46 protein-coding genes, 1 tRNA gene and 2 other RNA genes (2 of these 49 only partly in view) are annotated in these 57,671 nt (G+C 38.4%); 16 read left to right on the forward strand and 33 right to left on the reverse strand.

Annotated features, from left to right (window positions below; genetic code table 11):
• Positions 1-40, forward strand: partial view of an MFS family transporter gene (locus tag D1092_RS05520; RefSeq protein WP_120122516.1) — the end only. Its footprint begins 1,268 nt before the window's first position; only the last 40 of its 1,308 coding nucleotides appear in the window; its start codon lies off the left edge, out of view; it ends in the stop codon at positions 38-40.
• Between the two features lie 224 nt (positions 41-264).
• Complete coding sequence (locus D1092_RS05525) at positions 265-1,572, forward strand: MFS transporter (RefSeq protein ID WP_120122517.1); 1,308 nt, start codon at positions 265-267, stop codon at positions 1,570-1,572.
• A 67-nt stretch (positions 1,573-1,639) separates the two neighbouring features.
• On the opposite strand, the gene D1092_RS05530 is transcribed toward D1092_RS05525, so the two are convergent.
• Positions 1,640-1,945, reverse strand: a complete 306-nt coding sequence (locus D1092_RS05530) for a DUF2853 family protein (RefSeq protein WP_120122518.1) — start codon at positions 1,943-1,945, stop codon at positions 1,640-1,642.
• A 97-nt stretch (positions 1,946-2,042) separates the two neighbouring features.
• On the opposite strand from D1092_RS05530, the gene ssrA reads away from it, so the two are divergent.
• The 5 genes from ssrA to D1092_RS05555 all read left to right on the forward strand — a co-directional run bounded on the left by ssrA (position 2,043) and on the right by D1092_RS05555 (position 6,019).
• Positions 2,043-2,399: a transfer-messenger RNA gene (gene ssrA, locus D1092_RS05535) on the forward strand.
• A gap of 178 nt (positions 2,400-2,577) precedes the next feature.
• Positions 2,578-3,123 carry an SspB family protein gene (locus D1092_RS05540; protein WP_120122519.1) on the forward strand — a complete coding sequence of 182 codons (546 nt, stop codon included), beginning with the start codon at positions 2,578-2,580 and terminating at the stop codon, positions 3,121-3,123.
• 8 nt (positions 3,124-3,131) lie between these two features.
• Complete coding sequence (locus tag D1092_RS05545; RefSeq protein ID WP_039758988.1) at positions 3,132-3,314, forward strand: DUF4169 family protein; 183 nt, start codon at positions 3,132-3,134, stop codon at positions 3,312-3,314.
• Between the two features lie 9 nt (positions 3,315-3,323).
• A complete protein-coding gene (locus D1092_RS05550; RefSeq protein ID WP_120122520.1) occupies positions 3,324-3,575 on the forward strand; it encodes a ribbon-helix-helix domain-containing protein in 252 nt (83 codons plus the stop codon).
• A 107-nt stretch (positions 3,576-3,682) separates the two neighbouring features.
• Entirely contained in the window at positions 3,683-6,019 is a 2,337-nt protein-coding gene (locus D1092_RS05555; protein WP_120122521.1) for an ATP-dependent helicase, read from the forward strand.
• A 38-nt stretch (positions 6,020-6,057) separates the two neighbouring features.
• Here the strand turns inward: D1092_RS05555 and D1092_RS05560 are convergent, their stop codons facing one another.
• Entirely contained in the window at positions 6,058-6,699 is a 642-nt protein-coding gene (locus D1092_RS05560; RefSeq protein ID WP_120122799.1) for a DapH/DapD/GlmU-related protein, read from the reverse strand.
• A gap of 138 nt (positions 6,700-6,837) precedes the next feature.
• Between D1092_RS05560 and D1092_RS05565 the strand changes: the two genes are divergently transcribed.
• From D1092_RS05565 to D1092_RS05575, 3 genes are read left to right on the forward strand one after another with little or no spacing between them, the layout of a single operon-like run.
• Positions 6,838-7,419 (forward strand): SCO family protein, encoded by a 582-nt coding sequence (locus tag D1092_RS05565; protein WP_120122522.1) that lies wholly within the window; start codon positions 6,838-6,840, stop codon positions 7,417-7,419.
• A 31-nt stretch (positions 7,420-7,450) separates the two neighbouring features.
• Positions 7,451-8,320: a 50S ribosomal protein L11 methyltransferase gene (locus D1092_RS05570; RefSeq protein ID WP_120122523.1), complete on the forward strand. Its 870-nt coding sequence runs from the start codon at positions 7,451-7,453 to the stop codon at positions 8,318-8,320.
• 17 nt (positions 8,321-8,337) lie between these two features.
• Positions 8,338-10,164, forward strand: a complete 1,827-nt coding sequence (locus D1092_RS05575) for an aminopeptidase P family protein (protein ID WP_120122524.1) — start codon at positions 8,338-8,340, stop codon at positions 10,162-10,164.
• A 133-nt stretch (positions 10,165-10,297) separates the two neighbouring features.
• On the opposite strand, the gene ligA is transcribed toward D1092_RS05575, so the two are convergent.
• The 24 genes from ligA to ettA all read right to left on the reverse strand — a co-directional run bounded on the left by ligA (position 10,298) and on the right by ettA (position 43,218).
• Positions 10,298-12,457: an NAD-dependent DNA ligase LigA gene (ligA, locus tag D1092_RS05580; RefSeq protein WP_120122525.1), complete on the reverse strand. Its 2,160-nt coding sequence runs from the start codon at positions 12,455-12,457 to the stop codon at positions 10,298-10,300.
• Positions 12,458-12,572: 115 nt separating this feature from the next.
• Complete coding sequence (gene recN / locus D1092_RS05585) at positions 12,573-14,234, reverse strand: DNA repair protein RecN (RefSeq protein ID WP_120122526.1); 1,662 nt, start codon at positions 14,232-14,234, stop codon at positions 12,573-12,575.
• 7 nt (positions 14,235-14,241) lie between these two features.
• Entirely contained in the window at positions 14,242-15,135 is an 894-nt protein-coding gene (locus tag D1092_RS05590) for an outer membrane protein assembly factor BamD (RefSeq protein ID WP_120122527.1), read from the reverse strand.
• Between the two features lie 170 nt (positions 15,136-15,305).
• Complete coding sequence (gene lpxC / locus D1092_RS05595) at positions 15,306-16,181, reverse strand: UDP-3-O-acyl-N-acetylglucosamine deacetylase (RefSeq protein WP_120122528.1); 876 nt, start codon at positions 16,179-16,181, stop codon at positions 15,306-15,308.
• A 214-nt stretch (positions 16,182-16,395) separates the two neighbouring features.
• Entirely contained in the window at positions 16,396-18,168 is a 1,773-nt protein-coding gene (ftsZ, locus tag D1092_RS05600) for a cell division protein FtsZ (protein ID WP_120122529.1), read from the reverse strand.
• A 63-nt stretch (positions 18,169-18,231) separates the two neighbouring features.
• Positions 18,232-19,533: a cell division protein FtsA gene (ftsA, locus tag D1092_RS05605; protein ID WP_120122530.1), complete on the reverse strand. Its 1,302-nt coding sequence runs from the start codon at positions 19,531-19,533 to the stop codon at positions 18,232-18,234.
• Complete coding sequence (locus D1092_RS05610; protein WP_120122531.1) at positions 19,530-20,441, reverse strand: cell division protein FtsQ/DivIB; 912 nt, start codon at positions 20,439-20,441, stop codon at positions 19,530-19,532. Before D1092_RS05610 ends, ftsA begins: the two co-directional genes overlap by 4 nt.
• The gene (locus D1092_RS05615; RefSeq protein WP_120122532.1) at positions 20,429-21,349 is read right to left on the reverse strand and encodes a D-alanine--D-alanine ligase; all 921 of its coding nucleotides are present in this window, start codon (positions 21,347-21,349) and stop codon (positions 20,429-20,431) included. The genes D1092_RS05610 and D1092_RS05615 overlap by 13 nt, the downstream gene beginning before the upstream one ends.
• A 238-nt stretch (positions 21,350-21,587) precedes the next feature.
• Complete coding sequence (gene murB, locus D1092_RS05620; RefSeq protein ID WP_120122800.1) at positions 21,588-22,565, reverse strand: UDP-N-acetylmuramate dehydrogenase; 978 nt, start codon at positions 22,563-22,565, stop codon at positions 21,588-21,590.
• Positions 22,543-23,970 (reverse strand): UDP-N-acetylmuramate--L-alanine ligase, encoded by a 1,428-nt coding sequence (gene murC / locus D1092_RS05625; RefSeq protein WP_120122533.1) that lies wholly within the window; start codon positions 23,968-23,970, stop codon positions 22,543-22,545. The genes murB and murC overlap by 23 nt, the downstream gene beginning before the upstream one ends.
• Complete coding sequence (locus D1092_RS05630; protein ID WP_120122534.1) at positions 23,954-25,090, reverse strand: UDP-N-acetylglucosamine--N-acetylmuramyl-(pentapeptide) pyrophosphoryl-undecaprenol N-acetylglucosamine transferase; 1,137 nt, start codon at positions 25,088-25,090, stop codon at positions 23,954-23,956. Before D1092_RS05630 ends, murC begins: the two co-directional genes overlap by 17 nt.
• Entirely contained in the window at positions 25,087-26,235 is a 1,149-nt protein-coding gene (locus D1092_RS05635) for an FtsW/RodA/SpoVE family cell cycle protein (RefSeq protein ID WP_120122535.1), read from the reverse strand. The genes D1092_RS05630 and D1092_RS05635 overlap by 4 nt, the downstream gene beginning before the upstream one ends.
• Positions 26,236-26,381: 146 nt before the next feature.
• Complete coding sequence (murD, locus tag D1092_RS05640; protein WP_120122536.1) at positions 26,382-27,776, reverse strand: UDP-N-acetylmuramoyl-L-alanine--D-glutamate ligase; 1,395 nt, start codon at positions 27,774-27,776, stop codon at positions 26,382-26,384.
• 4 nt (positions 27,777-27,780) lie between these two features.
• Positions 27,781-28,851, reverse strand: coding sequence for a phospho-N-acetylmuramoyl-pentapeptide-transferase (mraY, locus tag D1092_RS05645; RefSeq protein ID WP_120122537.1), 1,071 nt, complete (start codon positions 28,849-28,851; stop codon positions 27,781-27,783).
• A 21-nt stretch (positions 28,852-28,872) separates the two neighbouring features.
• On the reverse strand, positions 28,873-30,294 hold the full coding sequence (locus tag D1092_RS05650; RefSeq protein ID WP_120122538.1) for a UDP-N-acetylmuramoylalanyl-D-glutamyl-2,6-diaminopimelate--D-alanyl-D-alanine ligase: 1,422 nt from the start codon (positions 30,292-30,294) through the stop codon (positions 28,873-28,875).
• Positions 30,291-31,742: a UDP-N-acetylmuramoyl-L-alanyl-D-glutamate--2,6-diaminopimelate ligase gene (locus D1092_RS05655; RefSeq protein WP_120122539.1), complete on the reverse strand. Its 1,452-nt coding sequence runs from the start codon at positions 31,740-31,742 to the stop codon at positions 30,291-30,293. Before D1092_RS05655 ends, D1092_RS05650 begins: the two co-directional genes overlap by 4 nt.
• A gap of 23 nt (positions 31,743-31,765) precedes the next feature.
• Positions 31,766-33,508 carry a peptidoglycan D,D-transpeptidase FtsI family protein gene (locus tag D1092_RS05660; RefSeq protein ID WP_120122540.1) on the reverse strand — a complete coding sequence of 581 codons (1,743 nt, stop codon included), beginning with the start codon at positions 33,506-33,508 and terminating at the stop codon, positions 31,766-31,768.
• A complete protein-coding gene (gene ftsL, locus D1092_RS05665; RefSeq protein WP_120122541.1) occupies positions 33,505-33,912 on the reverse strand; it encodes a cell division protein FtsL in 408 nt (135 codons plus the stop codon). Before ftsL ends, D1092_RS05660 begins: the two co-directional genes overlap by 4 nt.
• Positions 33,909-34,907: a 16S rRNA (cytosine(1402)-N(4))-methyltransferase RsmH gene (gene rsmH / locus D1092_RS05670; protein ID WP_120122542.1), complete on the reverse strand. Its 999-nt coding sequence runs from the start codon at positions 34,905-34,907 to the stop codon at positions 33,909-33,911. Before rsmH ends, ftsL begins: the two co-directional genes overlap by 4 nt.
• A 263-nt stretch (positions 34,908-35,170) precedes the next feature.
• Positions 35,171-35,560, reverse strand: an RNA gene (rnpB, locus tag D1092_RS05675) — RNase P RNA component class A.
• An 83-nt stretch (positions 35,561-35,643) separates the two neighbouring features.
• Positions 35,644-36,153, reverse strand: coding sequence for a lytic transglycosylase domain-containing protein (locus D1092_RS05680; RefSeq protein ID WP_120122543.1), 510 nt, complete (start codon positions 36,151-36,153; stop codon positions 35,644-35,646).
• 1,323 nt (positions 36,154-37,476) lie between these two features.
• Positions 37,477-37,872 (reverse strand): hypothetical protein, encoded by a 396-nt coding sequence (locus D1092_RS05685; protein WP_120122544.1) that lies wholly within the window; start codon positions 37,870-37,872, stop codon positions 37,477-37,479.
• A gap of 2,076 nt (positions 37,873-39,948) precedes the next feature.
• A complete protein-coding gene (locus D1092_RS05695) occupies positions 39,949-40,887 on the reverse strand; it encodes a methyltransferase domain-containing protein (protein WP_120122546.1) in 939 nt (312 codons plus the stop codon).
• A gap of 681 nt (positions 40,888-41,568) precedes the next feature.
• Complete coding sequence (gene ettA, locus D1092_RS05700; RefSeq protein ID WP_120122548.1) at positions 41,569-43,218, reverse strand: energy-dependent translational throttle protein EttA; 1,650 nt, start codon at positions 43,216-43,218, stop codon at positions 41,569-41,571.
• Between the two features lie 178 nt (positions 43,219-43,396).
• On the opposite strand from ettA, the gene D1092_RS05705 reads away from it, so the two are divergent.
• Both D1092_RS05705 and pncA read left to right on the forward strand, forming a co-directional pair.
• A complete protein-coding gene (locus D1092_RS05705; protein WP_120122549.1) occupies positions 43,397-43,933 on the forward strand; it encodes a hypothetical protein in 537 nt (178 codons plus the stop codon).
• A gap of 45 nt (positions 43,934-43,978) precedes the next feature.
• Positions 43,979-44,587 (forward strand): bifunctional nicotinamidase/pyrazinamidase, encoded by a 609-nt coding sequence (pncA, locus tag D1092_RS05710; protein ID WP_120122550.1) that lies wholly within the window; start codon positions 43,979-43,981, stop codon positions 44,585-44,587.
• Between the two features lie 476 nt (positions 44,588-45,063).
• Here the strand turns inward: pncA and D1092_RS05715 are convergent, their stop codons facing one another.
• Positions 45,064-46,113 (reverse strand): DUF475 domain-containing protein, encoded by a 1,050-nt coding sequence (locus D1092_RS05715; RefSeq protein WP_120122551.1) that lies wholly within the window; start codon positions 46,111-46,113, stop codon positions 45,064-45,066.
• 365 nt (positions 46,114-46,478) lie between these two features.
• Here D1092_RS05715 and D1092_RS05720 point away from each other — a divergent pair, with 365 nt between their 5' ends.
• Positions 46,479-47,018: a helix-turn-helix domain-containing protein gene (locus tag D1092_RS05720; RefSeq protein ID WP_120122552.1), complete on the forward strand. Its 540-nt coding sequence runs from the start codon at positions 46,479-46,481 to the stop codon at positions 47,016-47,018.
• A gap of 386 nt (positions 47,019-47,404) precedes the next feature.
• Positions 47,405-47,584: a YegP family protein gene (locus D1092_RS05725; RefSeq protein ID WP_120122553.1), complete on the forward strand. Its 180-nt coding sequence runs from the start codon at positions 47,405-47,407 to the stop codon at positions 47,582-47,584.
• Between the two features lie 784 nt (positions 47,585-48,368).
• Here D1092_RS05725 and D1092_RS05730 read toward each other — a convergent pair.
• Positions 48,369-48,680 carry a hypothetical protein gene (locus D1092_RS05730; RefSeq protein WP_120122554.1) on the reverse strand — a complete coding sequence of 104 codons (312 nt, stop codon included), beginning with the start codon at positions 48,678-48,680 and terminating at the stop codon, positions 48,369-48,371.
• Positions 48,681-50,003: 1,323 nt separating this feature from the next.
• On the opposite strand from D1092_RS05730, the gene D1092_RS05735 reads away from it, so the two are divergent.
• Positions 50,004-50,318: a helix-turn-helix domain-containing protein gene (locus D1092_RS05735; RefSeq protein WP_005773173.1), complete on the forward strand. Its 315-nt coding sequence runs from the start codon at positions 50,004-50,006 to the stop codon at positions 50,316-50,318.
• Here D1092_RS05735 and D1092_RS09835 read toward each other — a convergent pair.
• Both D1092_RS09835 and D1092_RS05745 read right to left on the reverse strand, forming a co-directional pair.
• Positions 50,242-50,424: a hypothetical protein gene (locus D1092_RS09835; RefSeq protein WP_120122556.1), complete on the reverse strand. Its 183-nt coding sequence runs from the start codon at positions 50,422-50,424 to the stop codon at positions 50,242-50,244. The two genes, D1092_RS05735 and D1092_RS09835, sit on opposite strands and share 77 nt — an antisense overlap.
• A 1,295-nt stretch (positions 50,425-51,719) precedes the next feature.
• Positions 51,720-51,796: transfer RNA gene (locus D1092_RS05745), tRNA-Ile, on the reverse strand.
• 168 nt (positions 51,797-51,964) lie between these two features.
• Between D1092_RS05745 and D1092_RS05750 the strand changes: the two genes are divergently transcribed.
• Complete coding sequence (locus D1092_RS05750; protein ID WP_120122558.1) at positions 51,965-52,696, forward strand: SIMPL domain-containing protein; 732 nt, start codon at positions 51,965-51,967, stop codon at positions 52,694-52,696.
• Positions 52,697-52,725: 29 nt separating this feature from the next.
• On the opposite strand, the gene D1092_RS05755 is transcribed toward D1092_RS05750, so the two are convergent.
• The 3 genes from D1092_RS05755 to dnaG all read right to left on the reverse strand — a co-directional run.
• Positions 52,726-53,187 carry a YcgN family cysteine cluster protein gene (locus D1092_RS05755; protein ID WP_120122559.1) on the reverse strand — a complete coding sequence of 154 codons (462 nt, stop codon included), beginning with the start codon at positions 53,185-53,187 and terminating at the stop codon, positions 52,726-52,728.
• Between the two features lie 613 nt (positions 53,188-53,800).
• Complete coding sequence (gene rpoD / locus D1092_RS05760; protein WP_120122560.1) at positions 53,801-55,819, reverse strand: RNA polymerase sigma factor RpoD; 2,019 nt, start codon at positions 55,817-55,819, stop codon at positions 53,801-53,803.
• Positions 55,820-56,203: 384 nt separating this feature from the next.
• Positions 56,204-57,671, reverse strand: partial view of a DNA primase gene (dnaG, locus tag D1092_RS05765; protein ID WP_120122561.1) — the 3' portion only. The gene runs 470 nt beyond the window's last position; only the last 1,468 of its 1,938 coding nucleotides appear in the window; its start codon lies off the right edge, out of view — the gene reads right to left on this strand; the stop codon is at positions 56,204-56,206.

The raw sequence follows: 57,671 nt of genomic DNA on the forward strand, positions 1-57,671 counted from the left end.
TGATAAAGGAGGATATCTTGATAAAGACAAACTTCATTAAACTTATTTACTAAATAAAAAGCCCAAGAAATTGGGCTTTTTTTTTGTAATTATTTAATAAATTAATCAAACTATTTATAATATAATAAATAGATAAAATTTCCCCCAATATGTTACTTAAAATATTTTTCATAAAAAATAATCATTATACGACTGAATTTTTCTAGTAATCATAAAACATTATGTTTAAGAATATGGATTATAAATCCAAAAGGGGAACAATTCATGAAAAATGGAACAACTTCAGCATCACAGGATGCAAGAAAACGTATTTTTGCTATTATAGCAAGCGCATCAGGAAATCTCGTAGAGTGGTATGATTTTTACGTTTATTCATTTGCATCAATTTATTTTGCCTCACAATTTTTTCCTTCAGATGATGATGCGATTACGCCCCTGTTGAAAACAGCGGGGGTCTTTTTTATTGGCTTTCTTATGCGCCCTATTGGAGCTTGGTTTTTAGGATTTATCGCCGATCGTTATGGACGTAAATTCTCGATGCTTGTATCCATTTTTATGATGTGTGGGGGATCTTTTCTCATAGCCATACTTCCCACCTACAAAACTCTTGGCGTAACAGCAGCGATCCTTCTACTTTTAATTCGAATGATGCAAGGGCTTTCCGCAGGGGGCGAATATGGGACAGCAGCAACTTATATGAGCGAAGTAGCCCTCAAAAAGCATCGTGGGCTTTTTGCTTCTTTTCAATCAGCTACCCTTATTACAGGTCAGCTTCTTGCCAGTTTCATTATATTTATTTTAGCATCTTATCTGTCTGAAGATCAGTTAAAAGCATGGGGATGGCGTATTCCTTTTGTGATTGGTGGATGTGGAGCGCTCGTTGCGATTTATCTACGCCGTTCACTCCACGAAACCACCACGAAAGAAAGCCGCTCTCACAAACATTCTGGGAGTCTTAAGGAACTTCTCACCAAACATACAAAAGCTGTAGTCGTGATTGCTTGCTTTGCATCAGGAGGATCACTTACATTTTATACCTTTACGACTTATATGCAAAAATATTTGATCACCACCACCGGCTTTGATAAACATACCGCAACAACGATAATGACAGCTGTACTGTTTATTTTCATCCTGTTCCAACCTATAGCGGGAATCATCGCCGATAAAATTGGAACCAAAACTTTACTTATCATTTGGAGTATACTTTCTGCCATTTTTACATTTCCTGGACTCTGGATTATAGGTAACACCCATAATATATGGGTTGCCTTATCTGTCATTATTGGCTTGCTCTTCATTATGAGCATGTATACATCCATCTCTGGTGTCGTAAAATCAGCCATGTTCCCCTCTTCCATACGTGCATTAGGCGTTAGCATTTCTCATGCCATTGGGAATGCCTTATTTGGTGGTTCTGCTGAATACGTTGCGTTTGGATTAAAAAAAGCTGGATATGAATCACTCTTTTATTTCTACATAACCATCGTGATGATCATGGCTTTCATTGCGCTTCTCTTTGTCCCGAGTATGCGTAAAGGAGGATACCTCCAAGACGATGAAAAACGTTAACGCCCTCTATAAACGAAAAAGCCCAAGAAATTGGGCTTTTTTATCATTATTACAAATTTAATATTGTTTAAATTTTATGAAGTGCCTTGAGTTGCTTAGCAACTAAATAATAAAAAGTTATACGACTTTTTCTACGCTCTCCAGCCATCATCTGAGCAACTTTTGAAACAGCCATTTTAGCACTCTGCTCATCAACTTCTAAAACATCTTGAACCCATTTTTCAACACGTTCTAACTCTTTTGGATCTGATGTTGCAACAAGCGCTGCATCCTGCTTTTTCATCACCAAAGCTAAACGCTGACTAAGTCGTTCGACTGCCGCTGCATCAGGATTTGAATCATATACTTTAATATCTGCTAGATTATTTGTCATTTTACATCATCTCCTCTCCAAAAATGAGCGGCTATACTTTTATAGCCGCATCATATAGCTCCATAAATAATTAGAGGATTAAAAATATTAACAACCCCCCCTTTTCCTAAGACTGTTCTTCATCTATATTTAAAGGGCTGGCTTTCCAGCTATGGTAATAAATGGACGGTGAAATAAACCTATTGGACCCGGGGGCGGTACCCGGCGCCTCCACCAAAATATAAATAACCAAAATTATATTTTGGTGGGGGCGAAATAGGATCGACAAGGGTGTAAAGATCGCTCTTTTACTCGGCATTGTACCACCGTTATCGGGCTAAATGAGTAGTTGCAAATGACAACTATGCGGAAGCACGTCTCGCCGCCTAAGGTGGTGTGAATGTTTCAAATTGACTCTTAAACCGTCGCAGGTTTAAGCGGGGTTGGAAGGCACCTGGCAACAGAAGCCTTCACTTTTAAAAATGTTATTGATTGATCTTTCAGACATCATCAGACATTATTTTTTGTGTTTTTTGATTCAATGAGGTATCTCGTAGACAAAATACTGCTAACTTTTAAATACATTCTATTACACAATATCAACGCATCAACACGGCCCATTCTGCTACGTGAAATAAAAGGAATAAACTTCAATGGTTAAAGATCAAATCCGTTACGATATTCTCGTTCAGGATGCGCTTCGTGGAGTTATCCGTAAAGTTTTATCGGAAGTTGCTAAAGCAGGGCTTCCGGGAAACCATCATTTTTTTATAACTTTTTTTACAAATGCTCCGGGTGTTAAAATTTCTCCTCGGCTAAAAAATCGCTATCCTGAGCAAATGACGATCGTCTTGCAACATCAGTTTAGAGATCTCAGTGTTTCAGAAACAGCCTTTGAAGTAACCCTCTCTTTCAGGGAAATTACCGAAAAACTCGTAATTCCTTTTACTTCCATTCAAGTTTTTTATGATCCTGTAGCAACATTTGAAGCAGCATTTGATCTGCCCTCACCCCCTCCCTCTGTAGAAAGTGAAGCTTCAGAAAATATCCCATCTACGCTCACAGCTCCCTCAAACAAACAAAAAAAAGAAAGTATGCTCACAAAAAAACAAAGTCTCACTACCAATAAAGAACCTTCAAATAACGATACAAAACAAAGTGCTGATATTGTCTCTTTAGATTCTTTTCGGAAAAAATAATTTTTCTCATGACTGAACCGATAAATCTTCGCCAATTTCGAAAACAAAAAAAGCGTGCAGAAAAAGCGCTTCATGCCGAAGAAAATCGTTATCGGTTTGGACGAACAAAAACTGAAAAACTTTTTGAGCAACAAAAATCTTTTAAAACGCAAAAATTTCTTGATCAAAATCGTTTGCGAAACGATGAGTAAAGGAAAAAAATGAACGAAAGTAATTTTATTGATTGGTCAAAAGTCATTCCGAAAAAGATATCTGTTCGCGTTGATGGACATGCAACCAGCGTCTCTTTAGAACCGCCATTTTTAGATATTCTCAAAGATATAGCCCGCAAAAAAGGACAATCTTTAGCCTTTATTATCACTGATATTGATAGCCAAAGGCCACAACAAGTTAATCTTTCGGCCTCGTTGCGCGTTTACGCCCTTCAAAGTATTCTTACTCAACGTCTTTAATACTTGCTTTTAACATCCTCTCGTTCAATTAAGACTGTTGTAGCTTTAAAAAGAAAAGTTTTTTAAATCTAGCACTTTTATAAAAAAAAGATTACAAAAAAGGTATAATGAATAATTTTTCCGATCACATACCTTTTTTTGAAGAAGATGCCCCCCCAGCCTATGATGAAAAAGGCTCTGGGATTTCTTCCCATGTTCTAAAGAAAAAAAAATCATATAACACAGACTATTTAGAACAGCTCAATCCAGAACAACAACAAGCTGTTATGAATACTGAGGGGCCTCTTTTAGTTCTTGCAGGTGCAGGCACTGGAAAAACACGTGTCTTAACAACCCGTATTTCTCATATTCTGCGCTCTGGACTCGCCTCTCCTCAACAAATACTTGCTGTCACTTTTACCAACAAAGCAGCCCGTGAAATGAAAACACGTATTGGTGAACTTATTGGTGAAATTGTTGAAGGAATGCCTTGGCTTGGAACTTTTCATTCTACTGGTGCTAAAATTTTACGCCGTCACGCAGAACTTGTTGATTTAAAAAGAAACTTTACAATTCTCAATAGCGATGATGTTCTTCGACTTTTAAAACAGCTTATTCAAGCTGAAGGATTAGACGACAAGCGTTGGCCCGCACGAAATCTAGCCATGATGATTGATTCTTGGAAAAATCAAGGACTTTCACCAGAACATATCTCAAAAAGTGATGCTCATTCCTTTGGCAACGGCATGGGACGCAACCTTTATTACAGTTACCAAAATCGATTAAAAGATCTTAATGCTTGTGATTTTGGCGATCTTCTGCTTCATTCTATCTCTATCTTCCAACACAATCCAGATATTCTTCGCGAATATCATTCTCAATTTCGCTATATTCTTGTTGATGAATATCAAGATACAAATACAGCACAATATCTTTGGCTTCGCCTTTTGGCACAACATCCTCAAGGTCAAAATGTTAATCTTTGTTGTGTTGGTGATGATGATCAATCTATTTATGGATGGCGTGGTGCGAAAGTCGAGAATATATTACGATTTGAAAAAGATTTTCCTTCTTCCCAAATTATTCGTCTAGAACGCAATTATCGCTCAACATCTCATATTCTTAAAGCTGCCTCTCATCTAATTGCTCATAATGAAGAAAGACTGGGTAAAGTTCTTTTTTCTGCTCAAATAAAGAGTGAGGAAGAAAAAGTAAAAATTCATTCAGCATGGGATTCAGCAGAAGAAGCGCGAGCTATCGGAGAAGAAATCGAACGCGCTCAACAAACCGGTCATGCATTGAATCATATGGCTATTTTGGTACGCGCATCATTTCAAATGCGTGAATTTGAAGATCGCTTTGTAACGCTTGGCCTTAACTATCGCGTCATTGGTGGTCCTCGTTTTTATGAACGAATGGAAATACGTGATGCCATGGCTTATTTACGCGTTGTTGTTCATCCCGCTGATGATTTAGCCTTTGAGCGTATTATCAATACACCTAAACGCGGCATAGGCGATGCAACCTTGCGCAGTCTTTATGAGAGTGCACGCGCACGTTCTGTTTCTCTCTTTTCTGCGGCTGCTGACATCATTGAAACAGACGAGCTAAAACCTAAGGCACGCAGTGCTTTACGAAACCTTATTGAAAACTTCCGCCGCTGGCAAAATATGCTGCAAGACACCCCCCACAGAGAACTTGCCGAGATCGTCCTTGAAGATTCTGGTTATACAACCATGTGGTTAGAAGATCGCTCACCAGAAGCGCCCACACGACTAGAGAATCTTAAGGAAATGATCCGTTCCATGGAACAGTTTGAAAATCTTCAAAGCTTTTTAGAACATGTTGCACTGGTAATGGAAACGGAAAATAATGAAAACATGGATGCCGTCAACATCATGACACTCCATTCCGCTAAAGGGCTTGAATTTGAAACAGTTTTTCTTCCAGGTTGGGAAGAAGGGCTCTTTCCCCATCAGCGCTCATTAGATGAAGGTGGACGTTCAGGATTAGAAGAAGAACGACGTCTTGCTTATGTGGGGCTTACAAGAGCAAAAAAACATTTACATATATGGTTTGTATCCAACCGAAGAGTTCATGGACTTTGGCAATCTGCTCTTCCCTCCCGTTTTCTAGATGAACTACCAGCAGAACATATAGAAGCCATAGCCATGGAAACATCTTATGGTGGTTATGGGAAATCCTCCTTTCAGCATAATGATTCCTTTTATAATGACTATGTAACACCAAGAAAAAAGCATTCACAAAAATACAAAAATATTGAAGGAAAAGTTATCGCTCAATCAATCTCTCACGCACCATCAAATTTTTCTATCAATGATCGAATTTTTCACATAAAATTTGGTTATGGTCGTATTACAGCGATAGATGATCATAAATTGACAATAATGTTTGAAAAAGCTGGAGAAAAGCGTGTACTGGATAATTTTGTAGACAAAGCTTAACGAAAGAAAACTATAATCCGTTTTCTCAAAGGATTATTTTATTCTGAATGTCGTTTCCATTTGTAAACAAAAGCTTCAATAGGGAGGTTTTGCATATCAGGTAATGCGTTGTAAATTTTATCAAGCGGCCAATCCCACCAAGCCATATCTAAAAGATCTCCTATCACATGATTGGGAAAGCGCATCCGCAATTGTTGAGCTGGAACCCCAGCAACAATCGTATAAGGCATAATATCTTTTGTTATAACAGCATTAGCTCCAATAATTGCACCATGTCCAACTGTTATCCCAGGCATAATAACTGCTCCATGCCCAATCCACACATCATGCCCAATGATAACACGTTTTGCACAACGCCTTTCACGAAAAGAACAATCGAGTGACTTATAACGAAAATATTCGTTTGGACGATAGGTTATTTTATGGGTTGAAAGACGCTCTATAGGATGCTCCAACGCATTTATCCGTACATGAGATGCAATAGAACAAAAACGACCAATATCGCTATAAATAGCCTCACTGTTACGTTCTAAATAAGAAAAATCTCCAACGGTCACATTCCGCAAAATCACCCGCTCATTAATTTCCACATAGGGCCCTAATTTACAACCATGCAATCGTGCCGTTGTATGGATACGCGGTTTACTTTCATGAAATCGAAGATCGTTCTCAATATTCATATTACCTTCCATCAATTATTTCATCAAGAGATATGGAAAGACATACCAAGCAAATCCATAAAATCAACCGTGAAACAAACATTGCAAAACAAACCAACCAATGCTAGATTTTTTCAACACTTTTAAGAGAGACAAGCAATGAAAAATGTAATCCGCATCTTAGGACTAACAGCTATATTTCTTACGGGGATTTTTATTTATGATAGGTTGATCAATAAACCTTTAGGTGATGACTTTACTCTCACCGATTCAAATGGACAAACTGTTACGCAAGCTGATGTTCGCAGTAAACCTTCTATTATTTTCTTCGGTTTTACGATGTGCCCTGAAATCTGTCCTACGACATTAATGAATCTTGATCGATGGCTTACAGCCCTTGGGCCTGAGAGTGATAAATTAGGAAAATGGTTTGTGACTGTTGACCCTGAGCGTGACACTCCTGAAGTACTTCATGAATATCTCAGTAATTTTAACAATAAAATTATTGGCATTAGCGGAGATCCTGAAAAAGTTCATAAAATGGTCAATTCCTTTAATATCTTTGCTGAAAAAGTACCAGGGACAGATGGAAACTATACTTACGACCATACGGCTGCAATTTTTTTGCTTAAAAAAGGTGGCAAACTCGCTGGTATTATACCTTATGAACCCAGCGAGGATGATAATGAGTTAAAAGACCAAATCGCCATTGAACGACTTAAAAAGCTTGTCATAAATTAAATAACAAAGACGATTATAGAGAAAGAACAAGATGTCACAGCAAATTCGTCTGTATTATACTGCTTCTAAAAATGAAGCAGAGCAATTTTATACGCTTATAGAGTCAGCTTTTGACGAAGAAGGATATCCTTTGGCTCTTACAGAGATTGATGAAAAAAACACCATCTATGAACTTTCACTCTATGTAGACCAAGAAAATCAAGAACATGTATCGAAGCGTTTTGCACAGATCCTTTCTATAGATCCTCATAAAATTAACCATGAAATTTTACCCAATATTGATTGGGTACAAAAAAGCCTAGAAGGACTACAACCTGTGCATGCTGGTCCTTTTTTCCTTCATGGAAGCCATAACCGTAACGACATCCCACAAGGTGTTTTTCCCATTGAAATTGATGCAAATCAAGCTTTTGGCACTGGACATCATGGAACAACAGCCGGTTGTTTGGAAATGATTGCCAAAATAATGCAACATGAAAACCCACAAAATGCCCTTGATCTTGGAACTGGCAGTGGTGTCTTAGCCATTGGCATGGCAAAGCTCAAACCCATTGCTATACTTGCATCTGATATTGATCCCATTGCTATCAAAGTTGCAAAACACAATATCACACTCAATGGCGTAGAAAAATATATTAAGGCAATTACAGCCATAGGCTTTTCCCATGATGAAATTGCATCACGTGCTCCCTTTGATCTCATCATTGCCAATATTCTTGCCAATCCGCTTATTGAACTTGCTCCAGAAATGGTTCAATTCCTTCAAAAAGATGGCTCACTTGTACTTTCTGGAATTCTTGAAGAACAACATGATTTTGTATTGGGAGCTTATGTAAAACAGGGACTCAAACATCTTGAAACATCCTACCATCAAGGATGGGTTACGATACATCTTAAATAAATGAAAAGGACGTTGTTATGTATCAATCTTTTGAAGCAACAACAAATCCCAGCCATGCTCTCGAACGTATTTCATCTCTTCGTAAAGAGCTTGATCGTCTTGGGCTTGATGGTTTTCTTGTTCCCCGTAGCGATGAACATCAAGGAGAATATGTTCCCCCCCATGCTCAACGCTTAAGCTGGCTTACTGGCTTTACTGGATCAGCGGGTATGGCGCTCATTTTAAAAAATAAAGCTATTATCTTTACAGATGGACGCTACAAACTCCAAGTTCGTCAACAAACTGATCCTCATATTTTTGAATATGAAGATCTCATAACTTGTCCTCCCTCACAATGGCTTGAAAAAAATGGAAAACAACTTTCTATTGGCTTTGATCCATGGCTCCACACCATTGCCTCTACAGATGCATTGAAAAAATCCTTAGAGATAAAAACAGGGGGAAAGCTTATAGCTGTTCAACAAAATCCTATTGATCTTATCTGGCATGATCAGCCACCCTTCCCACAATCTCCCCTATCAATTCATCCTCTCCAATATGCAGGATGGGATAGCGATGAAAAGCTCTCTTTAATTCGCAGAACCATACAACAAGTCCGTGCAGATGCTTTTATTTTTACAGATCCCTCCTCTATTGCATGGATATTCAATATCCGTGGCAATGATGTTTCTAATACACCTTTTGTCCTTTGTTTTGCTCTCATTCCCATCAAAGAAACACCAGCCTTATTCATTGACAGTAAAAAGCTTGGTGAAGAACAAAAACGATATCTGGAACGTTATACAAAATTATATGAACCAGAACAATTTATTGCAAAGATCAAAGATTATAGTCAAAAAGGTATGGTTTTTGCTCTAGATCCACAGTTAGCATGCGAAAAGTTAAGCACTGTACTTGAAGAAGATAAAAAATCTTTCATCCCACTGACCGATCCTGCTGCTCTACCCCGTGCCATTAAAAATAGCATAGAACTAGAGGGGGCACGTGGAGCACATTTGTGCGATGGTGTTGCTCTTACCCGTTTTTTTGCTTGGTTAGACAAACAAACTCCAGGCACGATAGATGAAATTTCTGCTGCTCAAAAATTAGAAGAATTTCGCATAAAGACAGCAAAAGACATGGGGAAAAAACTAGAAGATCTCTCTTTTGATACAATCTCAGCAGCAGGAGCAAATGGAGCAATTATCCATTACCGTGTAACAAATGAAACCAATAAACCACTCAAAGCTGGTGAGCTTTATCTTGTGGATTCAGGAGGACAATACCGTGATGGCACCACAGATGTCACACGCACGATAGCAGTTGGGAATATTGGAGAAGAAGAAAAACGCTGTTTTACTTTGGTTCTCAAAGGCATGATTTCTCTTTCAACAGCACTCTTTCCAAAAGGAACACGCGGACAAGATATTGATGTTCTAGCACGCATTGCCTTATGGAAAGCCGGTTTTGATTATGCCCATGGCACGGGTCATGGCGTTGGTTCTTATCTCTCTGTTCATGAAGGACCACAAAATATTTCGCGCAAAGGATACCAAGAATTGATCCCTGGAATGATTGTTTCTAATGAACCTGGATATTATCGTGAAGGCGCTTTTGGTATCCGTCTTGAAAATTTGCTTATTGTAAAGCCAGCACAAAAAATTGCTGGTGGAGAAAAAGAAATGCTCTCGTTTGAGACACTCACTCATTGCCCCATTGATCGAAGACTCATTCTTCCAGAGCTTTTAACACAAGAAGAGAGACAATGGCTCAATAATTACCATGCTCGTGTTTATCAAATGAATGCACCTTATTTAAATGAAGAAGAGAAAGAATGGGCAAGCGAAGCAACAAAACCCCTTTAAGGGAAAAAACACAGATATCTCTTAAAGCTTTCAACAAGAACATCCCCACCCCTTTTTCAAAGCAAAAATATGCACTGAACGTGAGGAAAAAAGAGAAGAATATCCATCAATGCTTGAGCATCATTCCCCCTCTCTAAACATTCTGTTCTTCAATCAGCTGTAGCCAAGCCTCTTCATCGATAACCTCAACACCTAACTCCCCAGCTTTAGTCAATTTTGATCCCGCTCCAGGCCCTGCAACAAGAAGATCTGTTTTTTTAGAGAGTGAACCGGAAGTCTTTGCCCCTAATCGCTCTGCTAATGCTTTTGCTTCATCGCGAGACATACGCGTCAAAGTTCCTGTAAAAACTATGATCTTTCCCGCTAACGATGAAGATGCTGCCAAAACAGGCTCCTCATCGAGAGGAGTCACTTCTTCAAGCAAAACAGCCAAAACCTCACGATTATGGGCTTCCTTATAAAAATCAACAATCGCACTGCCTACCTGTGGTCCAATTCCTTCGATATTGGTAAGCTCTAGCCAAGCTTCATTACCTTCTTTATCTTCCTGCTCACATGGCATAAGTGCTTCCATTGCCGCAGTTTCAAAAGCTGTATAAGTTTGATAAGCGCGTGCAAGACGCCGCGCATTCACCTCACCAACATGACGAATCCCTAGAGCAAACAAAAAACGGCTTAAGGGAATTTTGCGACGTGCATTAATGGCATCATACAATTTCCGCACAGAAACAGCACCAAAACCTTCCATATTTTCCAAACGAACTAACGAGTTTTCTTGACGCCGTTGTAAAGTAAAAATATCAGCGGGTGTCTGAATACGAAGCGCTTCATCTTGAGCGTGGAAAAAAAACTCTACTTGTTTTTTACCCAAACCCTCAATATCAAAAGCATTGCGCGCAACGAAATGACGAATACGCTCAATTGCTTGTGCAGGACAAATAAGCCCCCCTGTACATCGACGCACCGCTTCTTCTGCTTCACGAACCGCATGACTCCCACAAGCAGGGCAGAGATGAGGGAAAACAAAAGCAGAAGAATCTTTTGGACGTTTTTCCACTACAATATCAACAACTTGAGGAATTACATCACCAGCACGTTGTATAATCACCGTATCGCCGATACGAATATCACGCCCCTCACGAATGGGCTCTCCTTTATGACCAATTCCTTTAATATAATCCTCATTATGCAAACTAGCATTGGTCACCACCACCCCACCAACAGTGATCGGCGTAAGACGCGCAACAGGTGTTAATGCACCGGTGCGCCCCACTTGAATATCAATACCCTCTAAAAGAGTCACAGCCTTTTCTGCTGGAAATTTATGCGCAATAGCCCAACGCGGCGAACGAGAAACAAATCCCAACCGCTTTTGGAGCATCAAATCATTAACCTTATAAACAATGCCATCAATATCATAGTTTAAAGAATAACGGCGTTCTTCTATATCATGATAATAGGAAATAATTTCTTCTACTTTCTTAAAAACTTTTGTTAATGGATTGATAATAAAGCCATATTCTTTGAGCTTTTTCATCATCTCCATTTGGCTTTCTGCAAATATTTCACTCACTTCACCACAAGCATAAGCAAAAAATCGCAGCTTTCTACTGGCAGTTATCCGTGAATCCAGTTGGCGCAGCGATCCAGCCGCCGCATTTCGAGGATTGGCAAAGATTAGCTTCCCCTTCTCTTGCTGGCTGATATTAAGTGCTTGGAAATCTTCCCGCCCCATATAAACTTCACCGCGAACCTCAAGAATATCAGGAAATTTTCCTTGCAAAACTTTTGGAATATCAGAAATTGTTCGTGCATTCGCTGTCACATTTTCACCAACAGTTCCATCACCCCGCGTTGCGGCACATACAAGCCGCCCCTTTTCATAGCGCAAAGACAACGACAAACCATCAATTTTTGGCTCTGCTGTTATTTCTAACATTTGTGTTTCTGAAAACCGTAAAAAACGACGCACACGTTCAACAAATTCAGTGACATCTTCAAAGCTAAACGCATTATCAAGGGAAAGCATCGGTTGTGTATGAACAGATTTTTCAAACTTCTCTAAAACCGGTGCTCCAATTTTATGTGAAGGAGAGTCTATACGAACAAGGTCAGGAAAGAGAGCTTCAATTTCCGCATTACGCCGGCGAAGAGCATCATATTCTGCATCAGAAATTTCAGGTTGATCATCACGATTATAAAGCACATCATGACGTGCAATCTCTTTTGCTAACCACTCTAATTCACTTTCTGCTTCAAGAGCAGTAAGGTTTTTAATTCTGTCCTTATTCATAAAATCTATTCCAAATGGTGGACTATCGTCATAAAAATCTCAACTCTTTAATTTAAAAAAGTGAACTTAAATAAACACATGCTTGTCAGACTTTTTATCTTATCGCAAATGCTGACTAAGCAAGAAGCTTTTGAGCAGCCGCTCGTGCCTCCTCAGTAATCTGTTCCCCTGCCAACATACGAGCAATTTCTTCTGCACGCTCCTGCTCTTCCATTTTATGAATAGCTGTAACAAAGTGCCCTTTATCATCACTTTCAATTTTTGAAATAAGAAAATGACTATGCGCTTTCGACGCAACTTGGGGTGCGTGCGTAATAGCAAAAACCTGAATCTTTTCCGACAAACGTTGCAACCGCTGCCCAATAGCGGCCGCAACAGCGCCCCCAGCACCTGTATCAATTTCATCAAAAACCAATGTGGGAGCCGATCCGCGATCAGATAACACAACCTTTAATGCCAATAAAAAACGAGATAACTCACCACCAGAAGCAACACTTAACATTGGTCCAGCCCGTGTTCCAGGATTAGTTCGAACAAAATATTCAATACGATCACACCCCTCTGCACTTCGCCTTTCAACATCAGTCTGCATTTCAACAATAAATTCTGCCTTTTCTAATTTCAATGCCGGCAACTCAGCTATAACACTTTCAGATAAATGCTTTGCTGTCTCTCGACGCTTTATTGTTAAGGCTTGTGCCAATGTATCATAATGTTTCTGTGCCTCTCTTGCCTCATCTTCAAAACGCGTTAACGTGTTCTGAGCCTCTTCAAAATCAGTAAGTTCAGCATCCATTTTATCGTGTAACTGAACCAACTCATCCGCAGAAACTTGATATTTACGAGCAAAACCGCGAAGCGTAAAAAGGCGTTCTTCTATCTGTTCTAATTCATCAGGTTCAAAATCCAATGCCCGCATAGCCGCCTCAATCCCTTCCTGTGCGGTTGCAAGTGCATGCAATGCCTCATCAAGAGATTTCACCACTGGTGTAATAAGCTCTTCTGCCTCAGGAATTTTCCGCTCCAAACGCCTTACCAAATTAGAAAGAACAGGGATTGGCGATTTTTGACCACTTAAAAGATCATCTGCTTCTTTAATATCCGTCGCTATTTTTTCTAATTTAAGCATATCGGCACGGCGAAGAGAAAGAGCACCTTCTTCACCAACTTGAAAATCAAGTTTTTCAAGCTCTTCTACACATGCCCGAAGATAATCCATCTCACGCGTTGCATTCTCTACTTTAAGACGCTGTTGTTGCAAACGCTCTTCACATTCATGCCATACCCGATAACATTGACGTAAATTTTTTACATCATCTTCAAGTCTGCCAAAAGCATCTAATAACTGGCGATGCATCGCAACATCAACAAGCGCACGATCATCATGCTGTCCATGGATTTCAACCAAGTGACGACCAACACTCCGCATTAAGGAAACACTCGCCACCTGATCATTGATAAAGACACGACTGCGTCCATCACTCGATTGCACACGTCGTAAAATGATATCCCCCTCATCATCAAGACCATTCTCACGAATAAGCTGACGTGCAGGATGTGAAAGAGGGACATCAAAAACAGCAGTGACCTGCCCGCGATCTGTACCATGACGCACAAGCGAAGCATCCCCTCGTCCTCCAAGAGCCAGCGACAAAGCATCAAGTAAAATAGATTTTCCCGCCCCTGTTTCTCCAGTTAAAACTGTTAACCCCGCCGTAAAATGAATATCGAGCGTTTCGATCAAAACAATATTATGAATCGAAAGCTGTACCAGCATGAGAGAATCAACGTACCCTCTTCTTATCACCACCTAAAGCATTTGAAATCCAAGAAGATTTATGCTCATGTGGCGCTATTTTATTTTTCTGCAAGAGATTATAAGAAAATTTATACCACTCACTTTTGGGATAATTCCGTCCTAAAATAGCTGCTGCCGTCTGTGCTTCAGCCGTTAAACCAAGAGCCAGATTAACTTCTGTCAAGCGGAAAAGCGCTTCTTCAATTTGATTTGTATCGGAATACTCTTCAACGACGGTACGAAAGCGTCTACTTGCAGCAAGATAACGCCGCCCTTCTTCGTAATAACGGCCAATCTGCATTTCTTTACCAGCCAACTGTTCGCGCCCGAAACGTATTTTATCCTTAGCATCCCTGACATATTCAGAATGAGGATAACGCTCTATAAGGAGCTGCATCGCAGCAATAGCGCGTTTTGTATCACGTTGATCACGCGTAACATCAGGAATTCGACGAAAAGAAGAAAGACCAATAATATAGTACGCATAAGCCGAGTCACTAGATCCAGGATAAAGAGTAATATAGCGTTGAGCCATACTAATTGAATCATCATATTTTCCGAGACGATAATTTGTAAAAGCACCCATGACTAGAGATTTACGACCCCAGTCTGTATAAGCATACTGTTTTTCAATCCTAAGAAATTTTTTAGCAGCATCTCCAAGCCGCCCACTTTCAAGGCTCACAAGCGCTTGATTATAGAGAACATCTGGTGGATCCATTTTTAAAACATAAGCAGATGGATCAAGGGTATTTTTCTCTTTAAAGAGACATCCCGCTAACATACAGGTGCTTCCCAAAAGCACCACCCCTAATATCTTGCGTACAATGTTAGATTTTCTATATGCCATGTTTCTAATGCACACATGAGATTTTTTCATAGTTTTTCCGGCCTCCACAGAACATCATCTTGCAGCAAAAATAATTTGTTAAAAGCTCTTATACCATATCACTTTAAAATGCACATAACCAATTTAGCAGTTTAGGTCAATCATCCCCTTAAAAATCAAATAAACAATAAAAAAATCTTGTCAATTTTCTTTTACTCTTTCTATAAGGAGTTTTTTTCGTAATATGATTCGTCTGCCAAAAGAGCTTTCACCAATTGTGCATTAATTCTATGGCCACTACAATAAGAACGAAATAATCCAATAAAAGGGCCTCCGAGCAAAGCAGTATCACCAATCGCATCAAGCATCTTATGCCGAACAAATTCATTTTCCCAATAAGGACCATCGGGATTTAAAATTTTGTCATTCAAACCGATAACAAGAGAATTTTCTAAAGAAGCGCCTCTTGCCTTTCCAGAAAGGCGTAATTTTTCCACATCTTTGATAAAACCAAAAGTCCGTGCACGTGACAAATCATCGCGAAACCCTCCTGTGGTAAGATCAAAACTGAAATGTTGCCTACCAATGGCAGAAGAAGGAAAAGAAATTGTTATATCAAAACGGCGCCCATCAAATGGCAAAAGCTCTGCAAAACCATGAGATCCTTCAACCCGTAACGGCTTTTTTATCATAAAATAAGAACGGTATACATTTTGCTGGACAATGCCAACATCTTCAAAAGCTTGGCAATATTGCCATGCAGAACCATCTAAAATAGGGATCTCATTATGCGACACCTCAATAACAAGATTGTCTAAATTATAAGCAGCAATGGCTGCCATCAAATGTTCAATTGTTTCAACCCTTACCTCTCCATCTCCAAGCACTGTTGATAACTCAGTTTCTCCCATTTGCGATGCATGGGCTTGAAATATTTTCTCTGTTCCATCTAATCCACAACGCTTAAAAAGAATACCACATCCAACATCAGCTGGACAAACCTTTACCACTGACAAACAACCACTGTGAACGCCAACCCCCTTAAACATTACTGCTTTTTTAAGAGTAGACTGATATCTTGGCACCAAATTCATCATATTATTTTATTGCATTTCTTTTACATCTTTTAAAAAAATTTATAAATCTATACAAAAAGTATTCATAGTAAATAATAAAAAAAACCGCTTATTATAAGCGGTTTTTTTTAAAACAAAGTATTTTATCTAAAACAACAGTATATTTTACTTTATAATTTCTGTCTCATCGTTAAAGAGATCATAAAGTTTCTTACTTTTCCTCATTTTTTACCAATTAATTTACCTGACGACGTAAAAACGCTGGTATTTCTAACTGATCTTCTTCACTGATAAAAGTACGCTGATCTTGTGGAACTTGAGGATGCAACTCACCAGAACGACGTGGAACATAAACAGAAGCATCTTGAGAAAGCGCCTGAGAATTTTTATTGTAAGGAGAAGATTCTTGCTGCTGTGAGGATCTCACTGCAGGTTCCAACCTTGCTTCTTGTTCTTCATCTTCGCGATGTGTCAAGCTCTGTTTCAAACGCTGCCAAAGATTACGAGGACCTTGATCAGTCACTGACGCTCTTTGTCTGTGTCCATGAGCGACAGGAGGAAAATCCTTTAACTCAGGCATCCGCATTGGAGCACGCGCTTGCATCTGTTGCGTTTGTTTTGGTGGCACTAGCTTTTCTTTTTGCTTTACAACCCCTGTCATCTCATCAAGAACATGCGCTGTAGCCTCCATGCTCACAGGAGCCGCCATAGTTTGTTGAGAAGTACGGCTCACTTGCATACGTGGAGCATTTGATATCTGATCCTGCGCAATATTTGAACCATAAGCAACAGATTTTGTCGCACTTCGCGTCGTCATTGCTTCTGCAGGCTGTGCAAAAATTTGACTTTTAGGACGGAACTGTTCACCTGTTGACTTACCTTTTTCTATTTCAAGTGATTCAATGACTTCAACCATTGATTCAGAACGTAAGGGCGATGACTGAACATGAAAAGAACTGTGTGAGGTTCCGGGATCATTCTTGCGTATTGAAGAGGTCGGTCTTTGAATCTGAGGCTGAGATGGCTGAACCACATCACTAACCTCACGATCAATACCGGTAGCAACCACAGAAACACGGATAACACCTTCCAATGACTCATCATCAATGGCCCCAAAGATCACATTCGCATCAGCATCCACTTCTTCACGAATACGATTAGCAGCTTCATCAACCTCAAAGAGAGTCATATCACGCCCGCCCGTAATAGAAATCAATAACCCACGCGCTCCACGCATAGAAGTATCATCTAACAATGGGTTCGCAATAGCCGCTTCAGCAGCAGCCAAAGCACGCCCCTCACCAGATGCCTCACCCGTTCCCATCATGGCTCGACCCATTTCGTGCATAACAGAACGAACATCAGCAAAATCGAGGTTTATCAATCCCTCTTTAATCATCAAATCCGTAATGGAAGCAACACCAGAATAAAGCACTTGGTCAGCCATAGCAAAAGCATCAGCAAATGTTGTTTTATCATTTGCAATACGGAAAAGATTTTGATTGGGAATAACAATCAATGTATCAACAGACTTTTGTAATTCTTCAATACCAGCCTCTGCTGTTTTCATACGACGAGCCCCTTCAAACTGAAATGGCTTTGTCACGACACCAACGGTCAAAATACCTTTTTCACGTGCCGCGCGAGCAACAACAGGAGCAGCCCCTGTTCCAGTACCTCCCCCCATACCAGCAGTAATAAAAACCATGTGAGAGTCTGCAAGATGATCGATAATTTCATCAATACATTCCTCTGCCGCCGCTTGTCCAACTTCTGGTAAAGCCCCAGCACCCAAACCTTCTGTCACAGCAGCACCAAGCTGGATAACACGTTCAGCCTTTGACATAGCCAAAGCCTGTGCATCCGTATTTGCAACAACAAAGTCAACTCCCTGAAGACCAGCATTAATCATATTATTCACGGCATTCCCGCCACCACCTCCAACACCAAAAACGGTAATGCGTGGCTTCAATTCCGCGATATCTGGCCGATGCAGATTAATCGTCATTTTCTTTTCCTTCTCATAAGACACCGCAAGCCAAAGCGATGAAATTTATCCAACTAGACTTAACTAAAAACTCTCACGCAACCACTGACCAACACGCTGAAAATACCCACGCGTGCTCATCGATAAATGATTTCCTGCCGCCTGCATTGTTTTTTCTTCAAAACCCACCAATTGCGGATAAATTAACAACCCAACAGCAGATGTAAACGCCGCCCCTTTTGCAAGAGAAGGAAGCCTCGAAATCCCTAAAGGCCGCCCGATACGGACATTTCTTCCTAATATAGTACGTGCCATTTCTGGCAACCCTGTTAACTGGCTTGCTCCCCCAGTTAAAATAACACGCTTACCAATGATGTGACCAAAACCAGAACGATTTAAGCAATCGCGCACCATTTCTAAAATTTCTTCAACACGCGCACGAACGATGCGCCCAAGAACCGCGCGAGGATATTGAATTTCACGCTGTTCACTTCCAATTTCTGCTACATTAATCATTTGCCGCTCATCAGCACTTGTTAAAAGTGCTGAACCATAAACAACTTTTAAACGTTCCGCCTCTGTTAGAGACATAGAAAATCCACGCGCAACATCAAGAGTAACATGATGCCCCCCAACTGCCAAAGCATCTGCGTGTACAAATTTCCCCTCAAAAAATACTGAAAACGTTGTTGTTCCACCACCAAAATCAATACATGCAGCCCCTAAATGCGCCTCATCATTCATTAAGACAGCAAGACCACTTGCAAAGGGAGTGGCAACCATTGCTTCAACACTCAAATGTGCACGATTAATACATGTTTCTAAATTGCGCAAAGAGGCTGTTTCTGCTGTGACCACATGTACATCGACACCAAATGTCTCTCCTGCCATGCCAATAGGATCCGAAATTCCTTTTTCTCCATCCAAGACATAAGAAACTGGAACTGAGTGCATAACATGGCGTTCAGCATCAAAAGCTTTACGCGAAACATCTGAAAAGACCATACGCATATCACGCTTAGTGACTTCACGACCGTTCAAATGGACCTTTCCATGAATCAAAGCACTTTGTAATCGACTTGAGGAAAAATTCACAATTACTGAATCCACCACCAAACCAGCCATTTTTTCTGCTGCATCAACAGCCAAACGTATTGATTGTTCTGCTGCAAACATATCCATGACAACACCGGATTTAATACCGCGTGAACGCTGCACTCCAAAGCCTAGAATTTCCATAGAATGCGTACGACCATGCAAATAGTGCGCATATTTCAAAGGACGCAAACAGGCAATAAGACAGACAATCTTACTTGAGCCAACATCAAGGACCGTTAAAAAACGTGTCTTACGCCCCCCCCGATGATGTGATCTGAGCAACATCATGGGTTTCCTACCTTTCGCGCCTTTAAAATACGTTCTTCTTCTGCAACACGAGCTTGATAACGCTCCAACGTTTCATCTGATAAAGAAACAGTAATTCGATCAGCAAGACGTAAATCAATATTGAGAATATCGCGTGATAAAAGATCTTGCATTGTACCAGATGAAACAAGAGAGGAAAGTCTTTCAATGGCATCATTTTCTGGCAACATAACACGCATTCCATTATCCAAAACCAGATCCCAACGCCGATCACCTACCCGCACAAAAGCACGAACACGATCATACACTTGCCGATAAACTGACAGCGCTTGAATAAATCCTTTAGCTGCATTTTGCGCACCCTGCCCAACCACAAGAGGCAAACCCCGAACAACTTCTCCTTTAAAAGGAACAATAACACGCCCCGTATGATCAACAATATCCATTATACTATCATGTTGCCAAATAGCATAAGGCTCACGCTCCACGATGGAAATACGCATTCTATTGGGATAAATTTTCTGAACATTTGCCGATTGAACCCAAGCCTGTTTTTCCAAAAGAGAACGTGCTCTTTCAACATCAAAAGTGAATATAGAAGGCGCAACATCAAGTTCTAAAATTTTCAAAATATCTCGTTTTGTCAAACGCTTATTACCACTGATATCAACATCAACGACCACAAAACCACTATCCGATATAATCGTGTTTACGATCATAGCCATCTGACCACTTGATGAAAGTCCATAAAAAGCTGTCACAAAGAAAAACCATACAACAGCAAAAGAGCCGAAATGGCGTGGAATATGAATGTTGAAAAAAGCAAACTCAAACATAAACCGAAGAAAACGACGATAAAGACGTGGCAAAGCCGGCACTGAAAGCACCTCCATCGGAACATTTATTTTATTAACATTCAACGCATACATGATGCGTCCTCCACCATCCATTGAACAATATCGCCGTAAGTACGGCCGCTCGCTTTTGCAATATCAGGAAGAAGAGACGTCGATGTCATACCGGGTTGCGTATTAATTTCAAGCCAAACCAATTCTCCTGTTTTCTCATCAAAACGAAAATCAGAACGGCTAACACCTCGACACCCTATCGCCTGATGGGCTGCTAAAGACATTCTTTGCACACTTTGGTAAATATTTAGTGAAAGTTGTGCAGGACAAATGTGAAGAGAACCACCTGTCTTATATTTTGAGTCATAATCGTAGAACTGAAAATGCGGATCAGGAAGAATTTCACACACATCCAGCACTTCATTACCTAAAACAGCACAAGTCAATTCACGACCAGGAATATATTTTTCAACCATCACCTCATCGGCATATCCCCACTCAACTCCCCCAATACTATGCGGTGGTACAGCTTCATTTTCCTGGACAATGACAACACCAAAACTTGATCCTTCACACACAGGTTTAATAACATAAGGAGGCTCCATGGGATGCACCTGCCCAACAGCAAAACGGTTCATAATACGAGAAGGAGCAACACAAACCCCAACACTTGCAACAATAATTTTTGCACGCCCCTTATCCATAGCCAAAGCAGATGCCATCACACCAGAATGGGTATAAGGAATTTTTAAATATTCAAGAATTCCCTGAATCCGACCATCTTCACCAAATGGACCATGCAATGCATTGAAAGCAATATCGGGCTGCAACCGTTCAAGAACAGAAGCAATATGAGTGTCAACATCCACGCGGCTCACGCGATACCCTTGTGCCTCAAGAACATCAGCACAAGCCACCCCTGAAGATAAACTTACAGAGCGTTCAGAAGAAAAACCTCCCATTAACACAGCTATATGTTTATCTTTCATAATAAATCACCCTCTTTCGCATACTATATGTAGCCTATATAGAAGACATCAGTACCACATACAGAAAAAACACAGTTTATCCTTGCGAATCAATAACCTAGCATTTCGCATAATGAATCAGACTCAAAAGCCTGATGCAAGATATTCTTTGTTAATTTATTGATTCTTAATGGAATTTTTTTATTATCTCTTTGAAATGACTCAATTTTTTATTTGCACTTTTTTAGTGAACAATAAATCAATGAAATGGATCAAAAGGAGAAACACTTCGACCCTGCTCAAATTGACCAATACGCTCTATTTCCCATTGTAAAAGGTGAGCCGAATGTGCAAAAACACGCGCACGCACTGTTTCTCCCAACACTTCAAGATCATAGCCGGTTGCTTGCCCTGTATTAATCATAAAATTACAGTGCATTTCACTCATTTGAGCGCCACCAACTCGTAAACCTCGACACCCTGCTTCATCAATCATACGCCATGCGGATGTATCTTTAGGATTTTTAAAAGTTGACCCCCCTGTCTTTTCACGAATAGGTTGTACAGTTTCTCTATGGAGAGCAACTTCATCCATAGCAGCACGAATAGCATCTTTATGACCAGGTTCCCCTTCCAACAAAGCAGCCGTAAAAATAAAATCTTTAGGAATATCACAATGACGATAGGAGTAATGCATATCTTTTAAACTCAAGATATGACGTTGTCCCTTACGATCCAGCGCATAGACCTCAACAACACGTGCTGCGGTTTCAACACCATTTGCACCCGCATTCATTTTGAGAGCTCCTCCAAGACCACCAGGAATACCATGATAAAAATGGAAACCTGCAATTTCGGCCTTTAAAGCAGCGGCAGCTAAATGTTTATCCGCTGTACCAGCGCCAACTAAAAAGCTTTTTGAAGAAACTTGCTGTACTTGCCCAAAATTTTTGGGTGAAAGACGAATCACAACCCCAGGAACGCCCCCGTCACGCACCAGAAGATTAGAACCAATACCTACAATTGTTACAGGAACAGTTTCAGGCAAATTTTGAAGAAAGAGAGCTAAATCTTCTTCATCAACAGGCTGATAAAAAAGCTCTGCCAACCCACCGGTGCGAAACCATGTCACCTTACGCATCTCAACATTAGGGGTAAGTTTACCTCTTATACCACCCAACAGCGGCTGCAATTGCGCCAATAGCGCTTCACCATCAATGTGCTGAAAATTTATCATGATCATCAAGTCCCGACAACTGATGAGGCAACGCACAAGCCCATTGTGTAATATTGCCAGCACCAAGAAAAACAACATAGTCCTCTGCCTGAGCAAATTTTGAGACAAGAGATACAACATCTTCCAGACCGTGTATCAAGCGCACATCACGATGACCTGCCATTTTAATATGTTCTACCAATTCTTGCGAACCAACCCCTACAATAGGCTCTTCTCCAGCCGCATAAACAGGGGCAATCAACACTGTATCAGCATCATTAAAACAAGCAGCAAACTCATCAAATAAATGATACAAACGCGAATAACGATGGGGCTGTGCAATGGCAATGACACGCCCTTTTGCACTCTCACGCGCCGCACGCAAAACAGCTTTTATTTCAACAGGGTGATGTCCATAATCATCAAATATTTCAATGCCACGCCAACTTCCAGTTCGTGTAAAACGCCGTTTTACGCCTCCAAATTCCGCTAAACCCTTCTTTATTAATTCATTTGAAATACCAAGTTCATGCGCAATCGCTATCGCTGCTGTTGCATTGGCAACATTATGCTCTCCTGCCATGGGCAAAAGCAAATTTTTCAACTCAATCGTCCTTCCTGTCTTGCGTGAACGAACAAGAACATCAAAATACGTTTTTTGACCATCCATCGAAAGATTAAGAAAACGAACATCCGCTTGTGGATTTGCACCATAAGTAATCACCCAACGATCATCAATACGACCCGCCAATGACTGAACCTCTGGATGATCAAGACACAAAACAGCGAAACCATAAAAAGGGACATTTTCGACGAATTGTCGAAAAGCCTCACGCACAGCATCAAAACTTCCATAATGATCCAAATGCTCAGCATCAATATTGGTAACAACAGCAATATCAGCAGGCAACTTTAAAAATGTTCCATCGCTTTCATCAGCTTCAACAATCATCCAATCGCCCTCTCCCGTACGAGAATTCGTACCATAGGCATTAATAATACCGCCATTAATCACCACTGGATCAAAACGACCAGCATCAAGAAGCGCTGCAACCATTGATGTAGTCGTTGTTTTACCATGTGTACCACCTACCGCAATTGCGCGCCGGAATCGCATCAATTCCGCCAGCATTTCTGCACGTCTGACAAGCGGCAAATGTCTTTCTTTTGCAGCAATATACTCAGGATTTGTTTTTTTAACGGCAGTAGAAAAAACAACAACCTCTGCATTTCCTAAATTTTTAGCACAATGACCGATATGAACATTAATTCCTTTTCTCCGTAAACGTTCAACATTGGCACTCTCAATTTGATCGGACCCTTGAACTTTATAGCCAAGATTATAAAAAACCTCCGCAATTCCACTCATACCAATCCCCCCGATTCCAATAAAATGGATAACGCCTATATCAAGTGGCATTTTCATCAAAAAGCTCCTCTTTTATATCTGACAACAATCGCCCTGCAATTAAGGATTCAGCCATATCAGCAAGGCACCGAGTTGCATGAGGTTGCCCAACTTTTTTTGCAGCAAGCGCTTGTTTTTCCAATAAATGGGGTGCACAACAAGCTTGCATTAGAAGAGCAGAAAGCTTTTGTGCATTTAAATCTTTTTCTAATATAATTTGCGCACCACCCACACGTGCAAGAAGAGCAGCGTTGGCAGACTGATCATGATCCAAAGCATGAGGATAAGGAACAAGCAAAGCAGGTCGACCAATCACCGCTATCTCACAAACCGATGAAGCCCCAGCACGCGACAAAATAAAATGGGCGTGTGCCATACGTTCAGCCATATCATCAAAGAAAGGAGCAACTTCAGCTTGTATGCCCATATCGCAATAAGTTTTAATCAATTCTTCAGCGTCACCACGAATTTGCTGTACAATCTTTAAGCGTTTACGGTTCTGATCATCGAGCAAAGCAATCGCTTCTGGAACAATATGTGAAAAAAAAGAAGCCCCTTGACTACCCCCAAAAATCAAAAAATAAAACGGCTCATCACCTATAGAAGGCTGATAGGAAATTTCAGCCGCCTTCAACACAGCCTCACGCACTGGATTCCCCGTTAAAAGCGTTTTATGAGCATAAGGACCATGTGGTGATAACAAACCACCAGCGATTGCACGCACAAAAATTGCCAACACTCGGTTAGCACGCCCCATAACGGCATTTTGCTCATGAATAAATGTTACACGCCGCATTAAGGCCGCAATAAAAAGAGGAGGAAAACTCGGATACCCCCCAAAACCGCCAACCAGAACAGGACGTAATTTATAAAACAGCCCCAACGATTGCCCCATACCTCTAAGCAAAGACCAAAATGTTTTTATCAAAGCAAAAGGATGGCATCGTGTAAACGTTGCCGATGAAACGATATGTGTATGCTCTTTATCAAAGCTGCGGACAAAAGATCGCGCTCTTTCATCTGTTATTAAATGAACATCATATCCACGCCATCTTAATTCAACAGCAAGGGCTTCAGCAGGAAAAAGATGTCCACCTGTCCCCCCCGCCACCAAAACAATAACTTTTTTATCATTCATGAAGAGGTATCCAAGACAGAAGAAGAAAAAGCTGAAAGACGGGATTCTGGCCAACGACGTGTTAAACTGAGTAAAATTCCCATTGAAAACGCAATTGCCACCATTGATGAACCACCATAAGAAATAAACGGCAATGTCATGCCTTTGGGAGGGATTAAGTGAAGATTAACAGCCATATTAATCGCTGATTGAAAGCCTATCATCATGGCTATGCCCGTAATACCTAGACGTATAAAGGAATCACGCGTATTCATAGCTATATACAATGAACGCATAACGATAAAGCCAAAAAGCATCATAATTAACAAACAAAGAATAATACCATATTCCTCAGCAGCAACAGAAAATACAAAATCTGTATGGCTATCAGGAATGATACGTTTTACTGTTCCCTCTCCAGGACCTTGCCCAAACCAACCACCATTTAAAATAGCCTCACGTCCTACATCCACTTGGAAGGTATCTCCTTCCCCTGTCAAAAAACCATTGATACGATCGCGCACATGAGGCAGAAAAAGATAAGCAAGAATAATTCCTACAACGCCCAAAATGAGAAAGAAAAAAATAACCATAAGAGGCACACCAGCAATAAAAAAAAGCCCTCCCCATGTTGCACTTATTAAAATTGTTTGTCCAATATCAGGCTGTAAAACCAGAAGAACACAACAAATAGCATAAAGTAGAGTTGCTAACATGTAACCTGGAATTCCCCTCTTGCGTATCTGTTCTGAAAAAAGCCAAGCGGATATCACCACAAAAGCCGGCTTCATAAACTCTGAAGCTTGTACAGAAAAACCAAAGAGCAAAATCCACCGCCGTGCTCCCTTTAATTCAGGCCCCCAAAATAAGGTTGCAACCATAAGAGCAAGCGTTACAATGAGCAAAAGTGCACATAAACGACGAATATTAGGAAGCGAAAAAAAGGAAATAGTAACCATCGTAAAAAATGCTGAAATGCTAAAAATGATATGCCAGCGAACAAAATAAAAACTATCAGAAATTCCGATTTTTTTTGCAATAGTGGGACTCGCAGCAAAAGACAACATAATGCCAATCCCCATTAAAATTAAACAAGCCGCGAAAATAGAGCGATCAATTGTCCACCACCAATTCGCAATTGGATCTCTATCTGCACGCGTAATCATTTATATCCACCTTATCTGTTTTATAAATTATCTCAAAGTGATAAGGTTCCCCCAACCTGTCCACAAACACTTTAAAAATAAATTACACAAAAAAAGATTCCGGAGTCTTAACGCAAAATATTTTTTATTATAAGTAATGCCTCTTGTTATTGTAATTGCATCACCAAAGAGATAAATGCTTCACCCCGCATCTCATAATTTTTAAATTGGTCATAACTTGCACAAGCAGGTGACAAAAGAACCACCACCTCCTTTGCCTTGCAATGCATTGCGTCAATGGTGGCCTCACGCACCGCATTCTCCAAAGTTAAACTCATTGAAAAGGGAAAAGCAGAACCAATAATGCGGGCAAATTCTTCTGCTGCACTCCCAATCAAATAGGCCTTACGAATTTTAGGAAAAAAATCTCTAAGAGACTCAATTCCTCCCTTTTTTGCCTGCCCCCCAACAATCCAAAAAATATCATTAAAGGCGCAAAGTGCAGGCGCTGTTGCATCCGCATTCGTCGCCTTGCTATCATTGATAAATAAAACCGCCCCCATTTTACGCACCTGCTGCATACGATGAGGCAATCCTTTATAGCTTGCTAAATGCTTGCTGATAGAGGGATCGGTTATTTTCAAAGCCTGCAACGTTGCCAAAGCCATAAGAGCATTTTGCGCATTATGACCTCCGCGCAAAGAAGGCACAGAAGCAAGATCTGCAAGCATATGCCGCTGTCCTTGACGAACAGAAAAGAGCTTGGTCCCCTCTGCATAAAAACCATTTTCTAGCAAATGATCTTTGGAAATAGCCTCAATTTGATGCCCCTCGTGAAGCAATTGTTGATACAACATCTTACAAGCTGCATCATCAACTGAAATAAAAGCCTGAGAAGCCTGAGCAACCAAATGCCTTTTGGTTTGCACATAATGCGCAAAACTCCCATGACGATCAATATGATCAGGTGTCAAGTTTAATAAAAGCCCAATGGTTGGCTGAAGAGAGGGCGTAAGATCAATTTGAAATGATGAACATTCAATCACATAGATACGTTGTTTAACAAAAGGCTTAAGCATCAATATTGCATTTCCAATATTTCCCCCCATTTGCACATCATAACCCATTTTTTCCAACAAATGTGCAAGCAAAGTCGTTGTTGTCGACTTTCCATTCGTACCCGTAATCGCAATGAAAGGAACATCCTCATCACAAAAACCATAACGCTGTAAAAAATGATGGCGCGCACGAACAAATAATTCAATATCACCGATAATTTCTATATTCGCTTGACGTGCTTTTTTAACAACCCAATGAGGTTGAGGATAATTTAAAGGAACACCAGGCGCGAGAATCAATGATACAAATTCTGACCAATCTTCACTGTGGAGATCTCTTGTTGGAATATTTTGCTGAAAAGCTTCTTGCACGCTCGCAGGATTATCATCCCATGCCACCACTTCTGCACCGCCACACATCAACGCTTGTGCCGTTGCTAATCCGGACTTTCCTAATCCAAACAGAGCAACTTTTTTCCCCTTATAACACGCAATAGAAATCAAAATCTCACCGCAATTTAAGTGTTGAAAGACCAATGAGAGCAAGAACTATTGAAATGATCCAGAACCGTATCACCACTTGACTTTCAGTCCAGCCTTTTTTTTCAAAATGATGATGGATTGGTGCCATAAGAAACACGCGTTTTCTTGTTAATTTGAAATAACCAACCTGAATAACGACCGAAAAAGCTTCCACAACAAACAGTCCACCAATAAGAGCCAACACAATTTCGTGTTTTGTAGCAACCGCAACAGTCCCCAAGAGACCTCCAAGAGCCAACGAACCAGTATCCCCCATAAAAATAGCAGCAGGTGGTGCATTAAACCATAAAAAGCCAAGCCCTGCCCCCACAACAGCTCCCAATAAAACAGCCAATTCACCTGTTCCCGATACATAATGTATTTGGAGATAATCAGCAAAATTCATATTACCACAAAGATAAGCAATCAGAGCAAAAGATAAGGCAGCAACCATCACAGGAACAATAGCAAGCCCATCAAGACCATCCGTCAAATTAACCGCATTCCCTGTCGCGACAATAACAAAAGCAGAAAAAGGAATGAAAAACCAACCTAAATTGATAAGATAATCTTTCAAAAAAGGCAAAGCGAATCCAGATGAGCCAATTTGCAGGATGATAAAAGCTGCAATTGCTGCAACAACAAACTCCAAGCTCAACCGTGCTTTCCCAGAAAATCCTTTGTCTGTTTGTTTTGTAACCTTAAGATAATCATCATAAAATCCAATTGCCCCAAAAGAAAGCATAACCAAGAGTGATACCCAAAAATAAATATTCGATAAGTTACACCACAAAAATGCCGATACAACAATGCCTGTTAAAATCATTAATCCACCCATTGTAGGTGTTCCAGCCTTTTTAAAATGTGTTTGGGGACCATCGGCACGAATTGGTTGCCCTTTGCCCTGCCGCAATTTAAGAGAAGCAATGATGCTAGGTCCAAACAAAAAAACAATGAGTCCCGAAGTCAGCATCGCTGCTATCGTACGAAAAGTAATGTAGCGAAAAACATTCACGCCTGGAAGCCAATCACTAAACGAAGAAAAAAACAGCATCATGGGATAAAAAACCTCTTAAAACTATGAAAAAACCGCTTTATAGCGCTCAAGCAATGCCGTCACAATATTTGATGAACAAAGGCTATTGGATGATTTAATCATCAAGAGATCTCCCGGAGAAATTTCTGCCAAAAGAAGTGGTAAAATTTTCTCAATATTTTCATCATAATGGACCTCAACATCAGCAGATAAATCACTGACTAAAGATTTCATCGCCTTACCAAATAAAAAAACAGGATTAGCACCAGAAAAACGTATTGGCTTTATTAAATCACGATGAAGCTTTTCACTATACTTTCCTAACTCTAGCATATCCCCTAAAACAGCAATTCGCCGCCCCCCTTCCCCGACTGGTCCTGTCGCAAGAAGCTCAAGAGCTGCACGCATAGATGCGGGATTAGCATTATAGCTTTCATCAATGAGATAAAATTCACCTCCATTCGATAAAGACAACCGATAACGAACCCCCCGCCCTTTTTGAGAAGAAAAATGGCTCAAAGAAAGTGCAATAGGGTCTAAATCAACACCAATGGCATCACAAACAGCAAGAACAGCTAAACTATTTTGCACAATATGGCGTCCAGGAGCACCAATTTGGACCTCCTTATCCTGTCCTCCAATGCGCACCATCATAGAAGAATGATCGGTTAAAAGACGTATATCCCGTGCCTGATAATCAGCATTTTCAGTCTCACCAAAGCTTAGGATCTTTTTCACACCGCATTGCATTGCTTTTTGAACGAGATAAGAAAAAAAATCACTATCTGCATTTAAAATAGCAATGCCTTTCTCATTCAATCCCTCAAAAATTTCAGCTTTTGCCTCTGCTATTTCTTCAAGATCTTTAAAAAAACCCATATGTCCTGCACAAATATGCGTAATGAGAGCAACATGCGGACAAACCAGTTTAACCAGAGGACGAATTTCATCCTTATGATTCATACCAATTTCAAAGATACCATAATCACTCTCTTTAGGCATTCGTGCCAAAGTAAGTGGAACCCCCCAGCAATTATTTAAAGAAGCAAGATTGGCATGAACATTCCCCGCCATTGCAAGGACTTGTTTTAAAGCTTCTTTTGTTGTTGTTTTTCCCACCGATCCTGTTATCGCGATAATTCTAGCTCTTGAACGTTTTCGTGCGGCTTTTCCAAGTTTTTCTAGGGCTTGCAACACATCAGGAACAACAATCAATGGAGCTGATATCTTTTCCATATCCTTCAAACGATTTTCTGCAACAATAAGAACGCCTGCACCTCGTGCATAAGCCTGCGCAGCAAAATCATGACCATCGAGATAATTCCCCTTAATGCAGAAAAAAATATCGCCTTCTACAAGAGTACGGCTATCAATGGAAACCCCAGTAAAAGTTTCCGGCACGTTTCCTATACCAATACCATCAATGGCCGCAACAAGTGCTTGTTTATCCCATAAAGTTGTCATCTCCTTGGATCCTCTAGAGCTTCTATCGCTTTCAGGCGATCTGAAAAAGGATAAGTTGTCTGCCCTATAATTTGGCCATCTTCATGACCTTTTCCAGCAATGATGAGTGTATCACCAGCTTTCAAAAGCCCCACAGCATAAGAAATAGCTTCACCACGATCTGCTATTTCTATTGCTGTTGGTACCGCCTGCAAAATATCCTTGCGTATTTTTTCTGGTATTTCTGTGCGCGGATTATCATCCGTTACAATAACAATATCCGCTTTATCGGCTGCAATTTTTCCCATCAAAGCTCTTTTCCCTTGATCTCGATCTCCTCCACAACCAAAAACAACAACCAAACGCCCTTGCGTAAAGGGACGAACAGAAAGTAAAACCTGCTCCAAAGCTTCTGGTTTATGCGCATAATCAATATAGACAGGCGCATTATTTTCTTTCTTTCCAACAAGCTCCAATCGACCAGGGGCCCCCTGCAAAGTTTCAAGTGCAGAAAAAACCTTATCAGGAGAAAGACCTGTTGCAATGGCTAGTCCAGCCGCCACAAGTGCATTGGTTACCTGAAAATCTCCAGCTAAAGGCAAATTAAATGTATAAATCTTATTTTCCACACGACACTCGATACACTGTTTTGAACGTTGATGTTCAACACGATTAATCGTGATAAATTGCCCCTTACGTCCAATTGTCAAGATACGGCGGCGCGCTTGTGTAACAGCATTAATAACCTTTTGTGAATAAACATCATCAGCAAAAATCAGAGCGGGAGCATCTTCAGGCAACAGTGTATCAAACAACCTCATTTTCGCCCGCAAATAATCCTCTACACACCTGTGATAATCCATGTGATCTCGCCCTAAATTGGTAAAGGCACCAGCCGTTAAACGGACTCCATCAAGGCGTCCTTGATCAAGCCCATGTGAAGAAGCTTCAAGAGCTACATGTGTCACACCTTCATGAGAAATTTCACAAAGAAGACGGTGCAATACAACTGGATCAGGTGTTGTAAGAGAACCATAATCATTCCGGTGAGGTGAAACAACACCAACCGTTCCTATACTGGCAGCACAAAACCCAACATGAGTCCAAATTTGCCGAACAAAAGAGACAACAGATGTTTTACCACTTGTACCGGTTACAGCAACGACCGTTTCAGGCTGAGAGCCATAAAAACGTGCAGCGGCCAACGCAAGACTATGACGAACATTAGAAACACGTAAAATTGGAACGGATAAGTCCTCAAAAACCGCCTCGCAATCAGTAACAATTGCGCGCGCTCCCCGCTTTATCGCATCATTGATATAGTCTCTTCCATCCCCTTGCTTTCCTCGAACAGCGACAAAAACATAGCCCGGCAAGACTTGTCGAGAATCTGCACTGATCCCTGTTATTTCCATTGAAGAAAGCTTCTGATCTTCAAGACATTCTGTAAAAACTGTTCCAAACAACATAACAACGCACCTTTATATTCATTTTACCGCTGTTTAACGAAACTTGAATGGCTCTTTTTACCTAAAAAAGGCTCATATTCTTTTTTAAAATCGGGTTTTATACCAAGAAAACTGGCTGAGCGACGAACAATATTCGCAAGCATTGGTCCAGCATTCATCCCTGCTGTTGCGGAATGTTTTCCTTCCTCTGGCTTAGGTTCATCAATAATTGTTAAAACAACATAAGCAGGATCATCAATCGGAAAAGCAGCCAGAAAACTATTGAAATTTTTTGTTTTAGAATATTTTCCATTTTCAACTTTCTCAGCTGTTCCTGTCTTTCCACCCACCCGATAGCCTTCTACTTTTGCATTACGTCCAGAGCCAATATCACTATTTAATTTATAGAGGTAACGCATATTCTGACTTGTTTGGGCTTTCAAAACCTGTTTTGCATGGTGCAAAGTTTGTTCTTTTGTCCGTTTTAAAAATGTCGGTGTAATCAACCAACCACCATTCATTAAAGCAGCAGCCCCAACAGCTGTTTGCAAAGGTGTTGTCGCCATACCATGCCCAAAAGAAATTGTCATAGAATGGATATCCTTCCAATGATGGGGCACAATAGGATGTGCAACTTCAGGCAACTCTGTTTTAAGACGATCCAAAAGTCCAAGTTTTTGCAAAAAACTACGATGTTTATCAATCCCTATTGCTAAAGCCTCTTTAGCAGAACCAATGTTGGAAGAATAAATAAAAACCTCCCATAACGTTAAAGGACGATTTTTTCCGTGAAAATCATGAATCGTATAGCCACTACTTGCTTTTATGGGCTTTGAAGCATCGATAACACTGTTTAAGTGAAAAATACCGGAATCAAGGGCCATGGCGGTCGTAAAGCTTTTAATGATCGAACCCATTTCAAAGGTTCCAGCCGTCATCCGATTAAGACGATCACTTTTTAAAGCTTCAATAGGATTTCCAGGATCAAAATCTGGAAGTGATGCCAAAGCCAAGATTTCCCCCGTATGTATATTTAAAATAACAGCACCTGCAGCAATTGCCTTATAACGCTTCATAGCCTGAATAAGTTCATCATGAACAATTGCTTGAAGTCGCACATCAATCGAAAGCTGAACTTGTTTTAATGATTCTTCCACAGCAAGACCAGCAGCACGCAAAGCACTCAACCCCGTATCATCGATATATTTTTCCATACCTGCAATGCCCTGATTATCCACATTGACCATGCCGAGAATATGGGAAGTTATAGCCCCATCAGGATAAAAACGACGAATTTCAGTTCGAAAACCAATTCCTGGAATGCCAAGAGCCATAATTTGCGTTTTCTGCATAGGTGTTAACCCACGCTGTATCCAAGAAAAACCGGTTTTTCTTTTTAAACGCTTATAAGTTTCCTGCCAATTCAGATCAGGCAAAACTGTTGAAAGCAATTCTATTGTTTCATCTACATCAATAATACGTCGTGGCTCAGCAAAAAGTGAATAGGTTTTAATATCTGTTGCTAATAAACGACCATTACGATCAACGATATCAGGTCGTGCCGTCAATTGAAGAATGCTTGGCCCTTTTGCTTCTTCAATCTGTCCACCTTCCAACCCATAAGAAATTAGGCAAGCTCCCATGATGCCATATAAAACCAAAAAACAGAACAACGAAAAGAGCAAACGTGGACGACTAGAGTACGAACGACGAATAGAAACATTAGGATGATTCAACGAATCCTTTAAGCGCTTTTTTTTCTGTGAGGATAAACAAGCCGATTTCATTGCTGTACGCCTTTTTGAACAACGCGATTGACTTGAGAAGCCCTATTATTTGCTAAAATATCCTGATTATCTTCCAAGGTATTTTGTTTAATTATTTCTTCAATTGGATCGTGTTCTCGTACTGGAATATCTTTAAGCTCCACGATTTGATGCGGCTGTATAACCTCTAACCCAAGTTGTTTTTGATAACGTTTCGCAAGTTTTTGCATGCGTGAAGGCTTTATCATGACAGCCCACTCAGCATGAAGCAAACTTACCGTATTTTTTGCTGCAGCAATTTCATGCTCAAGATGACGAACCTCGCTCATACGTTTTTGAACATCATATTTTACTTTATAAGTAAGACCAGCCATACAAATCATAATCATCACTAAAGTCATATCAAATGTACGGAAAACTGTCATTTCTTGCCACCTTCAAAACCGGCAATCTCTGCTAAACCAAATAACTTCATATCCTCCCCAAGAGCTTCTGCATCAGTTCGCACCCCCATACGTAATCTCGCAGAACGGGAACGAGGATTTTGCTGTAATTCCTCTTTATTTGCCGTTATTCCCCCTTTAAACAAAGGGAAAAATGTTGCTGGAGAATGCTTTATTTCAGGCAAATAGCGTGATCTCATACCTTCTCCAGAACGAGCGACAAAAAATCTTTTGACCATACGGTCTTCAAGAGAATGAAAACTGACAACGCCCAAACGGCCTCCAGCTTTTAAAATGCGTTCAGCAGCAAATAAACCACGCGCTAATTCACCAATTTCATCATTAACATAGATACGAAGAGCCTGAAATACACGTGTTGCAGGATGAATGCGATCTCCAGGTTTTCGCCCTATCAACATCTCAATGGCATGCGCAAGATCACCTGTACGCAAAAAAGGCTGAACAACACGACGCTTTTCAATCATTCGTGCAATTCGCCCCGCATAACGCTCTTCTCCTAATATCTTAAAAATACGTGCTAAATCTCTTGCTTTTAAATGATTTACAACATCACTCGCTGTAAAACCCCTCTGAGCCATTCGCATATCTAAGGGACCATCTTTTTGAAAAGAAAAACCTCTTTCTGCTTCATCAAGCTGCATTGAAGAAACACCAATATCCAAAATAACCGCATCCACCTTCTCTTCAACAACACGATCGAGCTGTGAAAATTCCATATGAACCAAACGAAGCCGTGGAAAAAATTCATCAACAAGAGATTTCCCTGCATCAATAGCATGAGGATCACGATCAAGAGCAATCACCTGTGCCCCCGCCTTTAACAAGGCGCGCGTATAACCACCAGCACCAAAGGTGCCATCAATCACTTTTGCTCCAACCAATGGCATAAGACCAGCCAAAACTGGCTGCAACAACACTGGAATATGGCGTTCAGCTCTTTGATCCTGTTTTGTCAAAATAATCCGTCTTGAAGTTATGCTGTTTCAAATCAACAGCTCTCTCATAACAACCGATATAAGAATAACCTAACCCTTAACTTTCATATTAATGACTATGAAGGAAAAAAGCTAAAGTTATCCCAAGACATATCCTAGTGTATTATACTTAAAGAAATGTTATAATTTTTTAAAATACTCTTTATTCAAGAGCCCGTTTCAAATACAGACTTCATAAAACCCCATACGTCATTGAGCGTATAAAATATCGTGTATCATCATGAAATATCAGTCGGCCTATAAGCCGGGTTCTGTATAGTAAAGCTCATACTTTACATGGCAACCATTCATCTGGGACGGATGTTACCATCCGCCTCGTGCAACCTACCCGAATGACTCGCCCGGAAATCGGCTGCAATTAAATCTTGCACGTCATTTCTATTTGGTCTTGCTCCCGGTGGGGTTTACCTTGCCACATTCATTACTGAATGCGCGGTGGGCTCTTACTCCACCCTTTCACCCTTACCTATAAAAATAGGCGGTTTACTTTCTGTGGCACTTTCCCTAGGGTCACCCCCGCCGGGTGTTACCCGGCACCGTCTTTCCATGGAGCCCGGACTTTCCTCACCTGCCGCTTTTCAGCACTGGACAAGCGCGGCTGCCCAGCCGACTGATGTGCTAAATTATAAAACATTTTCTGCTCCGTGAAAATAGCAACTTAAAATATTTTATAGCCACTCCCTTTCAAAAAGCGTTTTTATTTTAATGAAGCTAAATACATTTTCACTTTTGCGCAATATTTTGCCGAAATAGAATTCATTTTTTTTGCAGCATGACCTGCATTATATTTAAGGATTGTGCCACACGTACTTCCACCACTGAGCTTATAGGCCCGCGCCAAATAACGCATACCATATTCAAGATTGGTCGCAGGATCGTATAAATCTTTTACAGAACCACTAAAGCCCAACCCTCGCGCCGTAGAAGGTTTTATTTGCATCAAACCTATTTCACCCGCGGCCCCTTTTATGCTTGCCTTATAATTACTTTCAACTTTTACAACAGCATGTGCTAAATTAACGGGAACATTATGCTTTGTTGCAAGTTTCCGAATAAGAAACTCATAAGGACGCGCAGATGTCTTAGAAGCAACAATTACTGAGCCTTCTTTTGATTCTGCAATATTTAAGGCACTATGAGTCCAGTTTATATTAAATATAAAAAATACAGCACACGCTGTATTTAACAAGATTTTTAAAAATTGCATTTTCTTTCTCTTCACAACATTCTCAAATTCTATTCCAAGTAGTTTGCAAACATATTGTACAAAAAAGAAAGCAAAAGAACGGCTTTAAAAAGGAAATACTAAGACAATTTCAAGATAAAACTCTATATCAAAAGAAAATCTCTTTATACACAAATTATAGACTTCCCTATATCATAAAATAAAAAAATAAAGATACTATAGCTAATCTTATAGCATATTCAATGAATATGATATACTCGATCCATTTCTATTATTGCTGTTGTATCACCAGTTTTTATAGTACAAAGATAGAAATTTAAATAGACATAATATTTTTTACAGACGATGATTAAATTCTTTATTGAGATCAATTCACAAAGCAATAGAGACAAAATCATCTATTGAAGAGTCTCGATATCGCAAAAATTTCACAAAAATAAAAACCGTTATCCATGCTTCTCATGCACAAATAAATGACCGCAACACTCTTTATCCTCAATAAACCATTAACCAAAACCAATCTCTCACCCCAGCATCGTGCATAAAAAGCTCATAAATATACCAAAACTCTCATACTCCTTATCAAGTCAAAACGGCCTTTGGTATTTGAGATAACTTAAAGAAGCTTTTTACTTCTTTCTAAAAAGAGCTTTTATCCACAAAAGCCCCTTGCTTTGTGTTGTGTAAAAAACTGATTTTGATTTCTTTAACAGATTGAAAACAAGAGAATAATTCCATAATATTCGAGATTCTCTCTTCACATATAAAAGGATAAATGACTATTAAAAACAATATACTTCTTTGTTCATACAACAAAGCTTAATAATTATTTTTATCTGTTTTTTAATTCTCAAAAATACAATATCCTCAAGGCCTTTTGACGGAAATGGACCTTTCATCCTCATCTAAACATTTTTTACTTGATCCCGGGTTATCATCTTATCAGTCTAGCACCCCATCTTTACAAATCGTACAAATAAATAAACATCTTAAAATCTGCTTAACATGTTTTATTATGACAATTCGTGCCTTTGCTTTGCTAGCGATAAGTGCTCTCAGATTATTCGCACCCTTTATGAAAAGTCTGTTTTGATTTAAGCTGCTTTTTATTCTTTTTATCGCTGTAACCATTGATCATACAGTGAACCACAATAGCTCTCGATAAACCTGCGATCACTCCTATAATGATCACAACATGATTCCTATAATCCGATTGTTTTACCTTTTAGGTAATATAAATTTTACTAATGATCTTACAAGTTGACTATTTTCCTTGCACTTTTCAAAACGTCACAAAAAGCCCTCCCCCTTAAAATCACCCCCCAAAGCGCGATTAAAAAATAATTAAAAATAAGCATTCGCAATGGAAGGACGAGACATCGCTTTTGAGAGAGCCATAGCAACAGTTTCACCAAACTTGTGGGCCTTTTCACGACTCTGACCACTTTCAGAAGCAAATAAAACCGCATCGCGACGCACTTGCTCAATAAACAGCTCTTGCTGCTGAGGACTCATCTTAGAAAGACGCTCAATAACATCTGGAAAAGCCATCGCCCATCTCTCTAGCAATAACGCCTCTGTTACCTCAACCTGCTGAGAAGAAGAAGAAGAGGAGGAAGAAGAGAACAGGTAGCTAGAAAGGAACTTATGAACCACGACACTGCGAGAAGCAAAAATAGCCACGCCAAAAAAAAGAAATATAAATAAAATAAAAGCAATACGACTGGAGAAAAATCCCATTATCTCTTACCTAAAGATCACAGAATCAAACACAGATTCTCTTTATAGCATTCAACGATTTTTCAATAAAGAAAAACTCTCATTATTGAAAACCAACACGATAACACAAACCACTCAACGAACTCTTATCCCCCTAAAACTACATGCCACGTAATAATAAATTTAACACCTTTTAAGGCCCCTAAAAACACCTTACCAAGCCCTAAAAATAACTTATAAAAAAACCTGACTGAGGAAATCCTCAGTCAGGCCAGACGATCTAGGGGATCCACGCGGGGGGGGGGGGAGGAGGTTCCCCGACCGTCTTCTCGCATCGACCACTAAGATAACCGATGCAATATTCTTGCTATGGAATAAAATGCTTTAAACAACAAGAAATTCTTATCATCTTATACGCAAAAAAACAAAAAAGAATTATAAATTGTTTAAAAATGGTGAAATTTAGGCAAAAAAAATTCAAAATGCACCAATTTGAAGCAATTTTATTCTCAAAAGTATTAATCAGAATCTACAACCATCATAATTTTTATAATAATTTCTTTCACAACTCTGGTACTCATTATTAAAAAACAAGTAATCTGTATATATTCATCCTATAAAAGATAGAATCAGCAGAATCACTTGTCCAACAGCGATCACCACAAAAGAAAAACGTCGTCTTTTGCCTTATACAATAACAGTAGAAACATCTGTTCAAAAGAACAGATAAATTATTTAATAAAAACAATAAATTAGAGAGAAAATTTTATCTATCTTTATGAAGATTTCTGAAAATGCCCCTTTAAAAATATTATCAAATCTCTTGACTGCTAACATCAATAAAGAATTGAAATAACTTATGAAAAAATGAAACCTTTAAAGGTATTTATTTCAAATCATGCCCCATGATCATTCCCAATAACAATAAACTATCTTACAATAGCCAACAAACCCCTCCATGCTATCGTAAAAGAAACGATGAATGCAGATATTTCTTTTAATCTTTACCACTTAAACTGCCTTACAAAATGATCAATAAAACAATTTTTATATTCAAAAATTTCTCTACTCTTTTCACATATCAAGATATTGATTTTAATAATTATTGATCATTTTCATATTAAATGACGATCCCCAACCTTATAAGCGCCCCCTATTTTACATCTTCCAATATTAAATCAATCACAGCCCACTATCGCATATCATAAATAAGATTGGCATAGGAATAAAAGTAATAAAAAGAGTCAAAATATCTCCGATGAGCCATTTTAAAGCAAGGATAATACAATATTGAAAACTGGAAATAAAACGATGATGCAAGCTTACAATTTTTATTTACACGAAAAAAGATATTGCTCTATGAATTTTACGCTATATCACTCAATAAGCTGTACCAAAAGATACCTGCGTAAGCAAAAACAGAAATTCACTTTTGGCAAGAAAAAGGGACTTATTTAATAACCTTCATGATCAAGAGATACAAAGCTTTCATTTTTTTATTGCTTTCAACCGCTGATTACCCATAGATCACCGCCAATCTAATTTTTATAAATATAACACAAAGCATATATATAATAGCTGTGTTATATGAACTCTTGTAAGATAAGATTGAAAAGCACCATCTTTGACATTTATAAAGGTACAAACTACCACCATATTATATTGCAGCTGTTCTCATATTGAGAATATATGTAGGAAAGGATTATTGCCTTTTTCAAACGGTTCTATTGACACAAAACCTCTTTTGAAACAGAAAAACAGACGCTTTTAGATTGTAAAAATTAAAGATTTAAAATAAAAAATATTCTTTTATTGAAAGACCTTATTGGAATTTTACAAGGTCATTCATCTTTTAAAATCAATTTATTGATGAATTAATAACACGATATCAAGACACCTGAAATGATAATTCTTACAGCCTTACTCTATAAGAATTTATTACACAGACCTCCACGCCACTATGAAATACCAATACCTTAATATAAAGACATAATACAAATACAAAAAAACAATAACTTTTCAATAATTGAATAAAGTTTTATCTCTGTGCTATTCCTTGAGAAAGATCAGAGAATAAAGCATATTAACAAACACGGCTTATGCAAAATCGATTTGTTTATCTTTAATATCATCAACCAATAAACGCGGATCACGAGCAAGCCAAATTGTCACCACACATGCCTCACTCTTTTTACTTTGTATAGGAGTAAGACAAATCGTTTGCTCTAAAACAAGTCCCGCATTTTTAAGCCATTGTTCTATTTGTGAAGCCGAAAATCCAAGGTGCATCAGCTCTTGATCAGGATGTGAAGACTGAACTTTATGATAACAAAAATCCACAATTAATAAACGCCCATGAGGACGTAAAACATCTGATATTTTATGAAGAACCATTTCAGGGTTTTCAAGAAAATGTAAAACCCAATGAAGAATGACTAAATCAAAAGTTGTCTCTCCAACAGGCAAATGCAAAATATCACGATCAAGTACAACTTCAACCGCATGCGTATAAAGATCAGAAAACAATTTTAAGAGAGAATCTCCCCCTATTCCAATATTGAGCATCCTCTGAAATGGCTTATCACCCACGATCTTAAGTAAAGCATTTTCCACACTATGATCTGTCACATAGGACGATCGCAAGACATCCCATTGCGACGTATTGTGTAAGAAATGCTTCTTTCTTATTTTTTGACGCTGCTTTTTGATATCCTTCAAACGCTCTAAATCGTGCGCTAACAACATATCATGCTTTGGCAAAGACGAAAGAATGCTCATCACAATATCTTTACCCCAAAAATCATGACAAAGCTTAAAATAAAGACAACCTTCCTTCTGATAACGCCCAATCAATCGTGCTTCGTACAATAAACACAAATTTCGTAATATACACGCTTGCGACTGATCAAGAATAAAAATAAAATCAGGAATTGTTAAATCTTCATGATTTAAGAGTCTGAGAACACGTAAATGACTCACTTCTGCAACTGCTTTCAGCAGCACAATTATCGCATCTAAACTTGCACTTTTTTTCATAATTATTCCCTAAACCTCCCTATAAAGATTTGTTTATAGGAACAAAAGTCAAGCATAATGCGCATATTCTTATCTATTTTTCTCCCACTTTTTATCACATTATGAAAAAAATGGGCCACTGTAAAAGATGAATAGCTTTTATTTTATTGTCAAAAATAATTATAATATATTGATTTATAATAGTTATTTATCATTATTTAACCTAAATAAAAGGCTAAAGTATCGTAATTTTTTCTCATTTCAAACCTATTCATGGTAAATCAAACAACACCATTCTCTAGCACCTCAGAAACAGTAACCTATGGATAAAAAACATGAAGGTAAATGAAATACCCCTTCATAACTATCTCAAAACAAAAACGATCCAACTTGGGGAGAAAATAAATAATAAGATGGTTTTACTTTTCGCTTTTTCAGAAAAGACGCTCATGCTTAATGATCAGAGCATTTGCAAAATAGCATTTTCCATAAAAAGATTCCCCCTCTTCATGGCAACTTTACAAATAAGAACAGCTATATCATGAGTAGAATGGCGTTATTTACACCGTGGACTCATAAAGAGTCTCTCCTTTTTCCAATGAATAAAAACTTTCACGAAGCACACACGACTTTATTGATGAATATCACCAACATAAAAACACACTTATTTTCTCGATAAAGTTCCAATAAGATTAAGAAATTCTAGCGTGTAAGTGGCTTATAATTTACATGCTTAGGATTAAGAGACTCTGCCCCAAGGCGGCGAACTTTATCAGCCTCATATTCAGCAAAATTCCCTTCAAACCATTCCACATGGCCCTCACCTTCGAAGGCTAAAATATGCGTTGCCAATCGATCAAGAAACATACGATCATGCGATATAATCACTGCACAACCAGCAAAATTTTCTAATGCATCTTCCAATGCACCCAACGTTTCAGTATCAAGATCATTTGTTGGTTCATCAAGAAGTAGCACATTCCCCCCCTCTTTTAGAAGTTTAGCCAAATGGACGCGATTGCGCTGCCCGCCTGACAAATTTGCTACCCTTTGCTGTTGATCGACCCCTTTGAAATTAAAAGCACCACAATAAGCACGGCTATTCATCTCATATTTGCCTAACTTAATAATATCATTTCCGCCAGAAATCTCCTCCCAAACAGTTTTATCCCCAGCCAAGGAATCGCGACTCTGATCCACATAACTCATATGAACTGTTTCACCAATCCTTATTTGACCTGAATCGGGCTGTTCTTGTCCCGTCAACATTTTAAACAAGGTCGACTTTCCCATACCATTGGCCCCAATAACGCCAACAATGCCCCCAGCGGGAAGTTTAAAAGAGAGAGAATCAATCAACACACGTTCACCATAAGCTTTAGAGAGATGATCAACTTCAATAACAACCTGACCTAATCTTTCTCCAATAGGAATAATGATTTGCGCCTCTCCAGGACGGCGTTCACGTGCCGCCTGAACCAACTCATCATAAGCTTTAATACGCGCTTTTGACTTTGCTTGTCTCCCTTTTGGACTAGAAGCAATCCATTCTTTCTCACGTGATAAAGCACGTTGACGCGCAGCCTCTTCACGCCCTTCTTGAGCCAAACGCTTAGCTTTAGCCCCCAAATAAGCAGAATAGTTCCCCTCATAAGGGATACCTTTACCGCGATCTAACTCTAAAATCCATCCCGTAACATTGTCGAGAAAGTAACGATCATGGGTTATCAAAAGTACAGCGCCAGGATATTCACGCAGATACCTTTCAAGCCAAGCCGTCGTTTCAGCATCTAAGTGGTTTGTCGGTTCATCCAAAAGCAACAAATCAGGTTTTGACAAGAGCAATTTGCAAAGTGCCACACGCCGCTTTTCACCACCCGAAAGTTTTGTCACATCACCCTGAGCTGGCGGACAACCAAGAGCAGCCATCGCCATTTCCACTTGACTTTCTAAATCCCAAAGATTCTGACTGTCAATAATATCCTGAAGCTTTGCACTTTCATCAGCCGTTTCCTCGCTATAATTCATCATCAATTCGTTATAACGCTCAAGAATAGCCTGTTTATCCGCAACACCTTCCATCACATTGCCAAGCACATCTTTACTTGCATCAAGCAAAGGTTCCTGTGGTAGATAGCCACAACGAGCCCCTTCAGAAAGCCATGCTTCTCCCGTATATTCTTTATCTAGCCCAGCCATAATCCGTAGAATAGTCGATTTACCCGCGCCATTTGGCCCTAAAATGCCGATCTTCGCATCTGGATAAAAAGACAAATGAATATTTTCTAAAATTTTTTTATTGCCGTAAAACTTGTTGAGCCCAGCCATATGGTAGATAAATTGACGTGCCATAAATTTCTCTTTATATAAGTTTCTTTTTATATTGTGCGATATTAAAGATCAGGATTTTGAAAAAACTGCTTTCGCTTTTTGAAACTGTACAGTAAATAGAGCTTACATCGTCTCAAAAGCTTTTCGCTTTAATATTGATATATTTTTTCTTATCTCACAAGCCCCGGTATGGTTTTAAATGCAAAAAAACATCCCTTCAAGAAGCAAAAAGAAAATTTTTTTAGCGGTACCGGAGACATGTTATCAAACATTACCCCTCTTTTCCATACCCGATATAACATTATATTTTTACCGTATTAAACCAACCTATCAATGTAATATGGAAACAGAAAGAAAAGTAGTTCTCTATGCGCCTTCTTTTTTTTCTTTATGGGCTTTGCATTACGCAGTAAAAAATCCTTCCCTCTTTTCATCAATTTTTTGTTACGGGAAACAATGGACCTCACCCCTTGCCTTGATGTGGCTTAAATTGCGTTTACAAAACGACCGCCGCCTTATGGGATCTGATGTCCCAAGCCCAATGATCATGAAAGCTTTGCGTCAACACGTTGCAACAAATAATGACAGTGCACTTCCCATTGGTGCGTGGTTACATTTCGTAAAAAACTATAAAATGAATTATAAAAACTTATCTATTCCCCTCTTTTGGCTTGATGATTATAAAAATAAAATCAATCTTCAACAAGCCATTTTAAAACTTCAAGACGAAATATAGCTTTTAAAAATACGATAAAAGCTCATCTCCTATAGGAATATATTTATGGAAAAAAAAGCCTTACTCGTCATTGATGTTCAGAATGACTTCTTACCTGGTGGAGCACTTGCAGTACCACAAGGTGATGCTATTTTACCCACCGTCAATAATCTCATTAATCGTTTTGACCACGTTATCTTAACCCAGGACTGGCATCCCAAAAACCATTGCAGCTTTGCTTCCTGCTATCCTGAAAAAAAGCCCTATGATACCATCAATCTTGACTATGGTCCTCAAATACTTTGGCCTGATCATTGCATACAAGGAACACAAGGAGCAGAATTTCACCCATCTCTCAAAGTGGAAAAGGCACAACTTATCCTTAGAAAAGGCTATAATCAAAAAATGGATAGTTATTCTGCTTTTCTTGAAAATGATCAAAAAACACCAACAGGTTTACAAGTTTATCTCAAAGAACACGGTTTTACCAAGCTCGTTATGTGTGGCTTAGCAACTGACTTTTGTGTTGGATTTTCTGCTCTACACGCCATACAATATGGTTTTCACGTCAGTGTTTCATTAAATGCCTGCGCTGGTATTGATGTAAACGAATCCCTAAACATGATGCTTAAAACAATGAACGAAGCAGGTATCGAACTGTTAATGGTCTCCTAAAATATTGTTTTCTGGCAATCTTATAAGACACTTAATTTATAAGAAATAAGTTATTTTTACATATTTTTTCATATCTAAGTGAGAAACTAGAATAGGGTAAGATTCTCTCATTTCAAACCAATTTATACTAAATGAATATTCTCTTACACGTCATAAATAGGATCAATATGAAAATAAAACCATTCAAGAAAGCAGCAAAATGCCTCTTATGCATCGTTAAATACAAGAGCTGCCATCGGTACTGAAAGCGGATAAAAATATCACGCCCGTTTGCCCCTTTTATTCAAGTCCAATCTATCCAAGAGATTTTACATTATCCCTTCACGGGAAGAAGCATGTCATAGATTCAACTTTAAAGTCAAGGACTCCACTAAGAAAGGCAATGGCATTTTGTTTTGCACGAAAGACCTCTTCTATTAATTATATTACGAATATGCGATAAACAAAATCATGAAAAAAATAGAAGTTTTAATGAATTAAGACGCAACATGTTTATCCAATTGACGACGTTTAAAACGAAGCGAAGAATACAATGCCATTCCAATAATACAGACTCCCACAAGTCCTGTTAAGACTTCAGGAACCGATATAATCGTTTGCAGATACATAATCACGGCAAGAACTAAAATGGCATAAAAAGCACCATGCTCCAAATAACGATAATGCAACAATGTCCCTGATTCGACCAACATAATTGTCATAGAACGAACATAAAATGCACCGATCCCAAGACCAATTGCGATAATAAAAAGATTGTGTGAAAAAGCAAAAGCACCAACCACACCATCGAAAGAAAAACTCGCATCGAGAACTTCTAAATAAAGGAACGCCCCGAGTCCCCCTTGAGCCACTGTCGTCAAAGCTTTCTTAGGAGAATCCAAGAAATGCCCGACAGCTTCAACAACTATAAAGGTCAAAAGTCCATAAAGGGCTGCTAATAAAAAAGTGACTTTATCTTCCGCGCCAATCTGCCCTGATACGAATAAGATCATAATCAAAACAATTGCAATATCCATTCCAACAAGTGCTCCAAACTTTTGAGCCGGTCTCTCTATAACATTAAGCCAATGGACCTCTTTTTCAGAATCAAAAAAATATTTTAAGCCAACCATCATAAGGAAAGTTCCTCCAAAAGCGGCAATTCCCATATGCGCATCGGTTAAAACTTCGGCATATCGATGTGGTTCTCCTATTGCCAATTTAACTGCCGCAATTGGATTAATCCCAACAGCTACGACAACCACCAACAACGGGAAAACAATCCGCATCCCAAATACAGCGATCAAAATACCCCATATAAGAAAACGACGACGCCATAACGGATTCATTTTGCCAAGAACACGTGCATTAATAATAGAATTATCAAAGGATAAAGAAATTTCCAAAACCCCTAAAACACAGCAAATAAAAAAATATTTAAGAAAACCAGTAATGTTTCCCGTTTCAAACCAACCGATAGCCCCTCCTAAAAAGACACCAATAATGGTGAAAAAAAAAGCAAAACCAAAATAGCGTAATAGGGACATGATCATTCCTCAAAGTTTATTTTCTAATTCACCTACAGCACACACATAATACAAATCAAAAGCTTGTATTTCTTTAAAGTTGCATCTCTTAATGCAGAGGTGTATAGAATATATATGGTAAAGTTACATGAAAACTTTCTCAAAAAAAGCAAACAACAAATGCAATAAATAGAGAATTTTGTTTTGAAATGAATGTTAATCGTCAATACAAGAGAGTTGAGAGAGTATTTTTTATCCATTAAAATAAAAAAATTAAAAAAAATTAAAACGATAAATATTGACATTGTGTCATAGAATATTAATACATAGTGTGCTTTTATTATTTAATGATTTATACCATGATGATTTACTGAGGGAGATAATTCGTGGCACGTCCTGAAACTGAATCAAAAACCATATTTGGAAAACGTTTACGTTATGTACGTCTTGCTTTAGGCGATCCATCACGTGAAACCTTAGCTAAAAGTTTTAGTATGACAAAAAATTCCATTGCTTTTTATGAGCGTGGAGAGAGAGAACCCAATCTTAGTGTCTTACAAACATATCGCACGTTATATGGTGTCAACATTAATTGGCTTTTAACCGGACAAGGAAAAATGTTTGACGCTGAATATACAAAAGGTGATTTTGACTGGAATTACTTTATTAAAAAAATTGAGGGGCTAGAAGAAACACTTACCAAGTGTGATCGTAATGAAAAACCAAATCAGGAAAAAATCGACAGCTCTTATGAGAAATTGCAGCAATATTTATCAAGACAAGGTTTATCAAATGGCCTTAACCCTAAAACTGCAACCTCTCTGATCGATATGAAAGCCAAAATGGCTAATTCTTATACCCTTAGCTTATTCATTGATTTACTCATTCGAAGCGTATCCCAAAAAGAAGTTATTGCTAATCAATAAACACCGACGTCAAAAGAAAAAACAAGAAATGATTAAGCGCCACCAGTATGAAGAAAAGTATCTTTCCTCTATTCATGCTGGTGGAAGCTCTTGTGCTCTATAAAATTTACTTCTGTAAAAGAAAAATATTTATAGTGTAAATGAACATATAGTGTCATTAAATTAGACAAATAATTTTATAGTATAAAATTATTATTCATATCTTATTGACAAGAAATTTTTTCTTGTTACAAGAATAATAGCTCTCATAGAAATTATTTTTTAAGGTCAGAAAATTTAAGGGGAATATATTGACGACTTCCTATAGAGACATACATTAGTATTTGTAAATGGGTTAGTTGAGTATTCATCCTGAAAATTATCAGCTATTTTATGAGGTGAGAAACATGTATTTTGAGGTGTTTCAAGGTGTTCACAATCAGTGGTATTGGCGTTTAATCTCAGGTGATGCACAAAAAGTTGCTTTTTCGAGTAAAGGATATCCAACAAAACAAGATATCTTAATGAATATTGAGCAAATTAAAGAAATTACCCATAAAGCTCTTATTAAAGAACTGCAATCTTAACGTTCCTTACCATTAAGATTAAGAGTTTAATTTTTACAATGAGATTTCTGGTTACATTTTTATAATGAATAAGAGGTTTTTTATTTTCCTCAATAAAGAATTTTTTGCGTTATTTTTAACATATGTGCGTAATAATTAAATGTTTGTAAAGTGCGTGTTTATATTCAATATATAATTGAATTTTGATAGTATCTATCAAGCAGAAAGTCCTTCAAACCTTGCGTCTCTTCATAGAACAAACGCCCGTGAAGAGAAAATGAATTATCGGTTAGGAATGTGAGTGCTTTCCTAGCTATCAATATCGTTTGCGTTCATTATTCTATCTTTATCGGATCACATAACTGACTTATCCCTTCATCTTCATAAAAATAAAATATCTTTTTCTTTTTATTATCATACAATTTTTTATGCCTATTCCTTGAAACTATCGCAACATTATACCTAAGACCTAAGAAGAATAAGCAAAACTGTTTTCTACAAGAATATAAAATCACCACAAAAATAGCCGGATCGTGTAGATCCTCTTTTTAATACTCTAGCATAGCTATAAGCTGGGACATTATCATAAATTTTATTTTGTTGCCAACGATTACCTTTCTATAAACTTTAACGATTTTATAAATTATTGATCAGAGTAAGCTTGAATATTCTTTTCCAAGACAACCTCTCCACAAGCATCATCATGGACTTTATGAAAGTCATGTCTCTTTCTTATTATTTCTAATCTTGCTAACGCATCTAAAAATCCTTTAATGGATAAATTGGATGCAAAATATGAATACGATCAGCCTTTATTATCTTCAGATTTAAGCACTTTTTGATATTTTTTTTCATTTTCTTCATATTGCCTAATTTGTTTTTTTAGTTTTTCAATTGCTTGATCACGTCTTTTAATCACCATATTTTGCTCTCTAAGAGTTCTATCTCTTTCTTCAGTCATCTTTATAGAATCCCTCAAAAACTCATGCTTCATCCTTCTGGATTCCTCTTTTAGAGCTTTAATTTGACTGCGATAATATAAAGAAAACCGAAATATAACTCCACTGAACAACAAAACAACAATTATTGCTCCCAATAAAATTTCGTTTACACTCATTTTGATCTCCTCTCATTGCCGCTCAAGTGATCATCTTAAGCAATTTATTTTTGCTTCATCCTCCATCAAAAAAGAAGGCAATAAACTACATATTCCAAGTGCGAATAATCGCCATCGGCATTCATATTTTTCCATTAATATATTGATAAATAACGCAAAAACGCTCTAAAAGCGGCTAAATCCACACGCTCTTACCAATTACTTGCGATATATTTATTGAGCCAAAATATAAAAAATAAGGAACTTCTAACAAAACGAACAATGTGATAAAATCAATACACGCCTTCCTTGAAATGTCCCTATCTTACTCTTTTACGCTGTCTGGAATATGGGTGTATGTGGAAATTTTTCATTGTTACAAAAATCCTCAGTGTCACAAAATACAACTTTTCTGTAAAGTTTTACCTTCCCACAAATTTTTACATCACCACAAACCAAAACATTATTATAGACACAAGCCCTTTCTATAATCACGAGTATCTCTACAAACTTTAATATATTGAGCATTCAAAATTTGACCAAAAACAACTACGTTAGTATAAACATATACTTCTCCACTCATATTCATATGACAAAAAACTCTCCCCTCCTCATAAACATGCAAATTCCTGACCACCTTAGACGATCACATATTAGCGCATTGTCATAAACAAAAATATCATCATAAACACAGACTTTATTATAAACTGTCTTATCATCAAAAGTACCCCCATCTTCATAGGAGTATTGGTTGCGTGTATTATATTCCCCATACAACCACCTTCGTGCCCCAAATTATTTTTATGTCCTATAAAAATACCCAAATCACTTTTTTTGATATTTCCAAAGTTTTTTAATACATACATACGACATACCATCTGATAGTGACCTAATTTATTACAATAAAAGAGAAAAGAGCATTTTAAACCTATGAATTTATGTTTTTTTCACAACCACGATTTTATATCTTAAGGCTGTAAAGCTTCATTATTATATGCTCACATACCAACTTAACACAGAATTTTTACAAATGCTGATGTTGGGGTATATCTTGATTTATAATGCTGCTACGTATACTATCACAGCGAAATCTTATGAACACACGCATGCGTATTGCCGTTTCTGGTATACGCGCTGATTTCTTCACAACCGTGGAACTAAGGAACCATTTTTATTGATTCGAATCTAAAAGTGTATGGGGACATTTTGTTATTAGTTAAAAACAACTCTATATGCTTCATTAGCGAAGAGCTACGCATGGATATTTTCACGCTCCTTGTATCATATATTCTGGATTCGCGACGCAATATTAACGCTATAGCGTAAATGTGTAAAGGTCTAAAAATGACAAAGACTGAAAAAGATTGGTTCCAACGCTTAATTGAATTGATAAAAAGTGACGGACGGACGATGATTGAAATAAGCAGAGCAGCAGGATGTGGACAAAACTATGTCCAACAAATGATAAAAGGAGGAAAGAGACCTTCAGTCGATAAACTTATGGCTATTCTAAACACACTCGGAAATGCTAGTGCCATATATGTCATAACTGGTTTCAACATCTCCGATGAAGACTTAAAACTTATAGCTTTGATTTCGTCTGGAGATAAAAAGAAGATTGAGGCTTTAAATGTTCTGTTGAATGAGAAGCAGTTGTAGAATTTTCTACTCTATCCAATATGGCTTGCTTTTGAGAGGTTGATAAAGATTCCCATTTCACAATAATATCGGATAAAGTTGCCTCAAATTTTTCATCACTCTTCATAGTCACACTCCATATTGTCAAACTATATAACGCTAAAGCGTTTAAATATATCTCATACCTTAGAAAAAAATATTTGCAATAGGCAGTATGGAAGCAATTGTGTACAAACTTATTTTATAAAATAAGATAAAACTCTATGAGTTATGTACCATGGTGAAAAAGAAAGCATCGCTCGGTCCCAACTTTCTTATGAAAATTGGTACGATCTATCAACAACGCAAATAATATTACGAAAATCTTGTGATTCGGACCAATAACAAATTAATGTGAAAATATCCCTGAAGATACTCCTGAACTATTCATAAAAGGACACAAAAAGCTTATTTCAAGAGAAAAATATACCATAATCTTATTCTACATAGAGCCATCTATGTTTTTTAAACAATATTACAAAACAAGAATATAACAATGTTATAGGAATAAATCCTTATAAACAGTCACGTTCCCTAAAACCCTGTAATGCATTTATAAGGCAATCTCCCTCTAAAAACACTCTTTAAATACTGATTCTCTATCATGAATAAAAATGGCGATGTTAAAAAAATAAAATGAATCATCACCTATGATCTCCATAGGTAAATTGTATATAGATTTACAACAAGGAAGAAATTCTCTCACGTAAATAAAAAATTATGATCCTTGAAGAAAAGTGTATTTTTCCAACAAAAAATTACTTTCCTTATCAGTTATTTTTCAGAAAAGAGAAAACTCTTTTCACAGTTAATATAAAAAATGGAAGATTTACCAAAATACGGACGATTCCTTATGAGAATAAGGTCAAGAAAGATTTTGCGAGTTCAGTAACAATTTGAGCATGAGGAAGAAGATGTTATTCAAATATCTCAAAAGGTAGAGATCATTCAAAGAAAGTGGATTGACACTCACTGTTTTTCAGAACATTTATTATGAATAAGCATAACATTTAACTTTGATTTTATTGGGTCCCGTCCATTTGCAGAATAAGCATCAATAAACTCACCTCATGAAGAGGTTAGACCCTGCTTTATGAAAAACATCACACAGAAAAAGTAAAAAACAGCATATGAATTAAGAGTGTAAGCAGCAACACACATCAAATTAATCCAGATATCCCAATGTTGCAAATAAAAGCATTTTTTTGATAAGACTGAAAAGTATATCATTATTCTATATACTAAAGTGGCTTATAGAAAAACACTACAACAAAAAATAACAAAATAACCAACAACAAACGGAAAAATAAATCAAAAAACGAAGGGAAGGAGCATCTTAAAACTTTTACTAAGCTATTCCTTTTCCTATTGGCATCCCCCTATTGGTGGGCCCGGAGGGACTCGAACCCCCAACCAAGCGGTTATGAGCCGCTGGCTCTAACCAATTGAGCTACAGGCCCCATATAGGTGGTTTCTCTCTAAACTAAAATGCTCTATGATACAAGAGCTGACGTGAATTATAACCCATCTTTTTCTCTTTTCTATTGGTTTTTTTTCTAATGCCCTAATTTCTTTACAAGAACTCTCAAAAATGAGAGAGTAGTCATAGCAAATGTAAAGGAATAGATATGATAGAAAAGAAAGTTCAACCACTGAAGAGTTCTTTGGTTAAAATAGCTATATTAACATTCACACTCTTAGCCACTTCATTGAGTATTGCACGTGCTTATGCTGAAGAAAATAAAAGAGATTCAACGATTACAGTGACTGCAATCGGAGAAAGTCAAGCTGCACCGGATATGGCAATTATTAATCTCGCCGTTGTCACCCATGATAAAACAGCTCAAAAAGCATTAGCGTCCAATAATCAATCGATCAACGATATTATAAAAGCTTTTAAAAGTAATGGTATCCAAGCCAATGATTTACAAACATCAGGTTTATCTATTTATCAGTCGTCCCATGAAAAAAAGAATAATGAAAAACTCTATCACGTTTCAAATTCTTTAATTGTACGCATTCGTGATCTTAACAGTGCTGGTAAAATCTTTGATCAGGCGATGGCCTTGGGAGTTAATTCAGTGAATGGCATTACTTTTACCAACGCAGATACAAAGCCATTTTATCAAGAAGCACGTAAAAAAGCCATTACTGAAGCCATTGAAAAAGCGCAAACAATAGCAAAAGCTGCTGATTTAAAATTAGGAAAAATTATTGAAATCCATGAAAAAGATGATTACTATCGTCCAACCCCACGTCTCATGAGTAGAGCAGCAGATGCAAGCTACGCAGATACAAATTTTGCAGGGGGTGAATTAAATTATAATGTGAGTGTCACTGTCGTCTTTGCGATCGATTAAATTACCAGCCATTGTATAAAACGCTCATATCACTGGCCTTCGCATAGGAGACCAGTAATATGAGTGAGATAATCTTCTTCAGATGATAATTCATCTTCGTAGATCTCTATGTATCCACGTACAGAAATATGTGCGTTATGCACCGTCTGACAATCTCCTGATACCAATGGATGCCACCACGGGAGATCTTTTCCTTCATGAATTAATTTATAAGCACAACTTCTTGGAAGCCAACGCGCCGTTTTAACTGTTGTAATATCTAACGATATACAATCTGGTACAATTGATTTACGGTGAACATAGTCTCGACATTGGCAAGTTTCTCCATCTAAAAGACGACAAGCAATACTGGTCGCATATAGATCGCCCGTATCATCATCCTCAACTTTGTGGAGACAACAACGACCACAGCCATCACAAAGGCTTTCCCACTCAGAGAAGGAAAGTTCTTCTAGTTTTTTTACTTTCCAAAAAGGAAGTTCTCCACTCATAAACTTAAGCACACCTTTTTTAATGAAGACGATTAATAAAAAAGAAAAAATTAGAAGTTTAATTTCTATAATTATATCGATTTCTGTCTCTTAAAAAGATTCAACTCAATGCATACTTCATATAATTTTCTTAAAATTGATCTGAAGAAAAAAGGCATATTCAAAAAAATAGCGCATATAAATGAATATAACCCATTGAAAATCCCTTTGTAAACTGACAAGGAGTAAAATGCGTTATTAAACAAGTGAATAATTCTTACAAAGAATACATCTTTCGCATCAAAAAGACAGTACGCTGTACGATAAATTTATTTTTAAGATATCTCATCTTAAAAAAAACGAACCGCTCCAGGCAAGATAATATTTTATTGTTTATTTCTTAAAAAAACTCCCTCACCTCTCTACTTCATGAGCACTCTTTGCCTTATATTTATTCTTTTGAAGCAGAGAAGTACAAAACCTCAAAGCTATAAAAAACGTTAAATATCGTAAGTTTTCTAGATTATTTGAAGTTTTCCCATATTTTCTCAAAAAACATCTAAGTACACAGCAACAAGCCTCCTCCTCTATGAAGAAGAAAAGAAAAATGATTAAAATGCACCAATTTCTTTATTTAAGAATCGAGAAAACTGCGTAATTTTCGTGAACGGCTAGGATGCTTCAATTTACGAAGTGCCTTTGCTTCAATCTGACGAATGCGTTCTCTTGTAACTGAGAACTGTTGTCCTACTTCTTCTAGTGTGTGATCTGTATTCATCCCTATCCCAAAACGCATCCGCAAAACACGTTCTTCACGTGGTGTTAATGAAGCAAGAACGCGTGTTGTCGTATCGCGTAAGTTCGCTTGAATAGCAGCATCAATGGGTAATAACGCATTCCTATCCTCAATAAAATCACCCAAATGAGAATCATCTTCATCACCAACAGGTGTTTCGAGTGAAATAGGTTCCTTTGCAATTTTAAGAACCTTTCTCACTTTTTCTAATGGCATAGAAAGCTTGCTAGATAATTCTTCTGGTGTTGGCTCTCGCCCAATTTCATGGAGAATCTGACGTGAAGTACGAACGATTTTATTAATTGTTTCAATCATATGAACAGGGATACGAATAGTGCGTGCCTGATCTGCAATCGAGCGTGTAATGGCTTGACGAATCCACCATGTGGCATAAGTTGAAAATTTGTAGCCGCGCCGATATTCAAACTTATCCACAGCCTTCATCAAACCGATATTTCCCTCTTGAATAAGGTCAAGAAACTGCAAACCACGATTCGTGTATTTTTTTGCAATTGAAATGACAAGACGTAAATTAGATTCGACCATCTCTTTTTTCGCAATGGTTGATTCGCGTTCACCTTTCTGCACCTGCATCACAATCCGGCGAAATTCACCAATAGAAATAGCCGTTTCTTGCGCGAGGTTTTGTATTTCACTCCGCAGTCTTTGAATTTCTTTTGCTTCACGCATTGAAAATTCTTTCCAACCCGGTGCAGGCAAAGCGGCAATATAATTCATCCAATCCGCATCCAATTCACGTCCTTGATATTCCTTTAAAAAATCTTCATGACCAATGCCATAACTGTTTGCAATTCGTTTCAACTTACCTTCATTATGAATCAATCTCTTATTGATGTCATAAAGCTGTTCAACCAAAGCTTCGATACGATTTTGGTTCAAAGAGAGAGACTTTACAGCTTGAATCAACTCACCCTTTAGTTGAATATATTTTTTCTTTTGAGAAGCTGTAAGAGCCCCCTCTTTACGCTCTGCCAAACTGCTTTCAACATGCTGATCTTGTAATTTGCGTAATTTTACATAGGTTTGAGCAATAAAGTCCAATGTTTCCATAACTTGAGGACAAAGTTCATTTTCCATTGCTGCAAGGGATAAGTTAACATCATCATCGTCTTCTTCATCATCATCTTCTTCAATGCTTCTTTCTCCTATATTTTCCCCCATATTACGTATAGCAGAAGACATCTTTTCTTCTTTTATCTTATCAACTTCACTTCGCTCAATAACAGGAGCCTGCTTTGCTTCTGGACCAGCATAAGTCGTTTCAAGATCAATAATTTCACGAAGAAGAATGCGCTGTTCTTTTAACTCATCACGCCAGATAATCAGGGCCTGAAAAGTCAAAGGGCTCTCACAAAGTCCCGCAATCATTGTCTCACGCCCTGCCTCAATACGCTTAGCAATGGCAATTTCGCCTTCCCGTGACAGAAGCTCAACAGCTCCCATCTCACGTAAATACATACGCACCGGATCATCCGTACGATCTGTTACTTCGCGTTTATTCGTTGTCGTTGCAAGTGCGTGGTTAGAGGCCTCTACTAAATCTCCCCCCTCTACCGTAACTTCGTCTTCATAATTTTCGGACTCAACTTCATCCTCATCATCGACAACATTAACCCCCATCTCAGAAAACATCGCCAAGATATCTTCAATTTGTTCGGACGTAACCTCATCGGAAGGAAGAACGGCATTGAGTTCATCCATCGTTACGTAACCATTTTTTTTGGCAAGTTTAATCATTTTCTTGATGGCATCATCAGAAAAATCAAGAAGAGGACCATCCAAACTCGCTTGGGTTGTTACTTCTGTATTATCTTTCTGTTTAACCTTTGTTGCCATACCATAAACTCCACTCGATCACTTCATAAGTTTCATGTAACCATAGTTTCCATGTGACCAGCTTTTTTGTTCTCACTTAAATCGACCAACAGTTTCTCATATATACTTCCTTTTAAGAGATTACTATTGGAAAGAATACATTTTGTATACGCCTTAATATCCAGATAAACTTATCATCCAGACAAAAAGGCGGGAAAACTCCAGAAGTTTCCCCGACACCTCTCAGCCCTTCTGAGATAATCTCTGTACCCTATCGTTAAGAACCAATTTCCCGCTTTTCCTAAAATTCATTCTAAAATTTCATTATCATCTTTATAAAAATGTCATTCCACATACACTTCCTCATCTAAAATTTAAGTGACTGATTCGCGTTAAAAAAGCGAATCATTTTATCGTATCTTGTGTATTCCCGTCTATTTTTTCATCCAACCAACTTCCAAATCCTTCAATTAATGCTTCTGTCGCTTGCATCTCTTCCAGCTCTTTTTTTATCTCACGAAGCAGATCAAAAACCTCACTCTTAGGATTTTCTACAAGTTGCTCTTCAATATCCTGTAACCTCTTATGTAGGTGGTATTCCTGAAGATGCAAGTAGACAGCTTGTTTTAATATAGCACGTGCATCTTCTATAGGAGCCCCAGCAAAGATAATATGCATACCAATATTTTGCACAAGATGTTTCATACGCTCTAATAAAGCCTTTTGCCCTCTTTTTTCTAAGAACGCAACCATTGTTTCTTTATCATGAAGCGGCTGATTCCCAAGAATTTCCAACATCGTTTGGTGAAAATACATCAATTGTGTATTTTTTAATTCTAATTCAGAGAGAATCTCAAAATTTTCATGCCATAACTCAGGATAGTAAACTAAAGTAAGTAAAATCACAGCTTCACGTAAAGGAATAGCCTGCGAAGAATTTCGTACTATTTCAGAATTTTCTAACAGAGAAAAGGATTGATCTTTAAAGATCCTATTGGGTGAAGCCTTTTCATAGCGTCCTCCACCCTTCTTTTTTGAAAAAGAGGGACGAAAAAAATCAAAAAGACGTTGTTTTATATCTTGCAAATAATAACGACGAACATCTTCATCTTTAATCGTAAAAATTTGTTGTTTGAGTTGTTTTTCAAGCGCCGCTCGTGTCTCTGGCGTTTCAAAATGCTTTCCATAGGTAGACCGCCACCATAAAAGCTCAATCAAAGGAATGGCTTTTTGCAAAAAAGAAGAAAAGAGAGGTGCACCACCAGCGCAAACAATTTCATCAGGATCTTTTCCTTGCGGCAACAAAACAAAGCGGACACAAACCCCAACCTTTAAAAGAGGCAATACCCGATCAGCAACGCGAAAAGCAGCCTTTAAACCAGCAGCATCACCATCAAAACACAAAATGGGCTCCTTGCCCATCTGCCATAAAAGCTCAATTTGCGCTTCCGTTAATGCTGTTCCTAAGGGGGCTACGACTCCCTCAAAACCGGCTTTAGTCAATGAAATGACATCCATATACCCCTCAACAACCAGAAGTGAATGAATTTTTTCATCGCCAACAAAGCGACTATTTTTGCGAGCCGCTGCCGCATTATAAAGTATATTTCCTTTATGAAATAGCACTGTTTCAGGGCTGTTAAGATATTTTGCGCGTGTTTCTTTTTCTAACGCACGCCCTCCGAAAGCCACCACACGTCCACGCAAATCTTCGATAGGAAACATAATGCGATTTCTAAATCGATCATAAGAAGCCGTCCTCTCCTCATGCGCTGTGAGAAGTCCACATTCTTCCATTTGCTTTATTGAGATACCATGGGCACTTAAAGCTTCTTTCAAAGCTGTACGCCTTACCGGTGCAAAACCAATTCGA

The organism is Bartonella krasnovii (assembly GCF_003606345.3).
GTDB lineage: Bacteria > Pseudomonadota > Alphaproteobacteria > Rhizobiales > Rhizobiaceae > Bartonella > Bartonella krasnovii.

Excerpts from the sequence above, each read along its gene's own strand:
- D1092_RS05530 (WP_120122518.1), bottom strand. The coding sequence starts at position 1,945 with ATGACAAATAATCTAGCAGATATTAAAGTATATGATTCAAATCCTGAT.
- D1092_RS05695 (WP_120122546.1), bottom strand. The coding sequence starts at position 40,887 with ATGAAAAAAAGTGCAAGTTTAGATGCGATAATTGTGCTGCTGAAAGCA.
- D1092_RS05630 (WP_120122534.1), bottom strand. The coding sequence starts at position 25,090 with ATGAATGATAAAAAAGTTATTGTTTTGGTGGCGGGGGGGACAGGTGGA.
- D1092_RS05725 (WP_120122553.1), top strand. The coding sequence starts at position 47,405 with ATGTATTTTGAGGTGTTTCAAGGTGTTCACAATCAGTGGTATTGGCGT.
- D1092_RS05655 (WP_120122539.1), bottom strand. The coding sequence starts at position 31,742 with ATGTTGTTTGGAACAGTTTTTACAGAATGTCTTGAAGATCAGAAGCTT.
- ftsA (WP_120122530.1), bottom strand. The coding sequence starts at position 19,533 with ATGATGTTGCTCAGATCACATCATCGGGGGGGGCGTAAGACACGTTTT.
- D1092_RS05730 (WP_120122554.1), bottom strand. The coding sequence starts at position 48,680 with ATGAGTGTAAACGAAATTTTATTGGGAGCAATAATTGTTGTTTTGTTG.
- D1092_RS05635 (WP_120122535.1), bottom strand. The coding sequence starts at position 26,235 with ATGATTACGCGTGCAGATAGAGATCCAATTGCGAATTGGTGGTGGACA.
- ligA (WP_120122525.1), bottom strand. The coding sequence starts at position 12,457 with ATGAATAAGGACAGAATTAAAAACCTTACTGCTCTTGAAGCAGAAAGT.
- murC (WP_120122533.1), bottom strand. The coding sequence starts at position 23,970 with ATGAAAATGCCACTTGATATAGGCGTTATCCATTTTATTGGAATCGGG.
- murB (WP_120122800.1), bottom strand. The coding sequence starts at position 22,565 with ATGATAAATTTTCAGCACATTGATGGTGAAGCGCTATTGGCGCAATTG.
- D1092_RS05570 (WP_120122523.1), top strand. The coding sequence starts at position 7,451 with ATGTCACAGCAAATTCGTCTGTATTATACTGCTTCTAAAAATGAAGCA.
- lpxC (WP_120122528.1), bottom strand. The coding sequence starts at position 16,181 with ATGATGAATTTGGTGCCAAGATATCAGTCTACTCTTAAAAAAGCAGTA.
- D1092_RS05685 (WP_120122544.1), bottom strand. The coding sequence starts at position 37,872 with ATGGGATTTTTCTCCAGTCGTATTGCTTTTATTTTATTTATATTTCTT.
- D1092_RS05575 (WP_120122524.1), top strand. The coding sequence starts at position 8,338 with ATGTATCAATCTTTTGAAGCAACAACAAATCCCAGCCATGCTCTCGAA.
- ftsZ (WP_120122529.1), bottom strand. The coding sequence starts at position 18,168 with ATGACGATTAATCTGCATCGGCCAGATATCGCGGAATTGAAGCCACGC.
- D1092_RS05555 (WP_120122521.1), top strand. The coding sequence starts at position 3,683 with ATGAATAATTTTTCCGATCACATACCTTTTTTTGAAGAAGATGCCCCC.
- D1092_RS05565 (WP_120122522.1), top strand. The coding sequence starts at position 6,838 with ATGAAAAATGTAATCCGCATCTTAGGACTAACAGCTATATTTCTTACG.
- D1092_RS05660 (WP_120122540.1), bottom strand. The coding sequence starts at position 33,508 with ATGAAATCGGCTTGTTTATCCTCACAGAAAAAAAAGCGCTTAAAGGAT.
- D1092_RS05590 (WP_120122527.1), bottom strand. The coding sequence starts at position 15,135 with ATGAAAAAATCTCATGTGTGCATTAGAAACATGGCATATAGAAAATCT.
- D1092_RS05735 (WP_005773173.1), top strand. The coding sequence starts at position 50,004 with ATGACAAAGACTGAAAAAGATTGGTTCCAACGCTTAATTGAATTGATA.
- D1092_RS05610 (WP_120122531.1), bottom strand. The coding sequence starts at position 20,441 with ATGTATGCGTTGAATGTTAATAAAATAAATGTTCCGATGGAGGTGCTT.
- D1092_RS05540 (WP_120122519.1), top strand. The coding sequence starts at position 2,578 with ATGGTTAAAGATCAAATCCGTTACGATATTCTCGTTCAGGATGCGCTT.
- mraY (WP_120122537.1), bottom strand. The coding sequence starts at position 28,851 with ATGATGCTGTTTTTTTCTTCGTTTAGTGATTGGCTTCCAGGCGTGAAT.
- D1092_RS05550 (WP_120122520.1), top strand. The coding sequence starts at position 3,324 with ATGAACGAAAGTAATTTTATTGATTGGTCAAAAGTCATTCCGAAAAAG.
- D1092_RS05525 (WP_120122517.1), top strand. The coding sequence starts at position 265 with ATGAAAAATGGAACAACTTCAGCATCACAGGATGCAAGAAAACGTATT.
- D1092_RS05650 (WP_120122538.1), bottom strand. The coding sequence starts at position 30,294 with ATGACAACTTTATGGGATAAACAAGCACTTGTTGCGGCCATTGATGGT.
- D1092_RS05560 (WP_120122799.1), bottom strand. The coding sequence starts at position 6,699 with ATGAATATTGAGAACGATCTTCGATTTCATGAAAGTAAACCGCGTATC.
- D1092_RS05715 (WP_120122551.1), bottom strand. The coding sequence starts at position 46,113 with ATGTCCCTATTACGCTATTTTGGTTTTGCTTTTTTTTTCACCATTATT.
- D1092_RS09835 (WP_120122556.1), bottom strand. The coding sequence starts at position 50,424 with ATGAAGAGTGATGAAAAATTTGAGGCAACTTTATCCGATATTATTGTG.
- D1092_RS05755 (WP_120122559.1), bottom strand. The coding sequence starts at position 53,187 with ATGAGTGGAGAACTTCCTTTTTGGAAAGTAAAAAAACTAGAAGAACTT.
- ettA (WP_120122548.1), bottom strand. The coding sequence starts at position 43,218 with ATGGCACGTCAATTTATCTACCATATGGCTGGGCTCAACAAGTTTTAC.
- D1092_RS05750 (WP_120122558.1), top strand. The coding sequence starts at position 51,965 with ATGATAGAAAAGAAAGTTCAACCACTGAAGAGTTCTTTGGTTAAAATA.
- rpoD (WP_120122560.1), bottom strand. The coding sequence starts at position 55,819 with ATGGCAACAAAGGTTAAACAGAAAGATAATACAGAAGTAACAACCCAA.
- D1092_RS05705 (WP_120122549.1), top strand. The coding sequence starts at position 43,397 with ATGCAAAAAAACATCCCTTCAAGAAGCAAAAAGAAAATTTTTTTAGCG.
- D1092_RS05615 (WP_120122532.1), bottom strand. The coding sequence starts at position 21,349 with ATGAAAGATAAACATATAGCTGTGTTAATGGGAGGTTTTTCTTCTGAA.
- D1092_RS05545 (WP_039758988.1), top strand. The coding sequence starts at position 3,132 with ATGACTGAACCGATAAATCTTCGCCAATTTCGAAAACAAAAAAAGCGT.
- recN (WP_120122526.1), bottom strand. The coding sequence starts at position 14,234 with ATGCTGGTACAGCTTTCGATTCATAATATTGTTTTGATCGAAACGCTC.
- D1092_RS05680 (WP_120122543.1), bottom strand. The coding sequence starts at position 36,153 with ATGCAATTTTTAAAAATCTTGTTAAATACAGCGTGTGCTGTATTTTTT.
- ftsL (WP_120122541.1), bottom strand. The coding sequence starts at position 33,912 with ATGACAGTTTTCCGTACATTTGATATGACTTTAGTGATGATTATGATT.
- pncA (WP_120122550.1), top strand. The coding sequence starts at position 43,979 with ATGGAAAAAAAAGCCTTACTCGTCATTGATGTTCAGAATGACTTCTTA.